The organism is Sphingomonas leidyi (genome assembly GCF_011761945.1).
In the GTDB taxonomy this organism is placed as follows: Bacteria; Pseudomonadota; Alphaproteobacteria; order Sphingomonadales; family Sphingomonadaceae; genus Sphingomonas; species Sphingomonas leidyi.
In genome coordinates this window covers 106,608-162,371 of record NZ_JAASQV010000005.1, presented here as the reverse complement: position 1 = coordinate 162,371, position 55,764 = coordinate 106,608, and the positions used below count along the sequence as shown (strand labels likewise).

General features: G+C 67.7%; 55 protein-coding genes and 1 pseudogene (2 of these 56 running past the window's edge). 24 read left to right on the top strand and 32 right to left on the bottom strand.

What is annotated here, in order from left to right; translation table 11 throughout:
* From FHR20_RS19920 to FHR20_RS22730, 3 genes and pseudogenes are all read right to left on the bottom strand, one after another.
* Positions 1-2,254, bottom strand: the 5' portion of a protein-coding gene (locus FHR20_RS19920; protein ID WP_167301357.1) for an efflux RND transporter permease subunit. It extends 992 nt beyond the left edge of the window; only the first 2,254 of its 3,246 coding nucleotides appear in the window; the start codon lies at positions 2,252-2,254; the stop codon falls past the left edge of the window.
* A gap of 10 nt (positions 2,255-2,264) precedes the next feature.
* A pseudogene (locus FHR20_RS19915) lies at positions 2,265-3,128 on the bottom strand (efflux RND transporter periplasmic adaptor subunit); the annotation flags it as partial.
* A 12-nt stretch (positions 3,129-3,140) separates the two neighbouring features.
* Positions 3,141-3,452 (bottom strand): biotin/lipoyl-binding protein, encoded by a 312-nt coding sequence (locus FHR20_RS22730; protein ID WP_208413776.1) that lies wholly within the window; start codon positions 3,450-3,452, stop codon positions 3,141-3,143.
* Between the two features lie 171 nt (positions 3,453-3,623).
* On the opposite strand from FHR20_RS22730, the gene FHR20_RS19910 reads away from it, so the two are divergent.
* Both FHR20_RS19910 and dinB read left to right on the top strand, forming a co-directional pair.
* Positions 3,624-4,226 (top strand): TetR/AcrR family transcriptional regulator, encoded by a 603-nt coding sequence (locus tag FHR20_RS19910; protein WP_208413775.1) that lies wholly within the window; start codon positions 3,624-3,626, stop codon positions 4,224-4,226.
* 1 nt (position 4,227) lies between these two features.
* Entirely contained in the window at positions 4,228-5,295 is a 1,068-nt protein-coding gene (gene dinB / locus FHR20_RS19905; RefSeq protein ID WP_167301355.1) for a DNA polymerase IV, read from the top strand.
* 26 nt (positions 5,296-5,321) lie between these two features.
* Here dinB and FHR20_RS19900 read toward each other — a convergent pair whose 3' ends face one another.
* The 14 genes from FHR20_RS19900 to FHR20_RS19835 all read right to left on the bottom strand — a co-directional run bounded on the left by FHR20_RS19900 (position 5,322) and on the right by FHR20_RS19835 (position 17,168).
* A complete protein-coding gene (locus tag FHR20_RS19900) occupies positions 5,322-7,490 on the bottom strand; it encodes a penicillin acylase family protein (RefSeq protein ID WP_167301354.1) in 2,169 nt (722 codons plus the stop codon).
* A 26-nt stretch (positions 7,491-7,516) separates the two neighbouring features.
* Entirely contained in the window at positions 7,517-7,984 is a 468-nt protein-coding gene (locus FHR20_RS19895; RefSeq protein ID WP_167301353.1) for a GreA/GreB family elongation factor, read from the bottom strand.
* Positions 7,981-9,042 (bottom strand): L-glyceraldehyde 3-phosphate reductase, encoded by a 1,062-nt coding sequence (mgrA, locus tag FHR20_RS19890; protein WP_167301352.1) that lies wholly within the window; start codon positions 9,040-9,042, stop codon positions 7,981-7,983. The genes FHR20_RS19895 and mgrA overlap by 4 nt, the downstream gene beginning before the upstream one ends.
* A gap of 48 nt (positions 9,043-9,090) precedes the next feature.
* Positions 9,091-9,444 carry a HesB/IscA family protein gene (locus tag FHR20_RS19885; protein ID WP_167301351.1) on the bottom strand — a complete coding sequence of 118 codons (354 nt, stop codon included), beginning with the start codon at positions 9,442-9,444 and terminating at the stop codon, positions 9,091-9,093.
* Positions 9,444-9,920 (bottom strand): SUF system Fe-S cluster assembly protein, encoded by a 477-nt coding sequence (locus FHR20_RS19880; RefSeq protein ID WP_167301350.1) that lies wholly within the window; start codon positions 9,918-9,920, stop codon positions 9,444-9,446. The genes FHR20_RS19885 and FHR20_RS19880 overlap by 1 nt, the downstream gene beginning before the upstream one ends.
* Positions 9,917-11,128, bottom strand: a complete 1,212-nt coding sequence (locus FHR20_RS19875) for a cysteine desulfurase (RefSeq protein ID WP_167301349.1) — start codon at positions 11,126-11,128, stop codon at positions 9,917-9,919. The genes FHR20_RS19880 and FHR20_RS19875 overlap by 4 nt, the downstream gene beginning before the upstream one ends.
* Positions 11,125-12,210 (bottom strand): SufD family Fe-S cluster assembly protein, encoded by a 1,086-nt coding sequence (locus FHR20_RS19870; RefSeq protein WP_341786483.1) that lies wholly within the window; start codon positions 12,208-12,210, stop codon positions 11,125-11,127. The genes FHR20_RS19875 and FHR20_RS19870 overlap by 4 nt, the downstream gene beginning before the upstream one ends.
* A complete protein-coding gene (locus FHR20_RS19865; RefSeq protein WP_167301348.1) occupies positions 12,207-12,512 on the bottom strand; it encodes a hypothetical protein in 306 nt (101 codons plus the stop codon). The genes FHR20_RS19870 and FHR20_RS19865 overlap by 4 nt, the downstream gene beginning before the upstream one ends.
* Positions 12,509-13,252, bottom strand: coding sequence for a Fe-S cluster assembly ATPase SufC (sufC, locus tag FHR20_RS19860; protein WP_167301347.1), 744 nt, complete (start codon positions 13,250-13,252; stop codon positions 12,509-12,511). Before sufC ends, FHR20_RS19865 begins: the two co-directional genes overlap by 4 nt.
* A 24-nt stretch (positions 13,253-13,276) precedes the next feature.
* Positions 13,277-13,837, bottom strand: coding sequence for a hypothetical protein (locus tag FHR20_RS19855; RefSeq protein ID WP_167301346.1), 561 nt, complete (start codon positions 13,835-13,837; stop codon positions 13,277-13,279).
* Positions 13,834-14,235 carry a hypothetical protein gene (locus tag FHR20_RS19850; RefSeq protein ID WP_208413774.1) on the bottom strand — a complete coding sequence of 134 codons (402 nt, stop codon included), beginning with the start codon at positions 14,233-14,235 and terminating at the stop codon, positions 13,834-13,836. Before FHR20_RS19850 ends, FHR20_RS19855 begins: the two co-directional genes overlap by 4 nt.
* On the bottom strand, positions 14,235-15,698 hold the full coding sequence (sufB, locus tag FHR20_RS19845; RefSeq protein WP_167301344.1) for a Fe-S cluster assembly protein SufB: 1,464 nt from the start codon (positions 15,696-15,698) through the stop codon (positions 14,235-14,237). Before sufB ends, FHR20_RS19850 begins: the two co-directional genes overlap by 1 nt.
* Before the next feature lie 2 nt (positions 15,699-15,700).
* The gene (locus FHR20_RS19840; RefSeq protein WP_167301343.1) at positions 15,701-16,177 is read right to left on the bottom strand and encodes an SUF system Fe-S cluster assembly regulator; all 477 of its coding nucleotides are present in this window, start codon (positions 16,175-16,177) and stop codon (positions 15,701-15,703) included.
* 79 nt (positions 16,178-16,256) lie between these two features.
* Positions 16,257-17,168 (bottom strand): helix-turn-helix transcriptional regulator, encoded by a 912-nt coding sequence (locus tag FHR20_RS19835; protein ID WP_167301342.1) that lies wholly within the window; start codon positions 17,166-17,168, stop codon positions 16,257-16,259.
* 272 nt (positions 17,169-17,440) lie between these two features.
* Between FHR20_RS19835 and FHR20_RS19830 the strand changes: the two genes are divergently transcribed.
* Complete coding sequence (locus tag FHR20_RS19830) at positions 17,441-18,415, top strand: quinone-dependent dihydroorotate dehydrogenase (RefSeq protein WP_167301436.1); 975 nt, start codon at positions 17,441-17,443, stop codon at positions 18,413-18,415.
* A 9-nt stretch (positions 18,416-18,424) separates the two neighbouring features.
* Here the strand turns inward: FHR20_RS19830 and FHR20_RS19825 are convergent, their stop codons facing one another.
* Positions 18,425-19,000: an HdeD family acid-resistance protein gene (locus FHR20_RS19825; protein ID WP_167301341.1), complete on the bottom strand. Its 576-nt coding sequence runs from the start codon at positions 18,998-19,000 to the stop codon at positions 18,425-18,427.
* Between the two features lie 163 nt (positions 19,001-19,163).
* Between FHR20_RS19825 and ggt the strand changes: the two genes are divergently transcribed.
* Both ggt and FHR20_RS19815 read left to right on the top strand, forming a co-directional pair.
* Entirely contained in the window at positions 19,164-20,882 is a 1,719-nt protein-coding gene (gene ggt / locus FHR20_RS19820) for a gamma-glutamyltransferase (RefSeq protein WP_167301340.1), read from the top strand.
* Positions 20,883-20,942: 60 nt separating this feature from the next.
* Positions 20,943-22,724, top strand: coding sequence for an AMP-dependent synthetase/ligase (locus tag FHR20_RS19815; RefSeq protein ID WP_167301339.1), 1,782 nt, complete (start codon positions 20,943-20,945; stop codon positions 22,722-22,724).
* 150 nt (positions 22,725-22,874) lie between these two features.
* Here the strand turns inward: FHR20_RS19815 and FHR20_RS19810 are convergent, their stop codons facing one another.
* Positions 22,875-25,769 carry a M16 family metallopeptidase gene (locus tag FHR20_RS19810; protein WP_167301338.1) on the bottom strand — a complete coding sequence of 965 codons (2,895 nt, stop codon included), beginning with the start codon at positions 25,767-25,769 and terminating at the stop codon, positions 22,875-22,877.
* Between the two features lie 224 nt (positions 25,770-25,993).
* On the opposite strand from FHR20_RS19810, the gene FHR20_RS19805 reads away from it, so the two are divergent.
* The 10 genes from FHR20_RS19805 (at position 25,994) to miaB (ending at position 32,927) form a co-directional block, all read left to right on the top strand.
* Entirely contained in the window at positions 25,994-26,827 is an 834-nt protein-coding gene (locus tag FHR20_RS19805; RefSeq protein ID WP_243857673.1) for an aspartyl/asparaginyl beta-hydroxylase domain-containing protein, read from the top strand.
* A 50-nt stretch (positions 26,828-26,877) separates the two neighbouring features.
* Complete coding sequence (locus FHR20_RS19800) at positions 26,878-27,147, top strand: hypothetical protein (RefSeq protein WP_243857671.1); 270 nt, start codon at positions 26,878-26,880, stop codon at positions 27,145-27,147.
* Positions 27,148-27,295: 148 nt separating this feature from the next.
* Positions 27,296-27,868, top strand: a complete 573-nt coding sequence (locus tag FHR20_RS19795) for a NifU family protein (protein ID WP_167301433.1) — start codon at positions 27,296-27,298, stop codon at positions 27,866-27,868.
* 28 nt (positions 27,869-27,896) lie between these two features.
* The gene (locus FHR20_RS19790; RefSeq protein WP_167301337.1) at positions 27,897-28,490 is read left to right on the top strand and encodes a malonic semialdehyde reductase; all 594 of its coding nucleotides are present in this window, start codon (positions 27,897-27,899) and stop codon (positions 28,488-28,490) included.
* The gene (gene tsaB / locus FHR20_RS19785) at positions 28,420-29,121 is read left to right on the top strand and encodes a tRNA (adenosine(37)-N6)-threonylcarbamoyltransferase complex dimerization subunit type 1 TsaB (RefSeq protein WP_167301336.1); all 702 of its coding nucleotides are present in this window, start codon (positions 28,420-28,422) and stop codon (positions 29,119-29,121) included. The genes FHR20_RS19790 and tsaB overlap by 71 nt, the downstream gene beginning before the upstream one ends.
* On the top strand, positions 29,118-29,594 hold the full coding sequence (locus FHR20_RS19780; protein WP_167301335.1) for a GNAT family N-acetyltransferase: 477 nt from the start codon (positions 29,118-29,120) through the stop codon (positions 29,592-29,594). The genes tsaB and FHR20_RS19780 overlap by 4 nt, the downstream gene beginning before the upstream one ends.
* Positions 29,595-29,702: 108 nt before the next feature.
* Positions 29,703-30,116, top strand: coding sequence for a Ros/MucR family transcriptional regulator (locus tag FHR20_RS19775; RefSeq protein WP_086128275.1), 414 nt, complete (start codon positions 29,703-29,705; stop codon positions 30,114-30,116).
* 121 nt (positions 30,117-30,237) lie between these two features.
* Positions 30,238-30,660, top strand: a complete 423-nt coding sequence (locus tag FHR20_RS19770) for a Fur family transcriptional regulator (protein WP_137864504.1) — start codon at positions 30,238-30,240, stop codon at positions 30,658-30,660.
* A 1-nt stretch (position 30,661) separates the two neighbouring features.
* Complete coding sequence (locus FHR20_RS19765) at positions 30,662-31,543, top strand: lysophospholipid acyltransferase family protein (protein ID WP_167301334.1); 882 nt, start codon at positions 30,662-30,664, stop codon at positions 31,541-31,543.
* A 49-nt stretch (positions 31,544-31,592) separates the two neighbouring features.
* Positions 31,593-32,927 (top strand): tRNA (N6-isopentenyl adenosine(37)-C2)-methylthiotransferase MiaB, encoded by a 1,335-nt coding sequence (gene miaB / locus FHR20_RS19760; RefSeq protein ID WP_167301333.1) that lies wholly within the window; start codon positions 31,593-31,595, stop codon positions 32,925-32,927.
* Here the strand turns inward: miaB and FHR20_RS19755 are convergent.
* A complete protein-coding gene (locus FHR20_RS19755; protein ID WP_167301332.1) occupies positions 32,924-33,073 on the bottom strand; it encodes a hypothetical protein in 150 nt (49 codons plus the stop codon). The two genes, miaB and FHR20_RS19755, sit on opposite strands and share 4 nt — an antisense overlap.
* Positions 33,074-33,298: 225 nt before the next feature.
* On the opposite strand from FHR20_RS19755, the gene FHR20_RS19750 reads away from it, so the two are divergent.
* The 5 genes from FHR20_RS19750 (at position 33,299) to FHR20_RS19730 (ending at position 39,741) form a co-directional block, all read left to right on the top strand.
* Entirely contained in the window at positions 33,299-34,300 is a 1,002-nt protein-coding gene (locus FHR20_RS19750) for a PhoH family protein (RefSeq protein WP_086128269.1), read from the top strand.
* 37 nt (positions 34,301-34,337) lie between these two features.
* Positions 34,338-34,847: an rRNA maturation RNase YbeY gene (ybeY, locus tag FHR20_RS19745; protein ID WP_167301331.1), complete on the top strand. Its 510-nt coding sequence runs from the start codon at positions 34,338-34,340 to the stop codon at positions 34,845-34,847.
* Between the two features lie 9 nt (positions 34,848-34,856).
* Positions 34,857-35,765 (top strand): hemolysin family protein, encoded by a 909-nt coding sequence (locus FHR20_RS19740; protein ID WP_167301330.1) that lies wholly within the window; start codon positions 34,857-34,859, stop codon positions 35,763-35,765.
* 252 nt (positions 35,766-36,017) lie between these two features.
* Positions 36,018-38,225: a catalase/peroxidase HPI gene (gene katG / locus FHR20_RS19735; protein WP_167301329.1), complete on the top strand. Its 2,208-nt coding sequence runs from the start codon at positions 36,018-36,020 to the stop codon at positions 38,223-38,225.
* An 82-nt stretch (positions 38,226-38,307) separates the two neighbouring features.
* On the top strand, positions 38,308-39,741 hold the full coding sequence (locus FHR20_RS19730; protein WP_167301328.1) for a PQQ-dependent sugar dehydrogenase: 1,434 nt from the start codon (positions 38,308-38,310) through the stop codon (positions 39,739-39,741).
* 139 nt (positions 39,742-39,880) lie between these two features.
* Here FHR20_RS19730 and FHR20_RS19725 read toward each other — a convergent pair whose 3' ends face one another.
* From FHR20_RS19725 to FHR20_RS19710, 4 genes are all read right to left on the bottom strand, one after another.
* Positions 39,881-40,861 (bottom strand): agmatine deiminase family protein, encoded by a 981-nt coding sequence (locus FHR20_RS19725; protein WP_167301327.1) that lies wholly within the window; start codon positions 40,859-40,861, stop codon positions 39,881-39,883.
* Positions 40,862-40,880: 19 nt separating this feature from the next.
* A complete protein-coding gene (locus FHR20_RS19720; RefSeq protein ID WP_167301326.1) occupies positions 40,881-42,500 on the bottom strand; it encodes a M28 family metallopeptidase in 1,620 nt (539 codons plus the stop codon).
* Positions 42,501-42,632: 132 nt separating this feature from the next.
* A complete protein-coding gene (locus FHR20_RS19715; protein WP_167301325.1) occupies positions 42,633-44,072 on the bottom strand; it encodes a CehA/McbA family metallohydrolase in 1,440 nt (479 codons plus the stop codon).
* A gap of 100 nt (positions 44,073-44,172) precedes the next feature.
* Positions 44,173-46,677, bottom strand: a complete 2,505-nt coding sequence (locus FHR20_RS19710) for a TonB-dependent receptor (protein ID WP_167301324.1) — start codon at positions 46,675-46,677, stop codon at positions 44,173-44,175.
* Positions 46,678-46,936: 259 nt separating this feature from the next.
* Between FHR20_RS19710 and FHR20_RS19705 the strand changes: the two genes are divergently transcribed.
* Complete coding sequence (locus tag FHR20_RS19705; RefSeq protein WP_167301323.1) at positions 46,937-48,922, top strand: alpha/beta hydrolase family protein; 1,986 nt, start codon at positions 46,937-46,939, stop codon at positions 48,920-48,922.
* A gap of 12 nt (positions 48,923-48,934) precedes the next feature.
* Here the strand turns inward: FHR20_RS19705 and FHR20_RS19700 are convergent, their stop codons facing one another.
* Positions 48,935-49,702 carry a nucleotidyltransferase domain-containing protein gene (locus FHR20_RS19700; RefSeq protein WP_167301322.1) on the bottom strand — a complete coding sequence of 256 codons (768 nt, stop codon included), beginning with the start codon at positions 49,700-49,702 and terminating at the stop codon, positions 48,935-48,937.
* Between the two features lie 213 nt (positions 49,703-49,915).
* Positions 49,916-50,530 (bottom strand): 30S ribosomal protein S4, encoded by a 615-nt coding sequence (gene rpsD, locus FHR20_RS19695; RefSeq protein ID WP_086128258.1) that lies wholly within the window; start codon positions 50,528-50,530, stop codon positions 49,916-49,918.
* A 178-nt stretch (positions 50,531-50,708) separates the two neighbouring features.
* On the opposite strand from rpsD, the gene FHR20_RS19690 reads away from it, so the two are divergent.
* The gene (locus tag FHR20_RS19690; protein ID WP_167301321.1) at positions 50,709-51,011 is read left to right on the top strand and encodes a chorismate mutase; all 303 of its coding nucleotides are present in this window, start codon (positions 50,709-50,711) and stop codon (positions 51,009-51,011) included.
* A 61-nt stretch (positions 51,012-51,072) separates the two neighbouring features.
* On the opposite strand, the gene FHR20_RS19685 is transcribed toward FHR20_RS19690, so the two are convergent.
* The 5 genes from FHR20_RS19685 to rpiB all read right to left on the bottom strand — a co-directional run bounded on the left by FHR20_RS19685 (position 51,073) and on the right by rpiB (position 54,498).
* Positions 51,073-51,345, bottom strand: a complete 273-nt coding sequence (locus FHR20_RS19685) for a hypothetical protein (RefSeq protein ID WP_167301320.1) — start codon at positions 51,343-51,345, stop codon at positions 51,073-51,075.
* A gap of 85 nt (positions 51,346-51,430) precedes the next feature.
* A complete protein-coding gene (locus tag FHR20_RS19680; RefSeq protein WP_167301319.1) occupies positions 51,431-52,156 on the bottom strand; it encodes an RNA methyltransferase in 726 nt (241 codons plus the stop codon).
* Positions 52,153-52,614, bottom strand: coding sequence for a transcriptional regulator NrdR (gene nrdR, locus FHR20_RS19675; RefSeq protein ID WP_167301318.1), 462 nt, complete (start codon positions 52,612-52,614; stop codon positions 52,153-52,155). Before nrdR ends, FHR20_RS19680 begins: the two co-directional genes overlap by 4 nt.
* A gap of 124 nt (positions 52,615-52,738) precedes the next feature.
* Positions 52,739-54,049 (bottom strand): serine hydroxymethyltransferase, encoded by a 1,311-nt coding sequence (glyA, locus tag FHR20_RS19670; RefSeq protein ID WP_167301317.1) that lies wholly within the window; start codon positions 54,047-54,049, stop codon positions 52,739-52,741.
* Positions 54,046-54,498, bottom strand: coding sequence for a ribose 5-phosphate isomerase B (gene rpiB / locus FHR20_RS19665; RefSeq protein WP_167301316.1), 453 nt, complete (start codon positions 54,496-54,498; stop codon positions 54,046-54,048). The genes glyA and rpiB overlap by 4 nt, the downstream gene beginning before the upstream one ends.
* Positions 54,499-54,556: 58 nt before the next feature.
* On the opposite strand from rpiB, the gene FHR20_RS19660 reads away from it, so the two are divergent.
* Together FHR20_RS19660 and FHR20_RS19655 are read left to right on the top strand one after the other, a co-directional pair.
* Entirely contained in the window at positions 54,557-54,808 is a 252-nt protein-coding gene (locus tag FHR20_RS19660; protein ID WP_167301315.1) for a hypothetical protein, read from the top strand.
* Positions 54,808-55,281 (top strand): hypothetical protein, encoded by a 474-nt coding sequence (locus tag FHR20_RS19655; protein ID WP_167301314.1) that lies wholly within the window; start codon positions 54,808-54,810, stop codon positions 55,279-55,281. Before FHR20_RS19660 ends, FHR20_RS19655 begins: the two co-directional genes overlap by 1 nt.
* 43 nt (positions 55,282-55,324) lie before the next feature.
* On the opposite strand, the gene FHR20_RS19650 is transcribed toward FHR20_RS19655, so the two are convergent.
* Positions 55,325-55,764 carry the 3' portion of a LytTR family DNA-binding domain-containing protein gene (locus FHR20_RS19650; protein WP_167301313.1) on the bottom strand. Its footprint extends 388 nt past the window's final position, so the window shows 440 of its 828 coding nt (coding positions 389-828); its start codon lies beyond the right edge, outside the window; it ends in the stop codon at positions 55,325-55,327.

Genomic DNA, 55,764 nt, shown 5'->3' with positions numbered 1-55,764 from the left:
CGCGGATGCGCGGATTGGCAGTGTTGAACAGCGAGAAGACCTGGGTGACCTTCTGCTCCTGCATCGCCGCGCCCATCATCGCGCCGGTCGCGCCTTCGAGCCCGCGCCAGCCGCCATTGGCCGCGCGATCCTCGATCATCATCACGAAGCCCGAGCCGTTGCCGAGGCCCTGCACCGCGGGCGGCGAGATCATGAAGATGTTGGCGCCGCTGATCTGCCCGGCGATGGCGCCGGTCAGCTGGCCGGCCAGCGCCTCCGCGCTCTGCTGCTTGCCGCGCTGCGACCAGTCCTTCAGCTTGATGAAGAACACGCCCGCATTCGACGCCTGGCTGAAGCTCGCGCCGTCGAGGCCGGCAAAGGCCGCGCCGTCGATCACGCCGTCGGTCTTGGCGGCGATGGCATAGGCCTTGTCGACCACTTCGCTGGTGCGCTCGAGCGACGAACCCGGCGGCAGCTGGACGACGCCGATCAGGAAGCCCTGGTCCTGCTCGGGAATGAAGCCCGTCGGCGTGGCGGTGAGGCGCCAGCCGGTGAGCGCGAGCAGCCCCGCATAGATGAGCATCATGATCAGGCCCATGCGGATCAGCCGGCCGGTGACGCGGCCATAGCGGTCCGACAGCCAGTCGAAGCCCTGGTTGAACTTCTCCGCACCCACCTTGATCGGCCGCATCCAGCGCGGGCCGCTATCGGCGTCGATATGCTGGTGCGGCTTGAGCAGCAGCGCGGCGAGCGCCGGCGACAGCGTCAGCGAAACGAGCAGCGAGATCGCCGAGGCCGCGGCGATCGTCACCGCGAACTGGCGGTAGAAGATGCCGGGGATGCCGCCGACCATCGCCGTCGGGATGAACACCGAGACCAGCACCAGGCCGATCGCGACCAGCGCGCCGGACACTTCCTTCATCGTCAGGTGCGCGGCGTCGCGCGGCGACTTGCCCTCGCGGATATGCTTCTCCACCGCCTCGACCACGACGATCGCGTCGTCGACCACGATGCCCACGGCGAGCACCAGCGCGAACAGCGACAGCGAGTTGATCGAATAGCCGAGCGCGAGCTGCACCGCGAAGGTGCCGACCAGCGCGATCGGGATGGCGACGATCGGGATCACCGCCGCCCGCCAGGTCTGGAGGAAGATCACCACGACCACGACGACGAGGACCACCGCCTCGAGCAGCGTGTGCTGCACGGCCTCCACCGACGCCGAGACATATTCGGTGGGATTGTAGGGGATGGTATATTGGAGGCCCTGCGGGAAGTCCTTCTTGAGCGTATCCATCTCCTTGAGCACCAGGTCCGCCGCGTTGAGCGAGTTGGCGCCCGGCTGCTGGACGATGGCGAGCGCGATGCCGCGCCGGCCGCCGAACGAGCCGCGGATCGAATAGTCCTGGCTACCCAGCTCGATCCGCGCGACGTCGCCCAGCTTGGTGAGCGCGGCGCCCGTCGGATCGGACTTCACCGTGATGTTGGAGAATTGCTCGACCGTGGCCAGGCGGCCGCGCACGTCCACCGGCACTTCGAACGAGGGGTTGTCCTTGCCCGTCGGCGCCGAGCCGAGCGCGCCGCCCGCGGTCTGGACGTTCTGGGCCTGCAGCGCCGCCACGATCTCGGACGCCGTCAGGTTGCGCGCCGCCGCCTTGTCCGGATCGATCCAGACGCGCATCGAATAATTGCCGCCGCCGAAGACCTGCACCGTGCCCACGCCCTCGAGGCGCAGCAGCCGGTCGCGGATCACCGTGTTGGCGTAATTGCCCATGTAATCGACGTCGAGGCTGTTGTCGGGCGAAGTGAGCGCCACGATCATCAGGAAGCCCGATTCCTGCTTGTTCACCGTGACGCCGATCTGGCGCACCTGTTCGGGCAGGCGCGGCACGGCCAGGTTGACGCGGTTCTGCACCAGCACCTGCGCGGCATCGAGATTGGTGCCCGGCTTGAAGGTGACGGTGACGGTCGCCTGGCCCTGGGTGGAGGACGAGCTCATGTAGAGCATGCCCTCGACGCCGTTGATCTCCTGCTCGAGCGGTGTCGAGACCGTCTCTGCGATCGTCTCCGGCGAAGCGCCGGCATAGAAGGCGCTCACGGCGATCGTCGGCGGCGCGATCTCGGGATATTGCGAGAGCGGCAGCAGCGGATAGCAGAAGGCGCCGATCAGGGTGATGAACACCGAGATCACCGCCGCGAAGATCGGCCGCTCGATGAAGAAGCTGGAAAAGCCGCTGCGCACGGGCGCGTCGGGCTGGGGAGCCTGGGGTTCGCTCATGGCCCTATCCTCAGCGGTTGCCGGCGGGCAGCGCGGTGCCGGCCGGCTGATCGGACGGCGGCGCGGCGGCGGGTGCCGGCGCTTCCGTGATCTTGCCCGGCTGCGGCGTGACCTTCACGCCGGGGCGCGCGCGCTGGGTGCCGTCGATCACCACCCGGTCGTCCCTGGTCAGGCCCGAGCGGATCACGCGCAGATTGCCGCGCAGCGGGCCGGTCTGCACCGGGCGCGCCGTCACCGTGTTGCTCTTGTCGACGACGAACACGATCTGGCGCGCCGCATCGGCCATCACCGCCGTGTCCGGCACCAGCAGCGCCGGATAGGGCTTGGACGCCTCGAGCCGGGCCGAGCCGAACATGCCGGGCTTCAGGAAGCCGCCCGGATTGGCGATGATCGCGCGGGCGCGGATCGTGCCGGCGCCGGCATCGAGCGCGTTGTCGACGAAGTCGAGCGCGCCCGTATGCGTATAGTCGCTCTCGTCGGAAAGCTTGACCTTGATCGCCGTGCCGTTCTGGGCGCCGGTGCCCTGGCGCTGATATTTCAGCAGCAGCGCTTCCGAACCCTGGAAGACGAAGTGCAGCGGATCGACCGAGACGATGGTGGTCAGCACCGTCTGGTCGGCAGTGACCGAATTGCCCACATCGACCTTGCGCTCCGAGATGCGGCCGCTCAGCGGCGCGACGACGCGCGTGAAGCCGAGGTCGAGCTGGCGCGCACGCAGATTGGCCTCCGCGGCGGCGACCTGCGCAGCGCCCGAGCGCAGCGCGGCGCGGCGCTGCTCCAGCTCTTCCTGGCTGGCGGCACGCTGGGCGACCAGCGCCTCGGAACGGGCATATTCGGTCTGCGCATTGGCGAGCGTCGCCTTGGCCTGGGCAACCTGCGCGGCAGCCTAGGCGACGGCGGCCTGGGCCGGGCGCGCATCGATGGTGAAGAGCAGCTGGCCCTTGCGGACGAACTGGCCGTCCTTGAACCATATGCCCTGCAGATAGCCCGAGGCGCGCGGGCGCACCTCGACGGTCTGGATCGCCTCGAAGCGGCCGACGAACTCGTCCCAGTCGACCACGTCCTGCACCAGCGGTGCCGAGACGGTGACGGGGGGCGGCCCCTGCTGCGGCATCTGCGGTCCGCCGCCGCCGCAACCGGCGAGAGCGAGCGCGGCCATGAGAGCCGGGATAAGCAGCTGGCGGTTCTTCGAATGCATGTTCGATCCCTAAATCCGTGCCCCTGGCCGGACATCCTCCGTGGTGCCGTTACTGGAAACGAACGACTTCCGATTTGGCACCCGCTAAGCGCGTTCAGGGAACTTGTCAACGACTGTAGACATATGTCCACAATGGTTGACTACCCATCTGTTAGCGATAAAAAGGCGCCCATGATCCCGCCCGTCCAGGCCCTGCCGCGGTCGCGCAACGCGGCTGCGACGCGCGAAGCGATCCTCGTCTCGGCCCGCAAGCATTTTGCGCGCGAGAATTACGAGAATGTCGGCCTGCGCGAGATCGCGGGCGATGCCGGTGTCGATCCCGCGCTGGTCAGCCGCTATTTCGGCAGCAAGGAAGCCCTGTTCCGCGAGACGCTGCGCGACGACGACAAGGACTTCATGGAAGGCGCGACGCGCGAGACGCTCGCCCGGCATTTCGCCCAGCTCTTCCTCGACGAGGGCGACACGCCGCAGGACGAGCGCGACCTCCATATCGACCAGATCCTGATCCTGCTGCATTCGATCGGATCGCCCAAGGCGGGCGAGATCATCCGCGAGACGATCGACACCGACATCCTGGAACCGATCGCCCGGGTGCTGGGCGGCCAGGATACCGAGATGCGCGCCGCCATGGCCTTCGCCGTGCTGATGGGCATGGGCATCATGCACAACACCCTCGCCATCGACCCGGACATGTGCAGCGCCGAGGATACCGATCGCTTCGAGAAGCGCCTGACGCGCATCTTCGCCGCCGCGCTGGAGCCGATGGACGACTGACATGGGGACCCGGCCGGTCCGCAAGATCATCCATGTCGACATGGACGCCTTTTACGCATCGGTGGAGCAGCGCGACGATCCGGCGCTGCGCGGCAAGCCGGTCGCGGTCGGCTATGCCGCGGCGCGCGGCGTGGTGGCGGCGGCAAGCTACGAGGCGCGCCGGTTCGGCGTGCGCTCCGCCCTCCCCTCGGTCACTGCGATGCGGCGCTGCCCGGAACTGATCTTCGTCAAGCCGCGCTTCGACGTCTATCGCGCCGTCTCGAAGCAGATCCATATGATCTTCGCCGACTATACGCCGGTCATCCAGCCGCTCTCGCTCGACGAGGCCTATCTCGACGTCACCGCGAACCTGCGCGGGATCGAGACCGCCTGGGCGACGGCGAAGGAGATCCGCGCGCGCATCCTTGCGGAAACCGGCCTCACCGCCTCGGCCGGCATCTCGTACAACAAGTTCCTCGCCAAGCTCGCTTCGGACCAGCGCAAGCCCAACGGCCAGTTCGCGGTGACGCCCGAAATGGGCCCGGCCTGGGTGGAGGCGCTGCCGGTCGCGCGCTTCCACGGGGTCGGGCCGGTGACGGCGCGGAAGATGCACGCGCTCGGCATCGAGACCGGCGCGGACCTGCGCGGCAAGTCGCTCGAGTTCCTCCGCGCCCATTTCGGCAGCGCGGCCGAATGGTACCACGCGATCTCGCGCGGCGAGGACGACCGGCCGGTGCATGTCGACCTGCCGCGCAAATCCTCCGGCTCCGAGACCACGTTCGACCGCGACCTGGTCGAGAATGCCGAGATCGAGGCCGGCGTGCTAGAGATGGCCGAGGACGTCTGGACCTGGTGCGACCAGGCGCAGGAATTCGGCCGCACCGTCACCGTGAAGGTGAAATATGGCGACTTCCAGATCATCACGCGCAGCCGCAGCCTCACCGCCGGGCTGGTCGACCGCCGCGAGACGCTGCGGGACATGAGCCTCGCCCTGATCCGCTCGGTGCTGCCCACGCCCAAGGGGATCCGGCTGGTCGGCGTGACGGTCTCGAACTTCGAGGAGCGGCTGGGCGAGGAATTGCCGTTCTAGGCAAGGGATGGGCGCGCCGTCCCCGGCTAGCCCGGCCGGTACGTCCGCACCACATGCCCCTTCAGATCCTCCGGATAGAAATAGACCGGCCGCAAGTCCCCCGCCGCATAGCGCCCGGCCTGGTCGGCGAAGTGCTTCGACTCCGGATGGCCGCTCTCGCCGCCGGCGGTCACTGCCCAGGCCTTCACCTTCGGCCCGAACTCCACCGTCGCGACGAAGCTGTTGCCGCTGGTGCCGTAATAGCGCTTCGTCCCCGGCCAGCGCCGGGCCCCGAACGAAGCGAGCGAGCCCCATTGCGCAGACGTGAAGGGCACCGGGAGGCTCGGCTTCGTATCGTCGAACGCCTGGACGATCGCGCCGTCATTGCGCTGGAACCGGTTGATTTCTCCCCAGGGCACGCGCCAGTCGCCGAAATCCTGGACGAGCCGATCCACGGCCGAGGCCAGCGCGTCGATCCGCTGCGCATCGGTGGCGCGTGTCGCCATCCAGTCCCACACCGAAATGCCCGCATCCCTGGCCGGCTGCGCTCCGGGCGCCCAGAGCGCCTCGCCCCAGAACACCGCGAGCGAAGTCGCGGTCGATCCCGCGCTCCAGCGCCGGTCCCAGCTCTTCAACAGCGCCACCGGCTCGGCCAGCTTCGCCTTGCGCCCATCGCCATCGGGCAGCTTCTCCCAAGCGGCGGCCAGCCCGGGCAGCAGCCGGTCGAAGGCAGGCAGGAAGCTGTCATAGGCCGCCTGGCGCAGCGTCTCCGGCGTGAAGTCCGTCCGCGCGTTCAGCACCTGCAGCGCATGCGCGCCGCGCGGATTCTCGCCGGCCTGGTCGAAATAGCGCGGATAGTCCGCGGCCCTGGGGCTGTCCGCGCCCGCCGCCGTCCAGGGCCAGTTGTTCACGTTGAAGGCCCAGCCATTTTTCGGGTCCACTGCCTGGGGCAGGCTGGCGAGGCTGTGCAGCCCCTTCCAGTCGGTCGCCGGATCGCTGCCGTCCACCGGCTTGCGATAGTCGAAGCGATCGTCGCGCACCGGCATGAACTGCGGCATCAGGAACGCGATCTCGCCCTTCGAGTCGGCGAACAGGGTGTTGTTGGAGCTGTTGGCCTTGAGTTCGGCCACCTTCATGAAGCCGGCATAGTCGGTGGCCTTGGTGCGCAGGAAGCTCTGCTGCAGCGCTTCCACCGGCTTGTTCATCAGCGCCACCGCGATCCACTTGCCGTCGACCTCGCGCACTACGGGTCCGTGATGCGTGGCATAGGTCCGGAAGCTGCGCTGCGCCCGGCTGCCGTCGGCAGCGCGATAGGTGATGGTGATCGGCTTGATCGTCACCGGCCGCGTCTCGGCGCCATAGTGATAGCCAAGCATCGTGCCCTGCACGTTGCTGACGATCGTCTCCGCGAACTCGTCGACATTGTCGACGCCGCTCGAGGTGTGCATCCAGCCTGCCTTCGCGTTGAACCCCTGGTAGATGAAGAACTGGCCCCAGGTCGCCGCGCCATAGACGTTCAGCCCCTCGCCGCTCGTCACCTGCTGCTCGGAGCGGAAGAAGAAGCTGGTGTGCGGGTTGATCAGCAGCAGCGCATGGCCGTTCTTCGTATGGCTCGGCGCGATCGCCATGCCGTTCGAGCCCTTGGGTTCCTTGAAGAGCAGCCCCTTCTCCGCCTCGGTCATCGCGACCTGCTGCTTGCCGTAGAACGCCTCGAGCTGGCTCAGGGGCACGCGCTCGATATCGCCGCCGATGCTGCCTTCCGAGAAGCTCAGCGCCATCCATGGCTCGAACCGCGTGAGCACGCGCGGCTTCACCGCCGGATGCGTGGCGAGATAATGGTTCAGCCCGTCCGCCCAGGCCTGCATCAGCTTGCGCAGCCATGCCGGGCTCCTGGCATAGTCCGCCTTCAGCGCCTTGGGATCGACGAACAGCCGCTGGCGTAGATCCTGCCAGATCGCGCCCTTGCCCTCCGCCTCGGCGAGCCGGCCCAGGCTTACCAGATAGTTGGTCTCGATCCGGTTGAAGTCGTCCTCGGCCTGGGCATAGATCATGCCGAACACCGCATCGGCATCGGTCTCGCCCCGGATGTGCGCGACGCCCCAGTCGTCGCGCGTGATCGTCACGCGCGCCGCTTCCGCCTTCCAGCGGGCAGCGTCGGTCTGGGCGTAAGCCGAAGTGGAGGCGAGCAGCGCGGCGGCGAGCAGGAGGCGAGTCATGCCCGCCACCTTAGGCGCAGTTGGGCTCAGTCCGGAATCGTTTCGATGCCGATGATCTCGATCGCCTGCGCCCGCCCGCCGAAATCGACTTTCTCGCCCTCCTCGGCGCCGATCAGCGCCCGGGCCAGCGGCGCCTGGAAGGAGAGCCGGTCCGCGGCGGGATCGGCCTCGTCATGGCCGACCAGGTCGATCACCCGATCCTTGCCGTTCATGCGCACCCGCACGCGCGATCCGATGCCGACCACGCCCGGCTCGGGCTCCGGCGCGATCTGCGCGGTCGTGCGCCGCGTGTTCCAGTAGCGCAGCTCGCGCTTCAGCACTTCGCGCGCTTCGTCCCCGCTCTCCGCCGCCACCGCGGCTTCCAGCGCGGCCGCCCTGGCCTCGATCAGCGCGAGCCCGCGCGCCGTGACCATATTGGGGCCCGGCGGCAGCGGCAGCTCGAACTTCGGTTCCTTGTGTTCCTCGTCGCTCTCGCGGCGGAAGGCGACGCTCATGCCTGGGGAAGCTCCTCGATGCTCGACGAGACCTTCCAGAGATCCAGGCTGCCATCGGTTGCATGGGCGTCGATCGCGGCCAGCTCTTCCGCGCTGAAATCGAGATTGTTCACGGCGTCGAGCGAGTTGTCGAGCTGCTCCACCGTGCGTGCGCCGATCAGTGCGGAGGTGACGCGGGGATCGCGCAGCACCCAGGCGATCGCCATCTGCGCCAGCGTCTGCCCGCGCGCCTGCGCGATTTCGTGCAGCGCGCGGATACGGGCGATATTGTCGTCCGACAGCAGCCGCTGGTTCAGCGAGCCGCCCCTGGCCGCGCGGGCATCCTGAGGAACGCCATTCAGATATTTGTTGCTCAACATGCCCTGCGCCAGCGGCGAGAAGGCGATGCAGCCGGTGCCGAGCTCGCCCAGCGTGTCGAGCAGCTCGCCTTCGATCCAGCGGTTGAGCATCGAATAGCTCGGCTGGTGGATCAGCAGCGGCACCTTGTGCTCGGCGAGGATCGCCGCGGCCTGGCGCGTCAGCTCGGGCGAATAGCTGGAGATGCCGACATAGAGCGCCTTGCCCTGGCGGTGGAGCTGGGCGAGCGCGCCCATCGTCTCCTCGAGCGGGGTCTTCGGATCGACGCGGTGCGAATAGAAGATGTCGACATAGTCGAGCCCCATCCGCTTCAGGCTCTGGTCGCAGGAGGCGATCAGATACTTCCGCGATCCGCCGACATCGCCATAGGGCCCGGGCCACATGTCCCAGCCCGCCTTGGTCGAGACGATCAGCTCGTCGCGGTGGCCGGCAAAGTCGCCAGCCAGCACGCGGCCGAAATTCGCCTCGGCCGCGCCATAGGGCGGGCCGTAATTGTTCGCGAGATCGAAATGGGTGACGCCCCGGTCGAACGCCCGGCGCAGCATCGCACGGCCGGTCTCGAACACGTCCGTCCCGCCGAAATTCTGCCAGAGGCCGAGGCTGATCGCCGGCAGGTCGAGCCCCGAACGGCCGCACCGGCGATAGGGCATCCGCCCGTCATAGCGCGCGGGATCGGCGGCATAGGGCTGGGGATAGGGCATCGACATCCTCTTCCGACTGCGTTGTCAGCCGTCCCTATGCCCGCCGGGTCAGACCGTAAAGCTCTCCCCGCAGCCGCAGCTGCCCTTGGCATTGGGGTTCTGGAAGACGAAGCCGGCGGTGAAATCGTCTTCCTGCCAATCCATGGTCGAGCCGATCAGATAGAGGACCGAGCCGCCATCGACGAAGAACGTGCCGCCGGGCGTCTCGATCTTCTCGTCGAACGGCTTGGCCTCGGTGACATAGTCGACCGAATAGGCCAGCCCCGAGCAACCGCGGCGCGGCGTCGAGAGCTTGACGCCTACCGCGCCCTCGGGCGCCTTGGCCATCAGATCGGCGATGCGCCGCTCGGCGGCCGGAGTCAGGAGCAGCGCAGCGGGGCGCTGACGGGTGGCGGTGGTCATCACAGCATCCCCAGTTCGAGCTTGGCCTCGTCGCTCATCTTCTGCGGATCCCAGGGCGGATCCCAGACGAGATTGACTTCGGCATGGCCGATCCCCGGCACCGAGCCGACGCGCAGCTCGACTTCGCCGGGCATGGATTCCGCCACCGGGCAATGCGGCGTGGTCAGCGTCATCTGCACCGCGGCATGGCCGTCGGCGGTGATGTCGACGCCATAGATCAGGCCCAGGTCGTAGATGTTCACCGGGATCTCGGGATCGTAGATTTCCTTGAGCGCCGCGATCACCGCCTCATAGAGTTCGCCGCCCGGCTCGGCGCCCGACAGCGCCTGCGGCTTCTGCGAGAGGAAGCCCGAGAGATAGTCGCGCTTGCGCTCGAACGTCTCCGCGACGCTCTCGGCCGCATCCTCGACGCGCGCTTTGGGCGGCGGCGCCACGGCGGCCACTTCCTCGACTTCGATCTTGCGTTCCTGGTTCACCCGAAGATCCTCGTCACGCGTTCAATACCCTTCACCAGCGCGGCGATGTCGTCCGCGCCATTATAGACTCCGAAGCTCGCCCGCGCGGTGGCCGGCACGCCCAAGGCATCCATCAGCGGCTGTGCGCAGTGATGCCCGGCGCGGATCGCGACATCGCCTTCGTCCAATATGGTGGCGACGTCGTGCGGGTGCACCCCCTCCACTGCGAAGCTGACGATGCCGGCACTGTCCTCGGGGCCGAACAGCCTGACCGAATTGAGCTGCGACAGCGCCTCGCGCGTCTGGCGCACCAGGGCTGCCTCGTGCGCATGGATGCGCTCCAGCCCGATGCCCGCCACATAGTCGATCGCCGCATGCAGCCCGACCACGCCGACGATGTGCGGCGTCCCCGCCTCGAACCGGCCCGGCGGCGGCGCATAGGTCGTCTTCGCGAAGGTGACCCGGTCGATCATCGAGCCGCCGCCCTGATAAGGAGGCATCGCATCGAGCAGTTCGTAGCGTCCCCAGAGCACACCGATGCCGGTGGGGCCGTAGAGCTTGTGGCCCGACATCACATAGAAGTCGCAACCGATCGCGGCGACGTCGACGGGCATGCGCGGCACCGCCTGGCAGCCGTCGAGCAGGATCTTCGCGCCCACCGCGTGCGCCAGCTCGGTCGCCCGCTTCGCATCGAGCACCGAACCCAGCACGTTGGAGACATGCGCCAGCGCGACCAGCTTGTGGCGCTCGGTGAGCATCGCTTCCATCGCGTCGAGGTCGATGCGCTGGTCGGCGGTGAGCGGCACCACGTCGATCGCGGCGCCGACCCGTTCGGCGACCATCTGCCAGGGCACGATGTTGGAGTGATGCTCGAGCGTGGACAACAGGATGCGGTCGCCGGCCTTGAGCTGCGTTCCCGCCCAGCACTGCGCGACCAGGTTGATCCCCTCGGTCGCGCCGCGGACGAAGACGATCTCGTTTTCCGCGCCGCCGAGGAACCGCGCCACGCGCCGGCGCGCCGCCTCATAGGCGAGCGTCATGTCGGCCGAGCGCTGGTACACGCCGCGATGCACGGTGGCATAGGTCTCGCCATAGGCCCTGGCGATCGCATCGAGCACGGGCTGCGGCTTCTGCGAAGTCGCCGCCGTGTCGAGATAATGCCAGCCGGCCGGGATCGCCGGGAAATCGGCGAGCAGGTCGAGGGGACGGGTATCGGCGGCTACGGTCATAGCGCAGTGTCCAGCCAGCGATCGGCATCCGCCGCAAAGGCTTCGCGCACCACGTCCTCGCCGATCCGGGCGAGCGCGTCCGCCACGAAGGCGCGCGTGAGCAGTGCCTTGGCGCGGCCCTCGTCGATGCCGCGGCTCTGCAGATAGAAGAGCGCCATCCTGTCGAGCTCGCCCACCGTCGCCCCGTGCGCGCACTTCACGTCGTCGGCGAAAATCTCGAGCTCGGGCTTGAGATTCACCGTCGCGGAGCGCTGGAGCAGCAGGCCGCGCAGCGACTGCTCGCCATCGGTCTGCTGCGCGCCGCGCGCCACTTCGACGCGCGCCGCCAGGCTGGCCGCCGACTTGTCCGCCGCCACCGCGCGCCAGAGCTGGCGCGACGTGCCCTCGACATTCTCGTGCCGCACCGCGACCGCGGCTTCCTGTTTCTGGCTGCCCGACGTGAGCAGCGCCCCGCCCATCTCGGCGAACCCGCCCTTGCCGTTCACCAGCAGCGCCCCGTCGATCCGGCTGCCCATGCCGCCGGCGCCGAGGAACACCGAGACCAGGCTCGCCGCCTCGCCCACTTCGGCCTCTTCGCGCAGCGAGACGAAGCCCGCATCCTGGAGCAGCCGCACCGAGCGCATCAGCCGCGCGCCCCGTTCGAGGCAGAGCGTGGTCAGCCGGTTCGCCCAGCCGCTGCCGGCATAGGTCTCGACCACGCTCGCCACCGCATCCTCGGCCAGCATCAGCCGGGCCGGCACATGGCTTTCGCCGCCGGTGCCGATATGGACGATCTGGATCGCCGTCGCCGCATGTTCCTTGCCGAGATGCAGCGACCAGCCCTCGCCATCGGCAAGGCTGCCCAGCGGATGGTCCGTAGTGGCCAATTGCTGCGTCACCTGCACCGGGCCGGGCCGGGAATGCGCCGGCTCGAAACGCCCGTCGACGAACAGCAGCCGGGGCCCTTCGATGTCGAGGAACAGGCCGGCCGGATCGATCCCGACGTCGCGCCGCGCCGTTTCGGCCGCCGCCTTGAGCGCAGCCATATCGGCCCAGCGCCATTCCTCCTGGCGCGGCGTGGGAAGCTCGAGCAGGGTGTTCACTGGCCCGCCCTCCAGCTGCGCTTGAAGTCGGTGAGCAGTTCGGGCTTGCGCCGGTCGATACAGGTTTTCACGGCAGCGGCGTCGCGCGCGCCCTTGCGGACGCACTGAGTCGCGGTGCGGCAGAGCTGTTCGTCGAGCTTCGCATAGCCGCTCGACGCGCTGAGCGCGCAGCCGAGCTTGCCGCCGGGCCCCTGGCGCACGGTCGCGGAGATCGCGGCGAGCCGGCGCCCGACGACTTCGATGTTCAGCTCGTCCTGCGGCGCAGGCGCGGTCTGCAGCATGAGGAGCAGGGAAAGGATCATGCGGCCACCGCTCCATAGCCTTCGCGCTCCAGTTCGAGCGCCAGCTCGGGGCCGCCGGAGCGGACGATGCGGCCATCGGCGAGCACATGGACGAAGTCCGGCTGCACATAGTCGAGCAGCCGCTGATAATGGGTGATCAGCAGCACCGCCTTGTCGGGCGCGCGCATGATCCGGTTGATCCCCTCGCCCACGGCCTTGAGCGCGTCGATGTCGAGGCCGCTGTCGGTCTCGTCGAGGATCGCGAGCCTGGGGCCGATGATGCCCATCTGCACCATCTCGTTGCGCTTCTTCTCGCCGCCCGAAAAGCCGACATTGACCGGCCGCTTGAGCATCTCGACGTCCATGCCGAGCGCTTCCGCCTGCGCCCGGGCAAGCTTGAGGAACTCGCCGCCCGAGAGCGGCGCCTCGCCCCGCGCGCGGCGCTGGCTGTTGAGCGCCTCGCGCACGAACTGCAGGTTGGAGATGCCGGGGATCTCGACCGGATACTGGAACCCCAGGAACAGGCCCGCCGCGGCCCGTTCGTGCGGTTCGAGTTCGAGCAGGTCCTGCCCGTCGAAGCGCACGCTGCCGCCCGTCGCGTCATAGCCCGGCCGGCCGCCCAGCACATAGCCGAGCGTCGACTTGCCGGCGCCGTTCGGGCCCATGATCGCATGGACCTCACCTGCATTCACTTCGAGGTTCAGGCCCTTGAGGATTTCCTTGCCGTCGATTTCGGCGCGGAGGTCGGTGATCTTCAACATCGCTTCGTTCATTCCTAGGGCGGCTCAGGGCCGCTTTTCTGACTTGTCGGTATCGTTGCGCTGGGGCTGGTTGCCCGTGGTGAAGCGCACCACCGGGCCGTCCGATGCCGGGTTCGTCGGCGGCGCGATCGGCTTGACGCGCTGGCGCTCGGTCTCGCGGCTGTCCTCGCCATTGCCGATGGGCCCGACCAGATCGGCGGAGAGCACCGGCTTGGGCTGCACCAGCTTGGGCAGCTCGAAGACCCCCGGCTTGCTCACTCCCGGCGCCGCCGGTGCCCGCGGGGCGCCGATCGCCGCCGCCTGTTCGAGGATGCTCAGCTCGCGGCAATCGGTGACTTCGTCGGCGGTCCTGGCGTAGCAGACCGGCGTCGCCTCGCAGGCGGTGGTGTCGCGCCGCTGGCTGCCGCTCGAGATCATCACCCGGCAGTTGCGCAGCTTGCCGTCCGCGCCCTTGTCGAACAGCATCGTCGTGCGCCCGAAGGTCGCGCGCACGACGATGTTGGCCTCGTCTTCCGCGGCCGGGGCGACGGCCCGGGTGGCGGGCACGTCCTGGGCGAGGAGAAGGAGCGCGGCGGAGAGGATCACGGCCTGGCCTTCTCCGCCTCTGGCCTTTCTTCGGGGGGCAACTGGTCCGGCATGCGCCGGAACACGGCATCGATCTCGGCGAGCGTGTGATCGACTGTCGCTTCGCGGTCCGCAGCAGCTACCTTCGCGTCACCCTGGATCAGTCGCAGCCCGAGCCGGCGCGCCTTTGCGCGACTGGGTGCGCAATGCTCCAGCGTCTGGTCGACGACCTTGCGCATGCCATCGGCGAACTGGGGCCCGGCTTTCCGACTGATCCCCTGCATCGTCGGGCCGAGGCAACCGAGATAGGTCTCGATCGCCGGTGCCAGCGATTCCGGGGCGGAGAAGCCCGCCTCGACCGTTTGCTGCCCGCCCGCCTGAGCGGGCACGCCCTGCATCAAGAGCAACGCAAGGAGCATCACCCGACGCTCCCCTCCAGCGAGATCCCCAGCAGCTTCTGCGCCTCGACCGCGAATTCCATCGGCAGCTGCTGCAGCACTTCCTTGGCGAAGCCGTTGACGATCAGCGCCACCGCCGCTTCCTGGTCGAGCCCGCGCTGCATCGCGTAGAACATCTGGTCCTCGCTGATCTTCGAAGTGGTCGCCTCGTGCTCGATCTGGGCCGAGGGGTTCTTCACTTCGATATAGGGCACCGTGTGCGCGCCGCACTGGTCGCCCAGCAACAGGCTGTCGCACTGAGTGAAGTTGCGGACATTCTCCGCCGCCGCGTTCACCAGCACGCGGCCCCGGTAGGTGTTGTTCGACTTGCCGGCCGAGATGCCCTTGGAGACGATCGTCGAGCGGGTGTTCCTGCCGATGTGCAGCATCTTGGTGCCGGTATCGGCCTGCTGGCGGCCATTGGTGACCGCAACCGAATAGAATTCGCCCACCGAGCCGTCGCCCTGCAGGATGCACGACGGATATTTCCAGGTGATCGCGCTGCCGGTCTCGACCTGGGTCCAGCTCACCTTCGAGTTCCTGCCGGCGCACAGCGCGCGCTTGGTGACGAAGTTGAAGATGCCGCCGACGCCGTTCTCGTCGCCCGGATACCAGTTCTGCACCGTCGAATATTTGATCTCGGCATCGTCGAGCGCGACCAGCTCGACCACGGCGGCATGGAGCTGGTTCTCGTCGCGCATCGGGGCGGTGCAGCCCTCGAGATACGAGACGTACGCACCCTTGTCGGCGACGATCAGCGTGCGCTCGAACTGGCCGGTATTCTCGGCGTTGATCCGGAAATAGGTGCTGAGCTCCATCGGGCAGCGCACGCCCTCGGGCACATAGACGAAGGTGCCGTCGGAGAAGACCGCGCTGTTCAGCGCCGAATAGAAATTGTCGCGCACCGGCACGACCTTGCCGAGCCACTTCTTCACCAGCTCGGGATATTCGCGGATCGCCTCGCTGATCGACAGGAAGATCACCCCCGCCGCCTTCAGCTCCTCGCGGAAGGTGGTCGCGACCGAGACGCTGTCGAACACCGCGTCGACCGCCACCTTGCGCGCGCCCTCCACGCCCGCGAGCACCTTCTGCTCCTCGATCGGGATGCCGAGCTTCTCATAGGTGCGCCGGATCTCGGGGTCGAGATCGTCGAGCGAGTTGATCGTCTTCTTCTGCTTGGGCTCGGCGTAATAATACGCGTCCTGATAGTCGATGTGCGGGATCGACAGCTTCGCCCATTCGGGCAGCGTCATCTCCTGCCACATCCGGAACGCCTTCAGGCGCCAGTCGAGCATCCATTCGGGCTCGCCCTTCTTGGCCGAGATGTAGCGGACGGTGTCCTCGTTCAGCCCCTTGGGCGCGAACTCCTGCTCGACGTCGGAGGCGAAGCCCCATTCATATTTCTTGTTGGCGGCCGCCAGTGCTTCCGCGTTCTTCGTAGCCATGCTTACACCTGCTCCCCGGCCAGTGCCGGGGTCCGGATAGGATCTGCCGGATGCTGCGCCCCGGCCTCGGCCGGCACGCTGGAAAGTTGGGTGAGGGAAATGCCCGCGAGCGCGCCCTTTACAGCACCGTTCACGACATTCCAGTGCGGCTTTACCTTGCAGCTGTCCTGCACGCAGCAATCCTGCTTGCCGGCATCGACGCAGCTGGTGAGCGCGATCGGGCCCTCGACGGCCTCGACGATGTCGGCCAGCGTGATCGCCGCGGGCGGCCGCGCCAGGCGGAAACCGCCGCCGGTGCCGCGCGCACTCTCGATCAGGCCGGCGGCGGAAAGCTTGCTAACCAGCTTCTGGACCGTGGGCAGCGGCAGCGCGGTCTCCTCGGCGAGCTGCGTCGCGTTGAGCCGGCACGACCCGCCGCAATGGCGCGCCGCGGCGGACATCATCACGACCGCATAGTCGGCAAGGCTCGAAAGACGCACGCACTTCCCTTGCTAGTCCTTACGCGCGACGGCGCGGCGGACTCAATCGGACAAAAACGTTCCGATTGCGCAAATGGGCTCAGCGACGCCGAAGGTCAACCGATTCGGGGAGCACATCCGGCAGGAAGTGGAAGGTTTCGTTGTCGAGCGTCACCGCCAGCACCGGATCGATGCCCGCGCGCAACGATGTCGGGGTGTGGCCGGTGAAGTGCCGAATCTCGTTGATCAGGTGCGACTGGTCCGAGAAAGGCTCGACCACATCGTCCACCGAAGCGCCCTGATAGATGCGCATGGCGGCGCCGATCGCGCGGAACTTGCGCTTCAGATGCGCGGGCGAGCCGGCGAAATAGTCCTTGCACAGCCGCTGCACCTGGCGCTCGCCGATGTTCGAGCTCCGGCGGATGCGCGCATAGAGATCGTCGATCGTCGGATCCGTGGTCGCCGCCCATTCGCGCACCGCGCGCAGGAAGGCCAGATGCGCCGGCGGCACCGGCTTCACTTCGTGCTGGCGCATCTTGAGCAGCGGCTCGATCGCGCCGATCATCTCCTCCAGCGTCTCCATCTTGTGGAGCCGATGCCAGAGCAGCCCGGCCTGCTCGCAGAACAGCTTCTCGCCATCGACGATATGATCGGCCACCTTGTGCGCCGGCAAGTCGATCAGCGCCTTCCAGCCGATCGCGCGCAGCGACACGCCGAAGCAGTGGAAGGGCCCGCGGATCTTGTAGGTCGCGGCCGCGGTGCCAGGGCCGTTGACCATCACCCGCCGGGTCTTCTCGACATGGCCGTCGGGGAAATGGACCTCGCCCTCGCCCTTGATGACGAAGCGGAGCTGGCCGAGATCGACGCGCTCGATCCCCTCGATGTCTTCCGCATCGTGCCGGTAGAGATAATAGGACTCGACGTGCGGGAGCAGCGCGCCTTCCGCCTTGCGGAATTCGATCTGCGGCCGCGGATCGCGGTCATTTTCGGCGGCCGGTTGGGCCGGTTTCATCCTGGTTGCGCCCCGCATTTGTACCCTGTCGATCCGAGACTCTTCCCTTCCCGGATTCCTTATTTTCTGAGGCAAATATACCGCGCGGTCACGGAATAGAAAAGTGGCCCGGTCAGCCGAAGCCAGACCGGGCCAAAAGGAAAGGGTTCCCCCATTGAGCGGAAACCCCTCGGGTCGCAGTTTCCACCTAGCCGAGCCCGGCGCGGCGGTATTGGAAGGAATCGACATACGCAGCTTTACGGAGAGGAAAAGCGGTGCGAAGGCCTCCCGCCATGGCCTATCCGCTCCGTTCCGCGCTGTTCGCGCTCGATGCCGAAAGGGCGCACCGCGCCGCCATCCGCGCGCTCGCGCTATGGGGATCGCTCGGTACCGTTTTCAGATCCGAAATGGTGGAATCACCGGTCCAATTGGGAGGATTGACCTTTCCCAATCGAATCGGGCTGGCCGCCGGCCTGGACAAGGATGCCGAGGCGATTCCCGGCCTGTTCGCGCTGGGCTTCGGCGCGGTCGAGGTGGGCACGCTCACGCCCCGGCCCCAGGGCGGCAATCCCCGCCCTCGCCTGTTCCGCCTCCCCGAGGACGAGGCAGTGATCAACCGCATGGGATTCAACAATGGCGGGATCGACGCGGCGCTGGCGCGCATCGCCGGGCTGGGGCCGCGCAAGGGCATGCTCGGAATCAATGTCGGGGCGAACAAGGACAGCGCGGATCGTGTCGCCGATTATGCCCTGGGGGTGGGCAAGGCAGCCGCGCATGCCGATTACGTCACCATCAACGTCAGCTCGCCCAACACGCCGGGCCTGCGCGACCTCCAGTCGCGTCCCGCGCTCGACGAACTGCTTGCCGCCAGCCATGCGGCGCGTGGGCGAACGCCCCTGTTCCTGAAGATCGCGCCCGATCTCGATCGCGCCGGGCTGGAAGGGGCGATCCGGGCAGCGCTCGACAACGGGATCGACGCGCTGATCGTGTCCAACACCACCATCGCGCGCCCGCCGCTCCGCTCCGCCCATGCGGGCGAAGCCGGCGGCCTGTCCGGCAAGCCGCTCGCCCCGCTCGCGCGCCAGAAGCTGGCCGAGGCGGCGGAGATCGCCGCGGGCGCGCTGCCGCTGATCTCGGCGGGCGGGATCGACGGCCCGGACGAAGCGAAGCGCCGCATCGACGCCGGTGCCACGCTCGTCCAGCTCTATTCGGCGCTGGTGTTCAAGGGGCCGAGCCTGCCCCGCGCCGTCGCCCGGGCGCTCGCCTAGCCACGGGTCCTAGCCCGCAAGCTTCCGGAGCCGCAGCGCGAGCGCGACATAGGCCGCGCCGCCCAGGATCGCGAGCCAGGCGATCAGCCAGACGAGGCCGATGGCGCCCGCAACCGGCCAGGCGAGGATCGCCACGCCGAAGCCGATCGAGACCAGCCCGGCAAGGATCAGGAAGATCTCGCCCTCGATCTCCTTGCGCAGCGCGATCGCACCCGCCGCCTCCATCACGCCGGTGACGATCGCCCAGGCGGCGATCAGCAGCAGCAGCACCTGCACGGTGATGCCCGGCCACACGATGGTCAGCAGGCCCGCGGCGATCCCGGCCAGCCCGGTGAGCGCCAGCCACCAGCGCGGCGTATCGCCGCCACGCATGCCCGACAGCGCCGCGGCCAGCGCAAAGGCGCCATCGACCAGCGCATAGGCGCCCCACACCAGCGCCAGGGTGAGCAGCGCCACGCCCGGCCACAACAGCGCGAGGATCCCAAAGGCGATGCCGACGATGCCGCGCAGCAGGAACAGCCACCAGCGCTTGCCGAGCGCGCGCAGCAGCGAGGGGGAAGTCGCAAATCTCGAGCCGTCGGTCATGCTAGCCCTCCTTCGGTAGCGCCGCCCGTCCGGCATGGGCGGGCATGCAGCGCGTCGACCTGCGCCAGATTGCGCCTGGTTATACCCTTGCGCAATCATCCGATCCTTCGCCGCCCGACGTAGCGTCTTTGCGCTCCGGCCAAAGCCCGCTACGGCTTGCCGGATGAAGAAGCTGTTCCTGCTGCTCGCCCTTCTCGCCGCTCCCGCCGCGGCTTCCGCCCAGGGGGTGGTCAGCGCGGCCGATCCCCGCGCCGCCGCCGCAGGCACCGAGATCCTCAATGCCGGCGGCAGCGCCACCGACGCGGCGATCGCAACGATGCTCGCGCTGAACGTGGTCGAGCCGCAGAGCGCCGGCATCGGCGGCGGCGCCTTCTTCCTCCAATATGACGTGAAGACCGGCAAGATCGCCACGGTCGACGGGCGCGAGGCGGCACCGATGGCCGCGAACGACCATTGGTTCTACGGCCCGGACGGCCAGCCGCTCAGCCATATGGCCGCCGTGCCGGGCGGGCGCAGCGTCGGCGTGCCGGGCACGCTGCGCGCCATGGCCAAGGCGCATGCCCGCGCCGGCAAGCTGCCCTGGGCCCGGCTGTTCGATCCGGCGATCCGGCTGGCGCGTGAGGGCTTCGACGTCTCGCCCCGGCTCGCCAACGCGCTGCGCAACTATGCGCCGCACGTCGATGCCGGCGTCCGCGCGATCTATTACCACGCCGACGGCACGCCGCTGGCGGCCGGCGCGCGCGCGACCAATCCGCAACAGGCCGCGCTGCTCGAGCGCGTGGCGAAGTTCGGCCCCGACAGCTTCTATGTCGGCCCGCAGGCGGAGAAGCTGGTCGCGACGGTGAACGGCGCGGCGCGCAACCCCTCGAAGATGACCGTCGGCGACCTTGCCGCCTATGACGCCAAGGAGCGGCCGGTGCTGTGCAGCACGTATCGCGCCTACAAGATCTGCTCGATGGGCCCGCCCTCGTCGGGCGGCGTCACCGTGATGATGATCCTTGCCCAGCTCGAGCGTTTCGACATGGCGAAGCTCGGCAAGGACAATCCGGTCGCCTGGCACCTGTTCGCCGAAAGCTCGCGCCTCGCCTATGCCGATCGCGACCTCTATGTCGGCGATCCCGACTATGTGCAGGTGCCGATCGCCGGCCTGCTCGACCGCGCATATCTCGCCGGCCGCTCGGCGCTGATCAGCCCGGGCGGCACCATGGCCGAAGTGAAGGCCGGCACGCCTCCCGGCGCGCCGAAGCGCATCGCGGTCAAGCCGCAGGAAGTGCCGGGCACCACCTCGCTCTCGGTGGTCGACAAGGCCGGCAACGTCGCCCAGGTGACCACCACGATCGAAGGCGCGTTCGGCTCGGGCCTGTCGGTGGACGGGGTGATGCTCAACAACGAGCTCACCGATTTCGACATCGTGCCGGAGAAGGACGGCTATCTGGTCGCCAATCGCGTCGAGGGCGGCAAGCGGCCGCGCAGCTCGATGGCGCCGACGATCGTCTATGGCCCGGACGGCAAGGTCCGCATCGCGATCGGCGCGGCCGGCGGCTCGACGATCATCGCCCAGGTCGCCAAGGCGCTGGTCGGCGTGATCGACTGGAAGCTTTCGGCCCAGGACGCGATCGGCCTCGGCCTGCTCTATGCGCCCGGCAAGATGGCGGTCGCCGAGAAGGGCACCCAGCTCGATGCGATGGTCCCGGCGCTCCAGGCGCTGGGCGAGAAGGTCCAGTCCGCCCCGCTCGGGCTCAAGATGAACGCGGTCGAGCGGGTCGGGGCCCGCTGGACCGGCGGTGCCGATCCGCGCAGCGAAGGCGTCGTGATGGACCAACAGGGCCACATGACCGTTATCCATCGCGTGGGCGCGCAGCCGAACCGGCCGTCGGAATAGAAACGTTGGGGGGAAGGCGGGACGTCCCGGAAAAGGGGGCGCCCGCAATGGGGAGAGGGAATGCGTAGGCTCGAACGGTTCGACAACCTGGTCCAGATGTTCTTCGCGCGGGCGAAGGAAAAGGGCGATGCGCCCTTCCTCTGGCACAAGGACGAAGGCAAGTGGCGGCCGACCAGCTGGGCCGAAGCGGCCCGCCAGGTGGCGAGCCTGGCCGCGGCGCTGACCGCGCTCGGCCTGAAGCGCGGCGACCGAGTGATGCTCGTCTCGGAGAACCGCCCGGAATTCTGCATCAGCGACCTGGCGATCATGGCCGCGGGCTGTGTGACCGTGCCCACCTACACCACCAACACCGAGCGCGATCACCAGCACATCATCGAGAATTCGGGCGCCTGCGCGATCATCGTCTCGAACACCAAGCTGGCAAAGGCGCTGCTTCCCGCCGCGATCCGCGCTTCCTCGGCCCGGATGGTGATCGGCATAGAGGAGTTGCGCGTCGCCCAGCAGGGCAGCCTGGAGTTCCATGACTGGCGTGGGCTGATCGCCAGGCACGACACCGATCCGCGCGGCCTTTCCTGCACGTTCCGCCGCGAGGACCTGGCCTGCATCATCTACACCAGCGGCACGGGCGGAAGCCCCCGCGGCGTGATGCAGCATCACGGCGCGATCCTGCACAATGTCGAGGCGTGCTGCGCGCTGATCAGCGAGGATTTCGGCTGGGACGACGAGGTGTTCCTCTCGTTCCTGCCGCTCAGCCACGCCTATGAGCATACCGGCGGCCAGCATTTCCCGATCGGGCTCGGCGCGCAGATCTATTATTCCGAAGGGCTGGAGAAGCTCGCCTCGAACATCGAGGAAGTACGCCCGACCATCATGGTCGTCGTGCCCCGCCTGTTCGAGGTGCTGCGCACCCGCATCGTCAAGCAAGTGGAGAAGCAGGGCAATTTCGCCAATTTCCTGCTCGACAAGGCCGTCGCGATCGGTGGGCGCAAGGCGGCCGGCACCGGGCGCCTGTCCGACCTGCCGATGAACCTGTTCCTCGGCGCCACCCTGAAGCCGAAGCTCTCGAAGAAGTTCGGCGGACGGATCAAGGCGATGGTCTCGGGCGGCGCGCCGCTCAATCCCGAGGTCGGCATCTTCTTCCAGAGCCTCGGCCTCACGTTCCTCCAGGGCTATGGCCAGACCGAGGCGGCGCCGGTGATCTCGTGCAACCGCCCCAAGGCCGGGCTCAAGATGGACACGGTCGGCCCGCCGCTCGAAGGGGTGGAGGTGCGCATCGCCGACGATGGCGAGATATTGGTGCGCGGCGAGCTCGTGATGCACGGCTATTGGCGCAACGAGGAAGAGACCAAGCGCGTCCTGCGCGACGGCTGGCTCTATACCGGCGATATCGGCCATATCGACGACAAGGGCCGGATCAAGATCACCGACCGCAAGAAGGACATCATCGTCAACGACAAGGGCGACAATGTCGCGCCGCAGAAGGTGGAGGGCATGCTCACGCTGCAGCCCGAGATCGTCCAGGCGATGATCGCCGGCGACAAGAAGCCCTATATGTCCGCGGTGATCGTCCCCGATCCGGAATGGACCGCCGAATGGTGCGCCCGGACCGCCACCAAATGCGACTTCAGGGAACTGGCCCATGATCCCGACTACAAGGCGGCGCTGGGCGCCGCGGTGGAGCGCGTGAACAAGGACCTCTCGGTGATCGAGCGCGTCCGAAAATTCCTGGTCGCCGACGAGCCCTTCACGATCGAGAACGAGCAGCTGACGCCTAGCCTCAAGATCCGCCGGCACATATTGAAGGCGGTCTATGGCGAGCGGCTCGACGGGTTGTACCGGTAGGGAACCCACCGCCGAGGCTTCGCCCTCCCCCTTCCCCGTCATCCCGCAAAGGCGGTGATGGCGAAATGTGACGGAACGGTGCGGGCAAACAAAAAGGCCGGGGCTTCCACCCCGGCCTTTTCCGTTTCCCGTGAAGCGAGGGCCCAAGCCTCACTTCTTCTCCGGCACCACCTTGAGCGTCCAGTCCTTGTCCGGGCGGAGATACTTCATCGCCAGCCCCTGCACGTCCTGCGGCGTCACCCGCGAATAGTCGGCGGCCAGCGTCTCGACGGCGGCGATCCGCGCGGGATCATAGGTGCCGCCCTCGACCAGGCGCATCCAGAACATATTGCCCGAGGACATGCGCAGAATCTGCTGCTTCAGCGGCGTGAGCGCACGGTTGAGCTCGTCCGCGTCGATCGGCTTGGCAACCAGATCGGCGGCGATCTTGCGCGACAGCTCGAAGAAGAAGTCGACCTTGTCGGGCGGCACCATGCCGAGCGCCATGATCTTGCCGCCCGCCGGCAAACCCTGCGGCCACTGGCTGGCCACCTGGGGCGAATAGCTCACGCCCGCCTGGCTGCGCAGCTGGTCGAGCAGCCGGTCGCGGAACACCGCGGCGAGCACCTCGAGCTTGCGGCTCTCGGTGATGCCGCCATTCTCGGTGCCGCCGCCGGTCGGCCAGGCGATCACCGCCGCGGCCTGGTTGGGCTGGCCCTTGTGGAACAGCGTCACCGGCGTGGCGACGTGCGCGGGGAATTCCACCGGCGCGAGCGGCGCCTTGCTCGCCACGCGCGGCTTCAACGCACCGAAGGTAGCGGCCACGGCCTTCACCGTCGCCTCGGCATCCATGTCGCCGAACACTTCGACTTCGATCGGCCCGGTCGCCAGCAGCGGCTCCCAGAACTTGCGGAAGCTCTCCGGCGTGGTCTCGCGGATCGTCGCCTCGGGCGGCACGCCCCAGCGCGGATCGCCATTGTGGAGCAGCCGCTCCAGATCGCGATTCAGCACCGCGTCGGGCGAGGCCGAGAGGCCGGCATAGCCCGACAGGATGCCCGCCTTGGCGCGTAACACCGGATTGGGATCCCAGCCCGGTGCGGCAAGCTTGGTCGCCAGCAGCTTGAGCTGGTCGGGCAGGTCGTCCTTGGTCGTCTGGCCCTTCAGGACAAAGGCATCGTCGTCGACGTCGAAATCGGCACCGATCTGGCGGCGGCCGGTCAGGGCGTCGAGCTCTTCCTGGCCATATTTGCCGATGCCGCTGGCCATAAGCGCCGGATCGCCGGCCCAGGCCGGGGTCTGGCCCTTGTTCGGCAGGCCCGAGAGCCCGCGGCCGAAGCGCACATTGACATAGACCTTGCCAGTCTCCGACGGGTCCTGGCGGATCAGCAGCGTGACGCCATTCGCGAATGCGAGCTTCTCGATGCCGGTGCCCGGCAGGATCTGCTCGCGGTTCGCCACCTTGCCGGGCACGCCGAGCCTGGGCAGCGCCGCGAAGCTGACATTGCCGACCAGCTTGCGCTTGCCGCTCGCCGCGACATTGGCCTCGAGCGCGGAGGTCACCTTGGTGGTGATCGCCGGATCGGGCGCATGCAGGTTGACGATCGCGCGGGTCGCGGTGCCTTCGAACACCTTCTTCGACGACGCCAGCACCGTGGCCGGCGTGAACATCTTGCCGTCCACCGCACCCTTGAAGATCGCGTAGGAGAATTCGGGCGTCGTCACCGTCTCGTTGATGTCGACCGCCTCGGCCAGGTCGTCGGCCAGCTTGGCCCCGGCCTCGACCGGCGCGGTGTTGATCCGCTGCTTCATCGACGATTCGATCTCGGCGACCTCGCGGTCGATCTCGGCCTGGCTCGGCGGCGCGGCCTGGGCGTCGGCGATCACCGCGCGCACGTCGCGCAGCGCCGCTTCCCAGTCGTCGCCCACCGGCAGCACCTGCACGGTGGTGATGTTCGCCGATCGGCCGATGTCGCTCAGGTCGGCCCCGGCGGCGATGAAGGTGCCGCCCGAGCGGGCCCGGGTCTCCAGCCGGCGATTGATGATGCGGATCGCGACCAGGTCGATCATCCGCTTCTGGTTGAAGATCACCGTATCGCCGTCGACCGTCCAGGGGCGCACGATCGCCATGGTGGTGAGCACCGGCAGTGCCGGCTCGACGATGCTGGCGGCAACGGGGGTGCCCTCGACCGGCTTGCCGAAATCGGGCGTCGGCACGGCCGGGCCGGTACCCTTCCAGTCCGAGAAATGCTTGACGATCATCTGCTCGAGCAGCGCCGGATCGACGTCGCCGATCGCAATGACAGTGGCGCGCTCGGGGCGATACCAGCGCTCGTGGAACGCCTGCACGCTTGCCGGCGTCGCGGCGACGAGCGTGTCTACCGTGCCGATCGGCTCGCGCTGCGACAGCGGCTGGCCGGCGAACATCAGGTCGAGCATCGCATCCTGCAGCCGCACCTGCGGCCCCGGCTGCTCGCGCTGTTCGGCGAGCACCACCGGCCGCTCCGAATCGAGGATCTGCTGCGTGATCTGCGGGCCCGACATCATGCCCGCCAGGATCTTGAAGCTCTCGTCCAGCCCCGCCGGGGACGCCATCGGCAGGTCGAGCTTGTAGGTGGTGGCGGTGAACGTGGTGCTCGCGTTCGAATCGGAGCCGAAGGTCACGCCCAGGCGCTGCCAGACGCGCTTCGATTCGCCGTCGGGCACGTGCACCGAGCCGCGGAAGGAAAGATGTTCGAGCAGGTGCGCGAAGCCCCGCTCGCTGTCGCGCTCCATCAGCGAGCCGACATCCATGCGCACGCGGACCGATACCTGGCCCGGCGGCACGCCATTCTTGCGCACGGCATAGCGTACACCGTTGGGAAGCCGCCCGAATTTCCACGCATCGTCATGGACGAGATCGCTCTTCTCATAGAGCCAGGGATCCTTGGCGGTCTGGACCGGACGCCCCACCGTCTGCGTATCGGATACGTTCGGGGGATTGGTCGAAACCTGGGCCTGGGCCGGCAGGACCGGCGCGAGCGCGGCGAAAGCGAGGAGCGCGAGAGGCGCACGCAGGAAGAAATGCATAGACCGTCCATCTAGGGGCGAAGCGCCGGGCATGCCAGCGCGAACCTTTCCGCCAGATGTACGCGCGGGACACGAAGCGGCCCTTGTACGCCGCAGCGGGGCCATGTTTTCGACCCATCCACAGGCTAATCGAAGCGATGCGGGCGAGTCCCGCAGTCGAAAAGGCAGCGTAACCAGCAAGGTCAGGTGCAGTGAAGGTCGAGCCGAGCGCGCGGGGCAGCGCAATGTGGCGGGACGCGGGCGAAGTCGAGGCCGCCGCAGCACGGGAAATGATTCCCGGCCTCACGGTCGTGTCGGACGCCAGCATGGCCGATGCGCCGCTACGCGCCGATAGCGATCGGCCTTTCCTGATCAAATATGGCAAGCATCTGCGCGGGGTCTTCGACCAGTTCATCGCCCGCTTTTCGCTCGTCTCGAACAGCCCCGTGCTCGACGTGCGCGACTTCGCCTGGACCGAGGCGCTGCGCGCCAACTGGCAGGCGATCCGCGCCGAGGCGATCGCCGCCGCGCTCTCGCCGAATCTCGCGCCTTCGCTCTCCGTCATCTCGCCCGATCACCGCGCCATCGCGCCGGTGAACAAGTGGCGAAGCTATTTCCTCTATGGCTATGGCTATCTCGTGCCGGAGAATCTCGATCGCTGCCCGGTGACCACCCGGCTGGTCGAGTCGATCCCCGGCCTCAACAGCGCCTTCTTCTCGATCCTCGCGCCGGGCACGCACATCCCGGCGCATCGCGGCGTCACCAAGGGGCTGATCACCTGCCATCTCGGCCTGATCGTGCCGCGCGACGGCGACGTGCGCATGCGCGTCGGCGATCGCATCCTGCGCTGGGCGGAGGGCGAGACGCTGGTGTTCGACGACACCTATGATCATGAGGTGTGGAACGACACGAGCGGCACTCGCGTGGTTCTGCTCGTCCAGTTCCGCCGGCCGCTCCGCCAGCCGGGCCGGTGGTTCGTCGACAGGTTCCTGGCCTGGATCCGCGGCTCGGCGTTCGTGCAGGAGGCGCGGGCGAACGTGAACCGCTGGAACGCGGCGATGCAGGCGCTCGACGATTGATTTGCGCGCGCCGCGGGCCCACATGGCGCACACGAAGGAGCTGCCGCCAAATGGCTACCAACCGCGCCAAGGCCTGGACCGAATTCCGCCGGATGATCACCTGGATCGCGCTGGCGGGCGCGCTGATGGTCGCGGGCGCCCTCTGGTATCTCTCGCTCTACGACGCGCTCTATCCCTCGGCCGTCCTCGCCACGATCGGCGGCGTGTTCCTTTCCACGCTGCTCGGCTGCGGCCTGTTCGCCGCCGCCTTCTTCAGCGACAAGAGCGGCCACGACCAGAGCGTGACCGAGGCAACCACGCACGACGAGCAGCAGGACTGAAGCCCGCCTCCTCCCCGGCTCCCGCCTCCGATACGAAGGCGGGATCCAGGGCCGCAGGAGCGATGACAGGCAGGAACCACGCCGGCGGAAACCTTTCGTTTCCTCCTTCCAGCTTGATCGTCGCCGCCCGAGCGCCCAAATGACGCGCATGCTGATCGAGACCGAAGCCACGCCCAATCCGGCGACGCTCAAATTCCTTCCGGGCCGCACCGTGATGGAAGCGGGCACCCGCGACTTCGCGAACCCCGAAGAGGCCGAAGCCTCGCCGCTCGCCGAGGCCCTGTTCGGCCTGGGCGACGTGACCGGGGTGTTCTTCGGCCGCGACTTCATCTCGGTGACGATCGCTCCCGGTGCCGAATGGCGCGATGCCAAGCCCGACGTGCTCGGCATCCTGCTCGATCATTTCGCGGCGAACATGCCGCTGTTCCACGCCGCCTCCGCCGGCTTCAGCGTGCCGGCCGAGAGCCAGGATTTCGGCGACAATCCCGAGGACGCGGAGATCGTCGCGCAGATCAAGGAGCTGATCGAGACGCGCGTGCGCCCCGCCGTCGCCAATGATGGCGGCGACATCGTCTATCGCGGCTTCGATGCCGGCAAGGTCTATCTCCAGATGCAGGGCGCCTGTTCGGGCTGCCCCAGCTCGACCGCCACGCTCAAGAACGGCATCGAGCAGCTGCTCAAATACTACGTCCCCGAAGTCACCGAAGTCCGGGCCGTCTGAGCCCAATCGCCCAAGAAAGGACTGGAACATGGCCCAACCGCTCGACGACGCGGCGCTGGACACGATCTTCCGTACCGCGCGCACCTATAACGGCTATACCGACGCGCCGGTCACCCAGGCCGATATCCGCGACATCTACGGCCTGCTCAAGATGGGCCCCACCTCGGCCAACAACCAGGCCGCGCGCTTCGTGTGGCTGACCACGCCCGAGGCCAGGGAAAGGCTCGCGGCACTTTCGAGCAGCACCAATGCCGACAAGATCCGCAAGGCGCCGGCCGCGGTGATCATCGGCATGGACCTGGCGTTCAACGAGCAGCTGCCCTGGCTCTTCCCGCACGCGCCGACCGCGAAGGACTGGTTCCCCACCGAGGAGAGCCGCTACACCACGGCTTTCCGCAACTCGTCGCTCCAGGGCGCGTATCTGCTGATCGCCGCCCGCGCGCTCGGTTTCGACACCGGTCCGATGTCGGGTTTCGACAACGCGAAGGTTGACGAAGCCTTTTTTGCGGACCAGCCCAATGTGAAGTCCAACTTCATCTCGACACTGGGACATGGCGACCCCTCCACCATCTTCGATCGACTCCCGCGGCCTGAATTCGAGCAGTTCAATCGCGTCCTCTGACCTGACGCTCGTCATCGAGACCGCGACCGCAGCCTGTTCGGTCGCATTGCTCGACGGGGCGACCGTGATCGCCGCGGCCCATGAAGTCGTGGGCCGCGGCCATGCGGAGCGCCTGGTGCCGATGATCGCCGCGCTGCCGGGCCAGGGCCGGGCGGCGCATATTCTCGTCGATGTCGGCCCCGGCAGCTTCACCGGCGTGCGCGTCGGCCTTGCTGCGGCGCTCGGCCTGTCGATCGGCTGGAGCGCGGACGTGCACGGCTATTCGTCGCTCGCACTCGTCGCCGCGGCCGGCTTCGCCGCCGACCCGGCGATCGCCAGCCTTGCCGTGGTGCTCGAAGGCGGGCACGGTGAGGTGTTCATGCAGGCTTTCCATTCCCAGCCGCTGCGGGAAGACGGGCCGTTCCGCTCGCTCGCTCCCGCCGCCGCCCTTGCCGCGCTCGAGGGGCGCCCGGCCATTGGCAGCGGCGTCCGCCACCTGGCGCCGCTGGCCGAGGGGGCCGACCTGCGCGAGGCGCTGCCCGCCGCCGCCGACGTCCGGCTGCTCCCGGCGGGCTTCACCGCCCTCCCGGCCCGCCCCGTCTATGGCCGCGCGCCCGATGCCAAGACGCTCGCCGAGCGGGGCCTGGCATGAGCGGCACGATCAACCTGATCGAGCTGCGCGAAGGCGGGGCGCACGATCTCCACAGCGTCAACCGCATCATGCAGGAAGCATTCGACCCCCGGTTTGGCGAGGCCTGGACCAGCGCGCAGTGCCTCGGCATGCTCTCGCTCCCCGGCGTCTGGCTGGTGGTGGCCAGCGTCGACGGCCAGGATGCCGGCTTCTCCCTCGCCCGCGCCATTGCCGGCGAAGCCGAGCTGCTGCTCCTCGCCACGCACCCTGCCGCGCGCCGCCGCGGCGTTGCGGGAGCACTGCTTCGTGCGGTGATCGAAGAAGCCCGTGGCCGCGGTGTCGCGCGTCTTCATCTCGAGGTGCGTTCAGGAAACGATGCCGTCTGGCTCTACCGTCGCGAAGGCTTTGAAAAGGTCGGCGAACGCAGGGACTATTATCGAGGACGTAGCGGGCAGTTGTTCGATGCCCATACCTATGCTCGGGATCTGGACTGAGACTTACGGATATCTGCAAATATGATCTTGCGTTTGATCCAAAATGGTCCGATAGGGTGATGCCGGGCGACGAGTGATAGTCGTCTTCGCCGGGTCGAAAGGAAAAAAATGGAAACGCAAGCCGAGATTGATGAAACGCTGGTCACCCTGACGGCAGATATTGTTGCGGCGCATGTCAGCAACAACAGTGTTGCGGTATCCGACCTTCCGACCCTCATCCAGAACGTGCATGGCGCGCTCTCGGGTCTTGGCCGCGCCGCCGCCGAGCCCGAAGTGAAGCAGGAGCCGGCCGTTTCCATTCGCGCCTCGGTGAAGCCCGACTATATCGTGTGCCTCGAGGACGGCAAGAAGCTCAAGATGCTGAAGCGTCACCTGATGACGCACTATCAGATGACGCCGGAGCAGTACCGCGCCAAGTGGAACCTGCCGGCCGACTATCCGATGGTCGCCCCCAATTATGCCGAGCAGCGCCGCAGCCTGGCGAAGAAGATCGGCCTGGGCACCAAGCGCCGCAAGCGCTGAGCCCCAGCCCGCCGAACAGGAAGGGCCGGTCCGGATCGCTCCGGGCCGGCCTTTCTCGTTGCCCGCGCCTTTTCTCCGCCACAGTCTTCCAACTTCGGCGCACGCACGCTACATCGCGCCCATGGGCCGTAAGATCGATCTCGAAGCGCTCTGCCACGAGAAGGGGCTGCGCATCACCGAACAGCGCAAGGTGATTGCGCGCGTCCTCTCCGATGCGGAGGATCATCCCGACGTCGAAAAGGTCTATGAGCGCGCCTCGGCGATCGATCCGGGCATCTCCATCGCCACGGTCTATCGCACCGTGCGCCTGTTCGAGGAAGCGGGCATCCTCGACCGCCACGATTTCGGCGATGGCCGCGCCCGCTACGAGCCTTCGCCCGAAGCGCATCACGACCACCTGATCAACGTCGAGACGGGCGAAGTGATCGAGTTCGTCGATCCCGAGCTCGAGCAGTTGCAGAAGCAGATCGCCGAGCGACTGGGCTTCCGCCTGGTCGATCACCGCATGGAACTCTACGGCGTCGCGCTCGACCGCAAGAGCTGAGATGCCGGGCACCGGCGAGACCCGGGCCCAGCGCGTCGCGCGCCGGCGCGAGGACGCGATCCAGGGCCACGACACCCCGCTTACCCTGGCCGAGCAGTGCCGCATGTGGCGGCGCGTGGCGATGCTGGTGCTGGCGCTGCTGCTGCTCGTCCCGCTCCACTATCTCTTCCGCTTCGCCCGCCTGCCATCGCCCTGGCCGCGCTATTTCCTCTCCATCGCCGCCAGGATCTGCGGCGCGCGGATCAACCGCATCGGCACGCACCTGAAGCGCGACGTCTTCTACATCTCCAACCATCTGAGCTGGATCGACATATTGGCGCTGGGCGGCGCCAGCGGCACCGCCTTCATCGCCAAGGCGGAGATCCGGAGCTCGCCCATCGTCGGCTGGCTCGCCGGGCTCAACCGCACCGTCTATGTGAAGCGCGAGAACCGCCTGGGCGTCGCCGAGCAGATCAACGAGTTGCGCGACGCGCTGGCGGAGACCTGGGCGATCACGGTCTTCCCCGAGGGCACCACCACCGACGGCAAGTCGCTCCTTCCCTTCAAGACGCCGATGCTGCGCGTGCTCGAGCCGCCGCCCCCCGGGGTTATGGTGCAGCCGGTGATGCTCCATTATGGCGCGGCGGCGGACGACATCTGCTGGATCGGCCAGGAACGCGGGCTCAACAATGCGCGGCGCGTGCTCGGCCGCAAGGGCAGCTTCCGGCTCGACGTGCATTTCCTCGAGCCCTTCCATCCGCGCGACTTTCCCGGCCGCAAGGTGATCGCCGCGGAGAGCCGGCGGCGGATCGAGGAGGCGCTGGTCGCAGTGCTGGGCCAGCCGCTCCGCACCTTCCGCTTCGCCGAGGACCCGATCGGGTATCGGCCGAAGCCGGGGGGCTGAGGCACCCCTCCCTTTCGGCGAGGGACGTAAGTCGGTATAGCCCCGCCCGATGAACGCCCCCAAGAATCCCAGGACCTTCCAGGTCAAATCGTTCGGCTGCCAGATGAACGTCTATGACGGCGAACGCATGGCCGAGCTGATGGCCGCGCAGGGCATGACCGCCGCCGCCGAGGGCGAGGCCGCCGATCTCGTCGTACTCAACACCTGCCACATCCGCGAAAAGGCGACCGAGAAAGTCTATTCGGACATCGGCCGCCTGCGGAAGGGCGCGCGCGCGGATGGGCGCGCGGAGCCGATGATCGCCATCGCCGGCTGCGTCGCCCAGGCCGAGGGCGAGGAGATCGTCCGCCGCGCCAAGGTCGATGTCGTCGTGGGCCCGCAAGCCTATCACAACCTGCCCGAGCTGGTGGCGAAGGCCGCCAGCGGCCAGTCGACCCTCGATACCGACATGCCGGCGCTCAGCAAGTTCGGCGCGCTGCCCCGGCGTCGCAAGGTCGGCCCCACGGCCTTCCTCACCGTGCAGGAAGGCTGCGACAAATTCTGCACCTATTGCGTCGTCCCCTATACGCGCGGCGCCGAGATCAGCCGGTCCTTCGCCGAACTGGTCGACGAGGCCAAGGCGCTCGTCGATGCCGGCGCGCGCGAGATCACGCTGCTCGGCCAGAACGTCAATGCCTGGGACGACGATGCCGGCACCGGGCTGCACGGCCTGATCCGCGCGCTCGATCGGATCGAGGGCCTGGAGCGCATCCGCTACACCACCAGCCACCCCAACGACATGCGCGAGGGCCTGATCCGCGCCCATGCCGAGGTGGCCAAGCTGATGCCGTTCCTCCATTTGCCGGTGCAGGCGGGAAGCGACCGCATCCTCAAGGCAATGAACCGCAGCCACACGCGCGATTCCTATCTGGAGATCCTCGGGCGCGTCCGCGCCGCGCGGCCCGACATCGCGCTGTCGGGCGATTTCATCGTCGGATTCCCGGGCGAGACCGACGCCGAGTTCGAGGAAACGCTGCGCCTGGTCGACGCAGTGGGCTATGCCCAATGCTTCAGCTTCAAGTACAGCCCGCGCCCGGGCACGCCCGCCGCAGAGATGACCGACCGGTTCGTTCCCGCCGAAGTGATGGACGAGCGCCTGCAGCGCCTCCAGGCCGCGCTCAACCGCGACCAGCTCGCCTTCAACCGCGCGACCGCCGGCAAGCGCTGCCCGGTGCTGATCGAGCGCCAGGGCAAGCTCCCCGGCCAGATGCTCGGCAAGTCGCCCTGGCTCCAGTCGGTCTATCTCGATACCGATGCCGGGATCGGCGACATGGTCGATGTCGAGATCGTCGCGGGCTTCGCCAATTCGCTGCAAGGAACCGAAATGGTCCGCGCGGCGGCCTAGGCCGCGCTCGGCGGCCATCGCTCCGCTGCCGGTGCCGCGATCTCGCGCGGCGAGAAGCCGAGATTCCGCGCCATCCCGATGCTCCGCGCAGCGTCCGGATCCTCCTCGGTGAAGATCCGGCAGGGGCGGTTTCGGACCCTGGCCATGTGGCACGCATCGCACAGTCCATCGCTTCGTTGCTGCAACCGCCGCATTCCCCCTGTCCAAGTTGGAAATCCTCTGCCACTCTCCCCATATCGCATGCGCCAGGGAACCGCCCGCATCGTCTTCGCTTTGACACGCAGCGTCTCTACGCGCGTCGGGCAAGGGACGTCCGCGCGCACGCGTGGCACCGTCAACAGAGTCCATATCTCGCAGCCGCAAGGAGCCGCATGAGCCGCAAGCCTGTCCCCGCCCAGTCCGGTGAACGCAGCCGCGCCGAGGTGAATTTCGACAAGCCCCAACTCCTGCCGCAGCTCTTCGGCGAATTCGACAGCAACATCCTCGCCCTGGAAGAGCGGCTCGGCGTGTACATCCATGCTCGCGGCCAGCGCGTGCAGATCGAAGGGTCTGCCGAGGCCGTCGCCCATGCCCGCGAAGTGCTGCAGGAACTGCACGCCCGCGTCATCCGCGGCGAGGAAGTCGATACCGGGCTGATCGACGCCGTGATCGCGATGTCGAGCGAGCCGACGCTCACCGGCATCATCAAGGCGGACAATGGCAACGCCCCGCCCCAGATCATGATCCGCACGCGCAAGAAGACGATCGTGCCCCGCTCGGTCGCGCAGACCCAGTATATGCGCGCGCTCGTCTCGAACGACATGATCTTCGCATTGGGCCCGGCGGGCACGGGCAAGACCTATCTCGCCGTGGCGCAGGCAGTCGCGCAACTGATCACCGGCAGCGTCCAGCGGCTGATCCTTTCCCGTCCCGCGGTGGAGGCCGGCGAGCGGCTGGGCTTCCTGCCCGGCGACATGAAGGAGAAGGTCGATCCCTATCTCCGCCCGATCTACGATGCGCTCTACGATTGCCTGCCCGCCGAGCAGGTGGAGCGGCGCATCGCCAGCGGCGAGATCGAGATCGCCCCGATCGCCTTCATGCGCGGCCGCACGCTGGCGGATGCGTTCGTCATCCTCGACGAGGCGCAGAACACCACGCCGGCGCAGATGAAGATGTTCCTCACCCGCTTCGGCCAGAACAGCCGGATGGTGATCTGCGGCGATCCCAACCAGGTCGACCTGCCCGGCGGCCCGCCCGCCTCGGGCCTGAACGACGCGACGCGACGGCTCGAGGGCGTGGAGGGCATCGCCTTCTCGCGCTTCTCGACGGCGGACGTGGTCCGCCACCCGATCGTCGGCCGCATCGTCGAGGCATATGAGGGACCGAATGCCTGATACTTTCCTGATCCTCCCCGTTCCGGGGAGGATCTAGATGCTTGACGTTGCCGCCCTGGTCGAATCGCCCTGGCCCGACGCGGACTGGGAAACGCTCGCCATCCGCGCCGCCGAGACCGCGCTTCGCCAGACCCCCTTCCTCGAGTGGCTGGATCACGCCGCGACGATCGAAGTCGCGGTGCGCTTCACTTCGGACGAGGAAGTCCATGTCCTCAACCGCCAGTATCGGGGCAAGGACAAGCCGACCAACGTGCTCTCCTTCCCGATGGTCCAGCCGGACCTGATGGAAGCGGTCACCGAGAACAGCGACGATGGCGAGGTGCTGCTGGGCGATATCGTCCTGGCGCACGGCGTCTGCGCCGCCGAGGCGATGGAGCGCCGGGTTTCGGTCGAGGACCATGCAACGCACCTGATTGTCCACGGCCTGCTGCATTTGCTAGGCTATGACCATATGGACGATGCCGAAGCCGAGGCGATGGAGGAAATGGAGCGCGCCGCGCTCCGCGACCTCGGCCTGCACGACCCCTATCTGATACGCGAGGATTGAACACCGAACATGCCCGAGGGCCCTAGTAGCAACGGCAATGGAGACGGCCACGAAGGTGGCGGAATATGGCGCGGCATCCGCACCCTCCTGTTCGGTGACGACCAAGAAGAAACGCTGCGCGACCGCATCGAGGACGCGATCGACGAGCATGACGAGGGCGGCCGCGCCCCGGCGGGCGACCTGGCGCCGATCGAGCGCCAGATGCTGCGCAACCTGCTCCATTTCGGCGAGCGCGATGCCGGCGATGTCGGCGTGCCGCGCGCAGACATCATCGCGGTCGAGGAACGGACCAGCTTCGCCGATCTGGTGAAGCTGTTCGAGGAAGCCGGCCACAGCCGCCTTCCCGTCTATCGCGAAGAGCTCGATACCATCATCGGCATGGTCCATATCAAGGACGTGTTCAACATCCTGGCGAGCGGCGCGCCGCACCCCGCCAGCATTGCCGGCCTGATCCGCCAGCCGCTCTACGTGCCCCAGTCGATGGGCGCGCTCGACCTGCTCGCCCAGATGCGCGGGCGACGCACCCATCTCGCCATCGTGCTCGACGAATATTCGGGCACCGAGGGACTGATCACGATCGAGGACCTGATCGAGGAGATCGTCGGCGAGATCGAGGACGAGCATGACGAGGCGCCCACCGCGCTGCTCGTGCCGATCGAAGGCGGCGGCTGGGACGCCGATGCCCGTGCCGAGCTCGAGGACGTCGCCGAGACGGTCGATCCGCGCCTGGGCGAAGTCGATGGCGATGTCGACACGCTGGGCGGCCTCGCCTTCGTGCTCGCCGGGCACGTGCCCGAGGCGGGCGAGTGCCTGGAGCATGACAGCGGCTGGAAGCTCGAGATCGTCGAGGCCGATCCCAAGCGCGTCACGCGGCTGAGGCTGCATCCGCCGGCGGAAAAGGCGCTGGCGGAGGAGTAGGCGGCCGCAACCGGACGGAAAGCTCCCCTCCCTTCCAGGGAGGGGAACGGAGATGACGTCGCACCCGGGAACAGCATGCCGGGCCTTCCGCGCTTCCCCGCGCATGACAACCACATGTCGCAAAAATCACCCGGTCGATCACTGACGGCGATCTAATCCATTTCTGCGATCACTGCGCCCCGGCTAGCCTCTACGAGACTCAGGGAAGCGCTTGCTTCCCGAGCGACCAAGCAATCGAGAGGAATCGATCCCATGGACGCACCAACCACCGGCAGCCCGCTGAGCGACCCGTCGAAGGAGCCCCAGGCGCTGCGCACGTTGCTGGGCCGCACCAACCGCGATTGGTGGCCGGAGCAGCTGAGCCTGGAAATCCTCTCCCAGGGCGGCGTCTCGCCCAATCCCTATGGCGAGAGCTTCGACTATCGCGCCGCTTTCGACAGCCTCGACTATTTCGCGCTCAAGGCGGATCTCACTGCGCTGATGACGGACAGCCAGCCCTGGTGGCCGGCCGATTACGGGCATTACGGCCCCTTCTTCATCCGCATGGCCTGGCACTCGGCCGGCACCTATCGCACGGGGGATGGCCGCGGCGGCTCGTCCTCGGGCTCGCAGCGCTTCGCGCCGCTCAACAGCTGGCCGGACAATGGCAATCTCGACAAAGCCCGCCGGCTCCTGTGGCCGATCAAGCGGAAATATGGCGCGAAGATCAGCTGGGCGGATCTGTTCATCCTGGCCGGCAACGTCGCGATCGAATCGATGGGTGGCCCGACCTTCGGCTTCTCCGGCGGCCGGGAAGACATTTTCGAGCCCGAGCGCGACATCTATTGGGGCACCGAGGAGCAATGGGTCGGCCACCCCGAGAACAAGACCCGCATCGATGACGAGGCGGGCATGGCGCTCGAAGAGCCGCTCGCCGCGATCCAGATGGGCCTGATCTACGTCAACCCCGAGGGCCCGGGCGGCAAGCCCGACACCAAGGGTTCGGCGCGCGACCTGCGCCGCACCTTCGCCAACATGGCGATGAACGACGAGGAGACCGCGGCGCTCACCGCCGGCGGCCATACGTTCGGCAAGGCGCATGGCGCGGGCGATGCGAAGCATGTCGGCCGCGAGCCCGAGGCCGCGGGCATGGCCTCGATGGGCCTGGGCTGGATCTCGACGCACGAGACCGGGATGGGCGACCACACCATCACTTCGGGCATCGAAGGCGCCTGGACCCCGACGCCGACGAAATGGGACATGACCTATTTCGACATGCTGCTCGACCATGAATATGAGCTGGTGAAGAGCCCGGCGGGCGCCCAGCAGTGGCAGCCGGTCGGCAATCCCGAGGAGACCCTCGCGCCGGCGGCGCATACGCCGGGCAGGAAGGTCCCGACGATGATGACCACCGCCGACAAGGCGTTCAAGGACGATGGCGACTATCGCAAGATCCTGGAGAAGTTCCGCAGCGATCCGGCCTATTTCGCCGATGCCTTCGCCCGCGCCTGGTTCAAGCTGACGCACCGCGACATGGGCCCGAAGACCCGGTATCTCGGGCCGGAAGTGCCGCAGGAGGACCTGATCTGGCAGGATCCGATCCCGGCCGGCACCAAGCTCGGCGACGGCGATATCGCGACGCTCAAGGGCAAGATCGCCGCTTCGGGCCTCACCGTGCAGCAGCTGGTCAAGACTGCCTGGGCCTCGGCCTCGACCTATCGCGGGTCGGACCGGCGCGGCGGCGCCAATGGCGCACGGATCCGGCTGGCGCCGCAGAAGGACTGGGAAGCCAATGAGCCGGCCGAGCTCGCCAGGGTGCTGAAGGTCTATGAGGGCATCCAGGCCGATTTCGGCGGCAAGGTGAGCATCGCCGACCTGATCGTGCTGGGCGGCAATCTCGGCGTCGAGCAGGCGGCGAAGGCGGCGGGCCATGACGTGACCGTGCCCTTCACCTCGGGCCGCGGCGACGCCACCGACGCGCAGACCGATGCCGAGAGCTTCGACGTGCTCCAGCCGCGCGCCGATGGCTTCCGCAACTATCTGGCGGTCCGCTTCAGCGTGCCCACCGAGGAGTTGCTGGTCGATCGCGCCCAGCTGCTCGGCCTGTCGGCGCCCGAGATGACCGTCCTGGTCGGCGGGCTGCGCGTGCTCGGCGCCAACCATGCCAAGGCGGGCAAGCACGGCCAGTTCACCGATCGCCTCGGCCAGCTCACCAACGACTTCTTCGTCAACATCCTCGATATGGGGACGGTGTGGAAGGAGATCGACGAGAGTGCCGACGAGGAATTCACCGGCACCGACCGCGCCACCGGCGCACGGAAATGGACGGCCTCGCGCACCGACCTGGTGTTCGGCTCCAACTCGCAGCTGCGCGCGATTTCGGAAGTCTATGCCGAGGCCGGCGGTGGCGACCGGTTCGTGCAGGACTTCGTCGCCGCCTGGGCCAAGGTGATGAACGCCGATCGCTTCGACCTGAAATGACCGACCAATTCCTCCCCGAGCCTGGCTCGGGGAGGATTTTAATTGGATTGGCTTCCCCCTTTCCCGCCCCTATCGTTCCGCCATGCTCAAGCGGATCCTCATCGTCCTGGCCATCCTCGCGGTGGCGCTCATCGGCCTCTTCATCTGGGCCACCCGGCCGGATGTCGCCAAGCTGCCCGAACAGGCCGTGACCGGCGTGGTCCCGCAACTGGGCGAGGCCCGCTACCAGGACATCCCGACGATCCGCATCGCCAAGCCGGTGGGCTGGGCGAACGGCGCGAAGCCGGTGGCGCCCGCCGGGATCGAAGTCGCGCCCTTCGCCGACAAGCTCGATCACCCGCGCTGGCTGTATCGCCTGCCCAATGGCGACGTGCTGGTCGCCGAAACCAACTCGCCCCCGCGCGAGGGCGGCGGCATCACCGGCTGGATCATGGGCATCCTGATGAACCGCGCCGGTGCCGGCGTGCCCTCGGCCAACCGCATCACGCTGCTGCGCGACACCAATGGCGACGGCGTTGCCGACCAGCGCTCGACCCTGCTCGAAGGCCTCAACTCGCCCAGCGGCATGGCCCTGGTCGGCGACTGGCTCTACGTCGCCAATACCGATGCGCTCGTCCGCTTCCCCTACAAGACGGGCGATACCAGGATCACCGCCAAGCCGGAGAAGATCGTCGACCTGGCCGGCGGCGGCAATCACTGGGCGCGCAACATCCTCGCCTCGCCCGACGGCAAGCGCATCTATGTCGCGGTCGGCTCTTCCTCGAACATCGCCGAGAACGGGCTCGACAAGGAAGGCGACATCTATGCCGCGGACACCCCCTTCCAGGTCGCGAAGCAGCTCGACGCGGCCCGGCGCACCCGCGCCGCGATCCTCGAAGTGGTGCCCGAGACCAAGTCGTCGCGCGTCTATGCCTGGGGCCTGCGCAATCCGAACGGCATGGCCTTCGAGCCGCATACCGGCAATCTGTGGACCGTGGTCAACGAGCGCGACATGCTCGGCTCGGACATGCCGCCCGACTATCTCACCCAGGTCGATTTCGGCGCCTTCTATGGCTGGCCGTGGAATTACTGGGGCGGCTATGTCGACAAGCGCGTGACGCCCGAGCGGCCGGACCTGCGCGAATATACCAAGCGCCCGGATTTCGCGCTGGGCGCGCATACCGCGCCGCTCGGCCTCGCCTTCGCCGCCGACGCCAAGCTCGGCGGCCCGTTCGTCAACGGCGCCTTCGTCGCGCTGCACGGCTCGTGGAACCGCGAGCCGCCCTCGGGCTACAAGCTCGTCTTCGTGCCGTTCGGCGACAATGGCTATCCGCGCAAGGACGCCAAGCCGGTCGACCTGCTCACCGGCTTCCTCGCCAAGGACGGCAAGACGGTGAACGGCCGTCCGGTGGGCGTGATCACCGATGCCGGCGGCGCGCTGCTGGTGGCGGACGATGTCGGCAACATGATCTGGCGCGTGAGCAGCAAGGCCGGCGCCCCGATCGCGGGCGCACCCGCACCCGCCTCGCCCAAATAGCGCGATCCGGTCTCCCCGGCCTTGTGCCGGGGGCCGCCGGGAGGGGCGTGCCGGATCCGGAGGCTCGAACGCAAGCAGCGCGGCATGGCGGCCCCCGGCGCGAGGCCGGGGGAAGCCCCATCCTATGCTATGGCCCCCCTCAAGCCGCCGGGATCTGCTGGCTGATGCAGTGGAAGCTGCCGCCGCCGGTCAGGATATGATCGGCGCGCTGGCCGATGATCGCTCGCCCGGGGAAGAGCCTGGCCAGCATGTCGACCGCCGCCTGGTCGTTTTCCTGGCCGTAGAGCGGCACCACCACCGCGGCATTGCCGATATAGAAGTTCATGTAGCTCGCCGGAATGATCTCCTCATCCTCGTTGAGCACCCGGCCCGGCGAGGGGAAGCGCACCACTTCAACGCCGGCACGCTCGGCGCGCGCGGCGGCATCCTGGTAAATGCGCCAATTGGGGTCGTTCTCGGCGCCCTCCGGAACCAGCAGCCGGTTGGGGCCGATGAACCGGGCGAGATTGTCGACATGGCCGTCGGTATGGTCGTTGAGCAGCCCGTCGCCCAGCCACAGCACCTGGGTATAGCCCAGGTCCTTGCGCAGCATTTCCTCGACATCGGCCTTGCTCAGCTGCGGGTTGCGATTGCGGTTGAGCAGGCATTGCTCGGTGGTGACGACGAGGCCGGTGCCGTCGCCATCGATCGCGCCGCCCTCGAGGATCCAGCCATGGTCCTCGACGTGCATCCGGGCGCGCTCGGCCAGGCGATGGCCGATATCGTCATCGCCTTCGAGATCATATTTGCCGCCCCAGCCGTTGAACCGGAAGTCGTGCGCGGTGCCGTCGCCGCCGATGATCGCGGCGGTGTCGCGCAGCCAGATGTCGCCGAACGGCTCCACCACCACCTTGGCGGAATTCCCCGCCAGGGTACGGGCGGCCTTGGCGGATTCTTCGTTGGCGGCGACCAGGATCACCTGTTCGCCCTTGCCCTCGGCGTGCACCGCCTTGCCGAAGGCGGCGACTTCCAGCCGGGCGGAGGCCAGGTCTTCGAGCCAGAGTTCGGGATGGCTGGGAAAGCCGATCCACACGGCGTGATGATGCGCCCATTCGGGCTTGGGGGGAGGCGGAATCGTCATTCCGCCCCCATAATCCCGTTCACTGCCCGGCGCGAGACTTGTCGCGGATCGCGCGGAATTCGGCGGTCGGATACCAGTTTGGCCAGGCGCTGCCGTCGGCCAGCTGGCGGCCAAGGCCGTAATAGACGTTGAGGTCGGAGACCGCGCCGCTCCAGTCCCAGCTGGGATCATATTCGTCCTGGGGCTTGTGATAGCGGTTCTGGGTATAATCCTTGGCGGCCCGCTCGCCGGCTTCCTTGCCGCCGTTCACCAGATCGTCGCCGCTCTCGCCATAGAGCATCGGCACACCCAGCTTGGCGAAGCTGAAATGGTCGGAACGGTAATAGCCGCCCGCCTCGGGCCGTTCCTCGGGGACGATCACCCGGCCCTCGGCGGCGACGATGGGCTTCACCAGGTCCTCGAGCTCGGACTTGCCGGCGCCGACCAGCACGAAATCCCTGGTCTTTCCAATGACGTTGAGCGAATCCATATTCACTCCGCCCACCGTCCTGGCGAGCGGATAGACCGGGTTCTCGGCGTAGAACTTGCTGCCCAGCAGGCCCGATTCCTCGGCCGTGACGGCCAGGAAGACGATGCTGCGCCGGGCCGGGCCCGCTTTCGCATGGGCTTCCGCCAGCGCGACCAGCCCGCCGATGCCGGAGGCATTGTCGACCGCGCCGTTGCAGATGTCGTCCCCCTTCACCGCGTCGCAGCGGCCAAGATGGTCCCAATGGGCCGAATAGAGCACCACTTCGTCGGGCTTGCCGGCGCCGGGCAGGATGCCGACCACATTCTTCGACGCCTGGCGCCGGATCGAATTGTCCCAGCTGACGGAAGCCTTCACGCCGAGCGGCACGGCCTTGAAGCCCTGCTTCGTCGCAGCGGCGGCGAGGGCATCGAAATCCTTGCCCGCCGCGGCGAACAGCGCCTTGGCCTTGTCGAGCTGCATCCAGCCGATCGCCTGGCTCTGGTCCATGTGATCGCCGGGGGTGTCCTGCTCGAGCTGGGGGCCGGTCCAGGAGGATTGGACGACGCCCCAGGGATAGGAGGCCGGGAAACTGTCATGCACGATGATCGCGGCAGCCGCGCCCTGGCGGGCGGCTTCCTCGAACTTGTAGGTCCATCGGCCATAATAGGTCATCGCCCGGCCCTCGAACAAACCCTTGGCATCAGGGGCCTGATAGTCGGGATCGTTGACCAGGATGACGACCGTCTTCCCCTTCACGTCCAGGCCGGCATAGTCGTTCCAGCCGCGCTCGGGCGCGTTGATGCCATAGCCGACGAACACCACGTCGCTGTCCTTGATCGCGACCTTGGGGACCACGCGGTACGTGCCGATCACCATGTCCTTGCGATAGTCGAGGCTGACCGGCGCCTTGCCGCCGGTGAAGACGAGCGGCTGGACATTGCCGGCGGTGAGCTCGACCAGCGGCACGTCCTGGGTCCACTTGCCCTTGTTGCCCGGCTTCAATCCGGCCCTTTCGAAGCGCTGGACGATATAGGCGATCGTCTTGTCCTCCGCCGGGGTGGTCGGCGCGCGCCCCTCATAGGCATCGGAGGACAATTCCCTGGTCACCTCCTTCATCGTCTCGACCGGGATGGTCTGGGCATTGGCCGCGGTGCCCGCGAGCAGCAGGGCAGCGGTGAGCAGGTGACGCATGGGATCCCCTTTGCGGAATGGTATCGCGCGAATGTTGGCAAGGGTTGCGCGGGATCGCAATGCGCGGCGCCATGGTAGCGATACTATGAAACACCGTCGCGGCGGGGAATCGCGGGGACGAAGCGGAGCGCCCTAGCGGCACACCACATAGATCGGGTTGCCGACGAGCAGGAGCTTGCCGCCCTCCGTCGTCACGTTGACTGCGACCCAGCCACAGGCGGCCTTGCGATCGAGCCGGAAGGCAACCGCCGGCCCGACCGGCAGCGACTGCACTTCGGCGCCATTGGCGACCAGCACCGCCCTGCCCGCCGCGACGCCGGCGATCGTCGCGGTGACGTCGATCCTCGCGCCGGCGGCGATCGTCTCGCCCATCGCCGCGCGGCTGCGGCCCGAAGCGGCCGTCACGTCGAGCATCCGGTCGCGCGTACCCTCGACGTCGATGAAGACGCGGCCGGCACGGATGCCCGCCAGGATCGCCGGGGTGGAGAGTTCGGCGGCATGGACCACGGTGGTCGGGCGGCCGATCGGGGCGCGGCCGGCCTGGGCATCGGGATCGTGATTGTCGCTGCCGCCGATGCCGGCGAGGCGATTGCCCGCATTCAACCGCTTGTACCAGAAGCCGATGCCCGAGAGCGGCGTGTCGACCGTATTGGCGTTGATCGCCTCGACCGCGGCGATGCCCGTCCAGTCGGTATCCGGCCAGATCCAGCCGCAGCCCATACAGGCCTCGCCCGAGGGCAGCGCCGGATGGTTGATCGAGAGGATCGCGCCGGCCTCCGCCACGGCCTTCTCCACTGCGGCGACATTGGGGACGCCGGGCGTGCCGATGCGGAAATCGACCCAGCGATCGAGGCCGATCGCATTGGCATGGCCGCCAAAGGTGGTGATCTCGGTCCCCGGGATCAGCAGGATGTCGTCATAATAGGGCTGGAGCTCGCGCAGCCCCGCGAAATGCGCGACGGTGTTGTGATCGGTGACCGCGACGAAATCGAGGCCGGCACGCGCGGCGGCGTCGACGGTGCGGAAGAGCGGGCACGGCACCTTCCTGCCCGCCTTGCTGGTGCAGCTGCCATCCGAATGGGCATCGTGCATGTGGAGATCGCCGCGGAACCAGCCGGGGCCGGTCCGGACCGGGCCGTCGGCAATCGCGGCGCTGGCGTTGCGGACGGCACCGCGATCGAGGAAGACCTCGAGCCGATAGGGGCTGCGCGCATCCTTGCGGGCATTGGGCACGCCGAGCTGGACGTGCCAGCGGCCCGCGGGCAGCGCGCCGGGGAGATAGCCGGGCGAGGCGTCGCTGGCCGCGATGGTGAAACGGTCGCGCGTGCCGCCGCTCCAGCCGCGGAAGCGCTCGGGATCGAACAGGCCGAGATCGACGACCGTCCGGTTCGCCTTGTCATAGCTGAGGCGCACAGTGATGCGCCGGGTCCCGTCGGGCACGTCGAAGGGGATCTGCTTGTAGGTCTCGTGATCCGCGCCGGTGATCTCGCCGGTCATCACCTGGTCCGCCTGCTGCGCATATGCGGGCGCGTGGACGAGGAGGAGGCAGAGCGCGATCAGCAAGCGGAGCATGGGGCAATCCCTTGGAGGAGGACCGTCAGGGGGATCAGGAACGGAGAGATTGGGCGGGAAATGGGGGAAGAGGAAGATACGCCTCCCCTTCCCCCGGCACTCAGAACGAGAAGTCGACCGCGAAGCGGATGTTGCGGCCCACGATCGGGCGGCCGATGAACAGCAGGTCGTTGGCCTGGCCGCTGGTCAGCTCGCCCGCGCGCGGATTGCCTTCGGTAAGGCCGATCGTGTTGGTGAGGTTGTCGCCATAGGCCCAGAGGCGGATGTTCTTGGTCAGGCCCAGGCTGACGCTGGCATTGATCACCGTATAGGCCGGCAGCTTCGAGGTGTTCGCCGCATCGGCATAGCGGTCGCCATAATGCTCGACGTCCATCTGCGCACGCAGGCGCCCGTCGAACAGCGTCACCGCCGGCGTGGCCCGCAGCGAGAGCTTGGGCACGCGCAGCAGCTGGTTGCCCGAATAGTCGCGCGCGACCAGGCCGCCCGACGTGTTCTCGTTGTAGCGCAGGTTGCGGAAGGTCGGCTCCTGGATGGTCGCCTGGACGGTGAAGTCGAACCACTTGACCGGGCGCAGCGTCGCCTCGAGCTCGACGCCATAGGCACGCGTGTCGGTATAGACCGTCTGCTGGATGACGCCGGTGGCCGGCGGCGGCGCGAAGACGAAATTGCCGATCGAATAGGAGTCGTAGTCGGTCAGGAAGCCGGTGGCATAGATGCTGATCAGCGGAGTGGAGAGCTTGAGCCCGCCTTCCCACATGTTGATGCCCTGGATCACCGGCGTCGCGGTGGCGCTGGTGATGAAGCTGCCGACGCTCGGCATGCGGAAGGCGTGCGTGTAGCGCGCGAACACGCCGCCGACCCTGGCGAACTGCCAGTCGATGCCGGCGGTGTAGCCGATATCGTCGAACTTGCGATCGAAGTTGGTGAACACGCCGTTGCCGGTCAGCACCGTGTCGTCCGCCAGCGTGGTGGGATCGCCCAGATTGACCGTCTTCTGGCCTTCCTGCGCGCCGTTGGCCTTCATCTGCTCCCAGCGGATACCGCCGTCGAAGCGCAGCGTCGGCGTGATCTGCCACTCGTCCGATGCATAGAGCGCGATCGTCGTCTGGCTGCCGGTGCCGTTGGCGAATTCCGAGCCGTAGCGGGCGACGCCATTCCTGGTCAGCGCGCCGACGACGGTGCCGGCGGCGTTGACCGCGACCACGTCGAGCAGGCGCGAATTGTTCGACACGTCCTGCACGGTCGAGGCCGAGTAGCGGCTGAAGGTCTCGTCGATGTTCGCATAATAGAAACCGAACGCGAAATCATGCGTGCCCGCGGCTTCGAACTTGTGGGCGATGCGGAAGTCGTTGAGGAACTCGCGCTCCCAGACGGTCACCGGACGGGCGGCGTTGATGAAGATGTCGCCATTGCCGTTCTGGTTGGCGACGTTGAACGCCTGGCCGTTGTCGGCATAGCGGATCTGCACGTCGGTCGCGCCCGGGAAGGCGCCGAGCAGCGCCGCGCGGTTCGCCGCGAGGAAGGCCGCCGCGGTGTTGACCGAAGTCGGGTAGACCCCGTTGCGGACCGTGTAGCTGTCGCGATAGCGCATGCCGTTGGTGAGCTTCCAGCCCGGCGCGAACTCGTAATCGGTGAGGATCGAGCCCTGGTCGAGACGGATGTCGGTGCCCTTGGTGTTGTCGAAATTGACGATGCCGGTGGCGCTGCGCAGCGAGAGCTTGGCCGAGGCGGGGCTGGCGGTGGTGCCGTAATGCGGATCGAAGCCCGGCAGGCCGACGATCTTGCCCTTGCCGTCCTTGGTCAGCGGGATGCCGGTGTAGAAGATCGCGTTGTCGTCGAGATGCTTGTAGCTGAAGGTCAGCGAGCCGCCGTCGAATTCCTTGACGAGGTCGGCGCGGACCTGGCCGCCCTTGTTGCCGGTGAAGCCGGGATCGCGGACGCCCTGCTCGCTGCGATAGAAGCCGCCGACGCCGAGCTTGAGGCCGTCGGCCAGCGGCGCGCCGATCCAGCCGTCGAAACGGTAGAGCTCGGCAGTGGGGCCATAGAGGACGCGGGCGTTGCCGGTGATCGAATCGCCGGCGCGGCGGGTGATGTAGTTGACCACGCCGCCGGGGGCGTTCGAATAGAAGACCGACGACGGGCCGCCGCGGACGACTTCGATCCGGTCGATCGATTCGTCGAGACGGAAGGCCTGGTCGGCGTTCAGATAGCCGAGCGCGGGATCGTGCTGCACGGGCAGGCCGTCCTCGAGCAGGTTGATCGAACCGAAGCCGTCGACCGGAATGCCGCGCGCGCGGACATTGCCCGAGCCTTCGCCGCCCGAGGCCTCGACCCAGAAACCGGGGACCGACTTCAGCGTCTCGGTCACGCTCGACGGCGCGCGCGAGCGGATCATGTCGTTCGACAGGGTGGTGACGGCGTAGCTGGTGTCGAGCTTGGTGCGCTCGCCGGCGCCGGCGCGGCCGGTGACGACGATCTCCTCGTCGGGCGTGGCGGCGCCGGTGGCCGGGCTGGCGGCTTCCTGTGCCTGGGCGAGCGCCGGAACGCTCGCCGTCAACAGGAGGGCGGTGAAGCTGGTGCGCGTCAGCATATGGCTGATCTGCATTGGTAATCCCCTTTCGCATGGACAGCGCAGGCTGCTGCCGGGGCGCGCTAGGCGCCTGCTGTTGCGATTGGACGGCTTGGAGAAGACACCGAAATGAAGCTATTTGTTCGGAAAAATGACAGCGATTTCCGATGTGCATGGGGCCAGTCGCGAGAGGCATGGGGCAGAGCCCATGCCGCGGACTATGCAGCACCAGGGATCGGGTGGATTGCCAAAGTGCGCGCGCCGGCTAGGCTGCCGTCCGAAAAGGGGGGGATTCATGAAATATTTCGTTCGCGCGGCGCTGCTCGCCGCCTCGGCCGTGCCCGCGCTCGCTTCGGCGCAGAGCGAGGATGCGCGCAATTTCGGCGCGCGCGAGTTCGTGCAGCAGATCAGCCTGTCGCCCGACGGCACCCAGGTGGCGATGATCCAGCCGATGCCCGGGCACGGCGCGGGGCTGGTGGTCGCCAATGTGCAGACCGGCGCGAGCAAGGTGGTGCTTACCGCGAGCGGCGAGCCCGATCAGCTCACCAGCTGCCGCTGGGCCAGTTCGACGCGGATCGTGTGCAACATCTACATCATCGAGCAGCTCGACCAGAAGCTCGCCTTCACCCGGATGGTCTCGCTCAACGCCGATGGATCGGACCTCAAGCTGCTGAGCAAGCGGGGCAGCGCGACCGCGCTCGACATCGTCCAGTCGGGTGGGGACATCATCGACTGGGGCCCGGACGGATCGAACGGATCGGTGCTGATGACGAGCATGTCCGTCCCCGAATATTCCACCGGCACCCACCTCGCCAACACGCGCGAGGGGATGGGGGTGGAGCTGGTCGACGCGACGACGCTCAAGCGCAGGAGCGTCGAGCTGCCGCGGGGCGGCGCCAGCGAGTATATCAGCGACGGGCACGGCAATGTCCGCGTCCTGGGCGTGGCGGAGACTCGCGGCACGGGGATGAGCACCGGCCGCTACACCTATAGCTATCGCACGTCCGACAGCCGCGAATGGAAGAAGCTGGGCGAACTCGTCGCCGACGGTGTCGGCGGCTATGCCGGCTTCAACCCCTATGCCGTCGATCGCGACGCCAACATCGTCTACGGCTTCGACGGCAAGGACGGGCGGATGGCGCTCTACAGCATCGCGCTGGACGGCAACCTCACCCGCAAGCTGGTGTTCGCGCATCCCCAGGTCGATGTCGACGGGCTGATCCGCATCGGCCGGCAGCGGCGCGTGGTCGGCGTGAGCTACGCCACCGACAAGCGCAACACCGAATTCTTCGACCCCGAGCTGCAGAAGCTGCGCACCGCGCTCGGCAAGGCGCTGCCCGGCAAGCCGTTGGTGACGTTCGTCGACGCGACCGCGGACGAGAAGAAGCTGCTGCTGTTCGCCGGCGGCGACACCGATCCGGGCACCTATTATCTCTACGACAAGACCAGCCGGCAGCTCGCCGAAGTGATGCCGTTGCGGCCGGGGCTGGCCAAGACCAGCCTGTCGCCGATGCGGGCGGTGACCTTCCCGGCGGCGGACGGCACCGCGATCCCGGGCTATCTCACCCTGCCGCCGGGCAGCGACGGCAAGAACCTGCCCGCGATCGTGATGCCGCATGGCGGGCCGGGCTCGCGCGACGAATGGGGCTTCGACTGGCTGGCGCAATTCTACGCGGTGCGCGGCTTTGCGGTGCTCCAGCCCAATTTCCGCGGATCGACCGGCTATGGCGACGCCTGGTTCCAGAAGAACGGTTTCCAGTCGTGGCGCACCGCGATCGGCGACGTCAACGATGGCGGACGCTGGCTGGTCGCCCAGGGCATCGCCGCGCCGGACAAGCTCGCGATCGTCGGCTGGTCCTATGGCGGCTATGCCGCACTGCAGAGCCCGGCCCTCGACCCCGACCTGTTCAAGGCGATCGTGGCGATCGCGCCGGTGACGGACCTGGAGGCGCTGCGAAAGGAAGCCCTGGGCTTCACCAACTACGACATGGTCAGCAAGTTCATCGGCTCGGGGCCGCATGTGAAGGAAGGCTCGCCGGCCCAGAACCCCCAGAAGATCAAGGCCCCGGTGCTGATGTTCCATGGCGACCAGGACCTGAATGTCGGGGTCGGCGAATCGCGACTGATGGCATCGAAGCTGCGCGGCGCAGGCAAGTCGGTCGAGCTGGTCGAGTTCAAGGGCCTCGACCATCAGCTCGACGACGATCGCGCCCGCACCCAGATGCTCGACAAGAGCGACGGGTTCCTGCGCACGGCGCTGAAGCTTCCCGCCAGGCCCTGAGGCCGGGAAGCCCTACGCGCCGAACCGGCCCGCCGGCGCACGCCAGGCGGGGCTGGCGACCTGGACGTCGCCGTCGAAGCGCATGCCCCCATGCGGCGCGAGTTCCCGTTCCGCGAGCGCGATGACGGCATCGGCCGTGCCCGACGCGAACAGGGCACGAAAGGCGTGGTCGAACCGCCCTGCAAGCGCGCCGTCGATCCGGGCGAGCGCGCGCGGCACCCATTTGCCCGTCGCGTTCCACTGGCCGCGCCCGCGCAGGGCCAGCTCGGCCAGCAGGGGATAGAGCAGGACGCCGATCGCCAGAGGCTCCGCCTCGCCACGGGCGCCCCGCAAGTCCTGCACGGCGTCGGTGATCGCATAGCGCAGCGCATCAAGCTGCGCGGGCGGCATGGGCGGCGGCCCCTTGGCGAGGATCCCCGCCACCGCCTCCTTCAGCCGCGCCGCCCGCTGCGGGGCGCGGCCGATCGCCGTCGCTTCGGCGATCAGGGCGAGAAGGCTGGGCCGGCCGCGCGTCGCGGCGACGTCGATCGCCCAGGCCAGCGTCTCGTCGTCATGGACGAACGCCTCCACCGGCACGCCCCCGGCGACGAAGGATTCGCGCCGCGAGGCTTCGACCCGGTCGTGGAGCACGATCAGATCCAGATCGGAATGCGCCGTGCCCTCCCCGCGCATCAGCGACCCCGCGACGAGCGCGAAGATGGCATCCGGATAGCGCGACGCCACTATGGCGCGCGCGGCCGCCAGCACCTCGGCTGGCGTGGACAGGGTCGGATCGATCATGCGGCATCTGTGCCGGAACCATGACGGCCGGACCAGACCGGACATCCGCCATAGCGGTTCGATCCCCGCAACGAAAAAGGGCGGCCCCGCAGGACCGCCCTCCTTTCTCTCCGGATCGGCACCGCGGCAAAGCCGCGTCGTCGGTCGGCGCTCCTGGCGCCGCCGGCCGAGCCGCTGAGCATGGCCAGCTCCGGCTTGCGCCGGAGCATGGCATCAGCGGCTGTAGAACTCGACGACCAGGTTCGGTTCCATCTTCACCGGGTACGGCACCTCGTCGAGGGTCGGCACGCGGGTGAAGGTGATCTTCGAGGCGCCGTCCGGCGACACATAGTCGGGGATGTCGCGCTCGGCGAGGCTCTGCGCCTCCATCACCAGCGCCATTTCCTGCGCCTTGGCGCGCAGCGACACGGTCTGGCCCGGCTTGATGCGGCGCGAACCGATGTTGCACTTCTCGCCATCGACCAGGACGTGGCCGTGATTGACCAGCTGGCGCGCCGCGAAGATCGTCGGTGCGAACTTGGCGCGATAGACGATCATGTCGAGACGCTGCTCGAGCAGGCCGATGAGGTTCTGCGACGTATCGCCCTTCATCTTCGACGCGTCCTCATAGGCGCGCTTGAACTGCTTCTCGGTGACGTCGCCGTAATAGCCCTTGAGCTTCTGCTTGGCGCGCAGCTGGATGCCGAAGTCCGACATCTTGCCCTTGCGGCGCTGGCCGTGCTGGCCCGGGCCGTATTCGCGCTTGTTCACCGGGGACTTGGGACGGCCCCAGATGTTCTCGCCCATGCGGCGGTCGAGCTTGTACTTTGCGCTGGAACGCTTCGACATTCGTAAATCCTTGCAATCGCTAACAACGGTTTTCCCGGTATCCGCCTGCCGATCTCCCGAAAGAGGACAGGGCCACCGCTTCACCGGGGTGCGGGGCCATTGCGAAGGCGCGCGGTTAGCGGCGCGGCGCGGCCGAGTCAAGCTGGACAGCGGCGCGCCACCCGGCCAAGGAGCCGCCATGCAAGACACGATCGATCCCGAAGCCTGCACGACCATGATCGAGGTGCGTGCCGGCGTCGACGCGGTGGACGCGGCGCTGGTCCAGCTCCTCAAGCGCCGTTTCGGCTATATGGACGCCGCCGCGCGCATCAAGCCCGAGCGCAGCCATGTCCGCGACGAGGCGCGCAAGGCGCAGGTGATCGCCAATGCCCGCGCGCATGCCCGCGCCGCCGGCATTCCCGACGCGCCGATCGGCGAGATCTGGGACAGGCTGGTCGAAGCCTCGATCGCCCATGAGCTCGAGGCGTTCGACCGGCGCTGACGTGAAATGTGAGTGCGGGCATCCGCGCGGCGGCCGACGCCACCGGCGCGCGGAAATCCGCTCAGTCGTTGCTGCGCGTGGCGCCGATGCCGCCGGTGCGCCCGCCCATGTCGCGGTCCAGCTTCTCGCGGGCGTTGGTCGAACGGTCGCTCATCGCGTCCCATTCGGCCTTGGTGCGGCATTCGCGCTTGCCCATGATCGAGCCGGTCGAGATGAGCGCCCGGCAGATCTTCTTCTCGGCCTTGGGCTTCTTGTCGGCTCCGCCATCGGCATCCTGATGGGCAAGTGCCGGGGTAGCGAGAGCGAGCAACGCAAGCACGGGTACGAAACGCATCAAAAATCCCTCCCCACTCGAAAGATTCGTGCAATCTAGCGGGATTTCACAGCTGCGAAAAGCGGAAGTGTATTGCAGAGCTGTATCAGCTGCCGCGATGCCGCTTCTTCCCTTCGAGCGCCGAGAGCACGCCGCGAAGCGTGCGCAGTTCCTGGCTCGACCAGGCCGGCTTGGTGAGCAGGGTGCGCAAGGTCCGCTTGGTCGACGGCACGCGATCGGGCGGGAAATAATAGCCCGATTCCTCGAGCATCGCATCGAGCTGGCCGATCATGCCGTCGAGCTCGTCCTGCGGCGCGGGGGGATCGAGCACCTCCTGGGTCGGCTGGGCGAGGCGCACGCCCTTCGACCATTCATAGGCGACCAGGATCACCGCCTGGGCAAGGTTGAGCGAGCCGAACTCCGGATTGATCGGCACGGTGACGATGGTGCGGGCGACGGCCACGTCGTCCGTCTCCAGGCCCGAGCGCTCGGGGCCGAACAGGATCGCCGAACGCCCTTCCTCGCGGTGGATCTCGCCGGCAGCCTCCTCGGGAGTGACGACCGGCTTGGAGACTCCGCGCTTGCGCACCGTGGTGGCATAGACGTGCGCGCAATCCGCCACCGCGTCGGCGACGGTCTCGAACACCTCGGCCCGTTCCAGGACGATGTCCGCGCCGCTGGCGGCGGGGCCGGCGCTCGGATTGGGCCAGCCGTCGCGCGGAGCGACGAGGCGCAGGTCGACCAGCCCGAAATTGAGCATCGCGCGCGCTGCCTTGCCGATATTCTCGCCCAGCTGCGGGCGGACGAGGACGATGACGGGGGGCTGGCTCAACTCTTCCCCACCTCGCTCACATTGCCGGCGAATTCCTCGAAGTCCTTCGCCTCGCGGAAGTCCTTATAGACGCTGGCGAAGCGGATATAGGCCACCGAATCCAGGCCCTTGAGCCCTTCCATCACCAGCTCGCCGATCTTCTGCGAGGGGATTTCGGTGTCGCCGGCCGTCTCGAGCTGGCGCTGGATGCCGGAGACCAGCTTCTCGATCTGCATCGCGTTGACCGGCCGCTTGCGGGTGGCGACCGAGATCGAGCGGACCAGCTTGTCGCGGTCGAACGGCTCGCGCTTGTCCTCGCTCTTGAGCACGGTCAGCTCGCGCAGCTGGATGCGTTCGAACGTGGTGAAGCGCGCGGCACAGGCCTCGCACTGGCGCCGGCGGCGGATCGCCGCCCCGTCTTCGGTGGGGCGGCTGTCCTTTACCTGGCTGTCTTCATGTCCGCAGAAGGGGCAGCGCATCTATTGCTCCTGACGGAGAAGCGGTGCCAGCCCGCTCCCCCACCCGGCCACCCATAGAATACCCTGCCGGTGGGTGGCCGGGTGGGGGAGCGGGCTGGCGCCGAACGCGCGGAAGCGCATCAAATCAAAGCTCCGGATAGATGGGGAAGCGCTCGCACAGCGCGCGGACGCGCTCGCGGACATTGTGCTCGACCTGGGCGTCGCCCTGCTCGCCATTCTTCTTCAGCCCGTCGAGCACGTCGGCGACCATGTTGCCGATCTCGCGGAACTCGGCGGGTCCGAAGCCGCGGGTGGTGCCCGCCGGCGAGCCGACGCGGATGCCGCTGGTCTTGACCGGGGGCAGCGGATCGTTGGGGATGCCGTTCTTGTTGCAGGTGATCGCCGCGCGCTCCAGCGCCTCGTCGGCGTCCTTGCCGGTGACGCCCAGCGGGGTGAGGTCGATCAGCGCCAGATGCGTGTCGGTGCCGCCCGAGACCACCGCCGCGCCGCGCTCCTTGAGCGTCGCCGCCAGGATCTTGGCGTTCTCGACGATCGCCGCCGCATAGCTCTTGAACTCGGGCTGGAGCGCCTCGCCGAACGCGACTGCCTTGGCGGCGATGACGTGCATCAGCGGGCCGCCCTGCAGGCCCGGGAACACTGCCGAGTTGATCTTCTTGGCGATCGCCTCGTCATTGGTGAACACGGCGCCGCCGCGCGGGCCGCGCAGCGTCTTGTGGGTGGTGGTGGTGACGACATGGGCGTGGCCGAAGGGCGTCGGGTGCACGCCGCCGGCGACCAGGCCGGCGAAGTGCGCCATGTCGACCATGAAGATCGCGTCCACTTCATCGGCGATCGCGCGAAAACGCGCGAAGTCGATATGGCGCGGATAGGCCGAGCCGCCGGTGATGATCAGCTTGGGGCGCGTCTCGCGAGCGATCCGGGCAACCTCGTCATAGTCGATCAGGTGCGTGTCCGGGGTGACGCCGTACTGGACCGCGTTGAACCACTTGCCCGACATCGCCGCGCGGGCGCCATGCGTCAGATGGCCGCCCGAATCGAGGCTGAGGCCCATGATCGTGTCGCCGGGCTTGACCATGGCGAGCATGACCGCGCCATTGGCCTGCGCGCCCGAGTGCGGCTGGACATTGGCATATTCGCAGCCGAACAGCTGCTTGGCGCGATCGATCGCCAGCTGCTCGACTTCGTCCGACGGGTGGCAGCCCTGATAATAGCGCTTGCCGGGATAGCCCTCGGCATATTTGTTGGTGAAGACCGAGCCCTGGGCTTCCAGCACCGCCTTGGAGACGATGTTCTCCGAGGCGATCAGCTCGATCTGATATTGCTCGCGCTTCAGCTCATGCTGCACGCCGGCGAAGACCGCGGGATCCGCCTCGGCGAGCGAGCGGGTGAAATAGCCATCGGGCTGGGCGCCCAGGTTCACGGGGTTGGTGCTCATGCAGGGGTCCCTTCAGGATGGCTGAGCTTGTCGACCCGACGCTGGTGGCGTTCGCCGAGAAACTCGGTTGCGAGGAAAGTGGTGATGCACGCCTTGGCCATCTCGATCCCGACGAGACGGGCACCCAGCGCGACGACGTTCGCATCGTTGTGCTGGCGGGCGAGGCTGGCCGAGAGCGGCTCGGAGACGAGCGCGCAACGGGCGGCGGGATTGCGATTCACCGCGATCGAGATGCCGATGCCCGAGCCGCACAGCGCGACGCCGCGTGCCGCGCGGCCGTCCTCGATCGCCTTGGCCAGGCGATAGCCATAGTCGGGATAGTCGACGCTCTCCGGTCCGCTGGTGCCGAGATCGAGCACTTCATGCCCTTCGTTACGCAACCATTCGACGAGTTCTGCCTTCATGGCGTAGGCGGCATGATCCGAGGCGATAGCGATGCTGTGCGACATGCGCGCTCCCCTACGCCGCAAGGAACCTGCTGGCTAGACCGACTATTCGGAGAGAGACATGCGCAAGACGATTTTCACCCTGCTTCCGGTGCTGGCCCTGGGCCTCGCAGCCTGCTCGCCCGGTGCCGAGAGCAATTTGTCCAACTCGCTCGACCGCACCGGCGACTCGCTGGCGAACAGCATGAACGACATGGGCAACACGCTGGGCAACGCCGCCGACGATGCCGGCGCCGCGATCGGCAACACGGCCGACGATATCGGCAACCGTGCCGAGCATGTCGGCAACGCGATCGACGAGGCGACGCGCTGATGCGGCCGCTCCTGATCCTCGCGCCCGCACTGGCGCTCGCCGCGTGCAACGCCGCCGACAAGGCCGGCGATGCCACCGCCAATGCCACCGAGACCGCCGGCAATGCCGCGGTGGCGGTGGGCGGCTCCATAGCCAATGCCGTCGCCGAGGGCGCCGCCGATCTGAAGAGGGAAGTCTCCGGCAAGCCGGTGGCGCATGACGGCTGGGTCGGCCGCTGGAAGGGCGTCGAGGGCACCTATCTGGTCGTCGCCAAGGGCAAGGACGCCGGCACCTACAAGCTCGAGATGCAATATACGCTCGACGACAAGGGGAGCTTCGAGGGTAGGGGCACGCGCGACGGCATTGCCTTCGAGCGGCCGGACGGAAAGCAGGTGCTGCGCGCCAGCGACGGCGATGCGACCGGCCTGAAATATCTGGCGGGCAAGAAGGACTGCCTGACCGTGAAGTCCGGCGAAGGCTATTGCCGGGATTAGGCCTTTCCCCGACCGTCGCCCCGGCACGAGGCCGGGGTGACGGTCAGCGCGTCGCCCGCAACCATCCCCGCGCCCGCGCCGCCGCCGCATAGGTGGCGCTGACCGGCACGCTGCCGCCGCCGGCGAGGAGCAGGCGCCATTTGCGGCCGTCGCGTTCCGCGCCTTCCACCGCATCCGCCGCCGCCCACGCGCCGCGATGGACCTGGAGACCGTCGAGGCCGGCGACTTCCTCCAGCGCGTCGCCGAAACGATAATGGATCAGCGCGCTCCCGCCGTCGCGGCGGTGGATGCGGCAATAATGGTCCTCGGCCTCGATCGCCGCGAGGTCGCCGGCGGGAACCCGGGCGCGGGCGAGCAGGCCGGTATCGGCGCGTATCGGGCGCATCCGGCGCAGCATCAGCCAGGCGACAGCCCAGCAGACCGCGAAGATCCCCGTGCTGATCGCTGCCGCGCCCAGCCATACCTCCACCGGCACGGCCTGCA

Coding starts and splice junctions, on each gene's coding strand:
- FHR20_RS22730 (WP_208413776.1), bottom strand. CDS start 3,452: ATGCATTCGAAGAACCGCCAGCTGCTTATCCCGGCTCTCATGGCCGCG.
- FHR20_RS19910 (WP_208413775.1), top strand. CDS start 3,624: ATGATCCCGCCCGTCCAGGCCCTGCCGCGGTCGCGCAACGCGGCTGCG.
- dinB (WP_167301355.1), top strand. CDS start 4,228: ATGGGGACCCGGCCGGTCCGCAAGATCATCCATGTCGACATGGACGCC.
- FHR20_RS19900 (WP_167301354.1), bottom strand. CDS start 7,490: ATGACTCGCCTCCTGCTCGCCGCCGCGCTGCTCGCCTCCACTTCGGCT.
- FHR20_RS19895 (WP_167301353.1), bottom strand. CDS start 7,984: ATGAGCGTCGCCTTCCGCCGCGAGAGCGACGAGGAACACAAGGAACCG.
- mgrA (WP_167301352.1), bottom strand. CDS start 9,042: ATGCCCTATCCCCAGCCCTATGCCGCCGATCCCGCGCGCTATGACGGG.
- FHR20_RS19885 (WP_167301351.1), bottom strand. CDS start 9,444: ATGACCACCGCCACCCGTCAGCGCCCCGCTGCGCTGCTCCTGACTCCG.
- FHR20_RS19875 (WP_167301349.1), bottom strand. CDS start 11,128: ATGACCGTAGCCGCCGATACCCGTCCCCTCGACCTGCTCGCCGATTTC.
- FHR20_RS19865 (WP_167301348.1), bottom strand. CDS start 12,512: ATGATCCTTTCCCTGCTCCTCATGCTGCAGACCGCGCCTGCGCCGCAG.
- sufC (WP_167301347.1), bottom strand. CDS start 13,252: ATGTTGAAGATCACCGACCTCCGCGCCGAAATCGACGGCAAGGAAATC.
- FHR20_RS19850 (WP_208413774.1), bottom strand. CDS start 14,235: ATGCTCCTTGCGTTGCTCTTGATGCAGGGCGTGCCCGCTCAGGCGGGC.
- sufB (WP_167301344.1), bottom strand. CDS start 15,698: ATGGCTACGAAGAACGCGGAAGCACTGGCGGCCGCCAACAAGAAATAT.
- FHR20_RS19835 (WP_167301342.1), bottom strand. CDS start 17,168: ATGAAACCGGCCCAACCGGCCGCCGAAAATGACCGCGATCCGCGGCCG.
- FHR20_RS19830 (WP_167301436.1), top strand. CDS start 17,441: ATGGCCTATCCGCTCCGTTCCGCGCTGTTCGCGCTCGATGCCGAAAGG.
- FHR20_RS19825 (WP_167301341.1), bottom strand. CDS start 19,000: ATGACCGACGGCTCGAGATTTGCGACTTCCCCCTCGCTGCTGCGCGCG.
- ggt (WP_167301340.1), top strand. CDS start 19,164: ATGAAGAAGCTGTTCCTGCTGCTCGCCCTTCTCGCCGCTCCCGCCGCG.
- FHR20_RS19815 (WP_167301339.1), top strand. CDS start 20,943: ATGCGTAGGCTCGAACGGTTCGACAACCTGGTCCAGATGTTCTTCGCG.
- FHR20_RS19810 (WP_167301338.1), bottom strand. CDS start 25,769: ATGCATTTCTTCCTGCGTGCGCCTCTCGCGCTCCTCGCTTTCGCCGCG.
- FHR20_RS19805 (WP_243857673.1), top strand. CDS start 25,994: ATGTGGCGGGACGCGGGCGAAGTCGAGGCCGCCGCAGCACGGGAAATG.
- FHR20_RS19800 (WP_243857671.1), top strand. CDS start 26,878: ATGGCTACCAACCGCGCCAAGGCCTGGACCGAATTCCGCCGGATGATC.
- FHR20_RS19795 (WP_167301433.1), top strand. CDS start 27,296: ATGCTGATCGAGACCGAAGCCACGCCCAATCCGGCGACGCTCAAATTC.
- FHR20_RS19790 (WP_167301337.1), top strand. CDS start 27,897: ATGGCCCAACCGCTCGACGACGCGGCGCTGGACACGATCTTCCGTACC.
- tsaB (WP_167301336.1), top strand. CDS start 28,420: ATGGCGACCCCTCCACCATCTTCGATCGACTCCCGCGGCCTGAATTCG.
- FHR20_RS19780 (WP_167301335.1), top strand. CDS start 29,118: ATGAGCGGCACGATCAACCTGATCGAGCTGCGCGAAGGCGGGGCGCAC.
- FHR20_RS19775 (WP_086128275.1), top strand. CDS start 29,703: ATGGAAACGCAAGCCGAGATTGATGAAACGCTGGTCACCCTGACGGCA.
- FHR20_RS19770 (WP_137864504.1), top strand. CDS start 30,238: ATGGGCCGTAAGATCGATCTCGAAGCGCTCTGCCACGAGAAGGGGCTG.
- FHR20_RS19765 (WP_167301334.1), top strand. CDS start 30,662: ATGCCGGGCACCGGCGAGACCCGGGCCCAGCGCGTCGCGCGCCGGCGC.
- miaB (WP_167301333.1), top strand. CDS start 31,593: ATGAACGCCCCCAAGAATCCCAGGACCTTCCAGGTCAAATCGTTCGGC.
- FHR20_RS19755 (WP_167301332.1), bottom strand. CDS start 33,073: ATGGCCAGGGTCCGAAACCGCCCCTGCCGGATCTTCACCGAGGAGGAT.
- FHR20_RS19750 (WP_086128269.1), top strand. CDS start 33,299: ATGAGCCGCAAGCCTGTCCCCGCCCAGTCCGGTGAACGCAGCCGCGCC.
- ybeY (WP_167301331.1), top strand. CDS start 34,338: ATGCTTGACGTTGCCGCCCTGGTCGAATCGCCCTGGCCCGACGCGGAC.
- FHR20_RS19740 (WP_167301330.1), top strand. CDS start 34,857: ATGCCCGAGGGCCCTAGTAGCAACGGCAATGGAGACGGCCACGAAGGT.
- katG (WP_167301329.1), top strand. CDS start 36,018: ATGGACGCACCAACCACCGGCAGCCCGCTGAGCGACCCGTCGAAGGAG.
- FHR20_RS19730 (WP_167301328.1), top strand. CDS start 38,308: ATGCTCAAGCGGATCCTCATCGTCCTGGCCATCCTCGCGGTGGCGCTC.
- FHR20_RS19725 (WP_167301327.1), bottom strand. CDS start 40,861: ATGACGATTCCGCCTCCCCCCAAGCCCGAATGGGCGCATCATCACGCC.
- FHR20_RS19720 (WP_167301326.1), bottom strand. CDS start 42,500: ATGCGTCACCTGCTCACCGCTGCCCTGCTGCTCGCGGGCACCGCGGCC.
- FHR20_RS19715 (WP_167301325.1), bottom strand. CDS start 44,072: ATGCTCCGCTTGCTGATCGCGCTCTGCCTCCTCCTCGTCCACGCGCCC.
- FHR20_RS19710 (WP_167301324.1), bottom strand. CDS start 46,677: ATGCAGATCAGCCATATGCTGACGCGCACCAGCTTCACCGCCCTCCTG.
- FHR20_RS19705 (WP_167301323.1), top strand. CDS start 46,937: ATGAAATATTTCGTTCGCGCGGCGCTGCTCGCCGCCTCGGCCGTGCCC.
- FHR20_RS19700 (WP_167301322.1), bottom strand. CDS start 49,702: ATGATCGATCCGACCCTGTCCACGCCAGCCGAGGTGCTGGCGGCCGCG.
- rpsD (WP_086128258.1), bottom strand. CDS start 50,530: ATGTCGAAGCGTTCCAGCGCAAAGTACAAGCTCGACCGCCGCATGGGC.
- FHR20_RS19690 (WP_167301321.1), top strand. CDS start 50,709: ATGCAAGACACGATCGATCCCGAAGCCTGCACGACCATGATCGAGGTG.
- FHR20_RS19685 (WP_167301320.1), bottom strand. CDS start 51,345: ATGCGTTTCGTACCCGTGCTTGCGTTGCTCGCTCTCGCTACCCCGGCA.
- nrdR (WP_167301318.1), bottom strand. CDS start 52,614: ATGCGCTGCCCCTTCTGCGGACATGAAGACAGCCAGGTAAAGGACAGC.
- glyA (WP_167301317.1), bottom strand. CDS start 54,049: ATGAGCACCAACCCCGTGAACCTGGGCGCCCAGCCCGATGGCTATTTC.
- rpiB (WP_167301316.1), bottom strand. CDS start 54,498: ATGTCGCACAGCATCGCTATCGCCTCGGATCATGCCGCCTACGCCATG.
- FHR20_RS19660 (WP_167301315.1), top strand. CDS start 54,557: ATGCGCAAGACGATTTTCACCCTGCTTCCGGTGCTGGCCCTGGGCCTC.
- FHR20_RS19655 (WP_167301314.1), top strand. CDS start 54,808: ATGCGGCCGCTCCTGATCCTCGCGCCCGCACTGGCGCTCGCCGCGTGC.